The following is a 56,984-nucleotide window of genomic DNA, read 5'->3' on the forward strand; positions in this document are numbered from 1 at the left end:
AAACTACAGGTGAATTCCAATGACTGACCACGAACTTCCACCACTACCGTACGATTACGACGCACTGGAACCATCGCTTTCCGAACAGGTGCTGACCTGGCATCACGACACCCACCACCAGGGCTACGTCAACGGCCTCAACTCCGCCGAGGAGACCCTCGAGGAGAACCGCGAGTCGGGCGACTACGGCTCGACGCCCGGTGCCCTCAAGGACGTCACCCACAACGGCTGCGGACACTACCTCCACACGCTGTTCTGGGAGAACATGTCGCCGAACGGCGGCGGCGAGCCGGAGGGCGACCTCGCCGACCGTATCGAGGAGGACTTCGGCTCCTACGAGGGCTGGAAGGGCGAATTCCAGAAGGCCGCCGGCGCCGCCGGTGGCTGGGCACTGCTGGTCTACGACCCGGTCGCCAAGCAGCTGCGTAACGTCGCGGTCGACAAGCACGACCAGGGCGCACTCTGGGGCTCCCACCCCGTCCTCGCGCTGGACGTCTGGGAGCACTCGTACTACTACGACTACGGCCCGGACCGCGGCGACTTCATCGACGCCTTCTTCGACGTCGTCAACTGGGACTCGGCCGCAGACGAGTACCAGAAGTGCCTCGACCACTTCGAGTAACGGAGCTGACTGGAGACGCGACGACTCGGCGATCCCGACGTTTTTTCGACCGCATCCCGGAGAGCGGTGCCACCGATCGCTCGCGACCGGCAACATCGTGTGAGGCTGACACGCACTGTTTTGGTTCTCGGTGGTCGAGTGGCCGTATGGCTACGGAACGAGTCGGAATCGAGGGCCGACCGCTCGAGCGCACCTCGAGCACGAACGGAAACGAGGGAGACGGCGACGCAGACGCCGCGGACAGCGACCTCGCGGCCGCTCTCGACGTCGCGGTCGACGGTGACGTTCGCTTCGACGAGTACACGCGGGTGCTGTACGCGACCGACGGGAGCATCTACGGCGCCCAGCCGGCGGGCGTGATCTTCCCGCGAGACGGGGACGACGTCCGGTCGGCGATCCGCGTCGCGGCCGACTACGGCGCGCCCGTCCTCCCTCGCGGTGCCGGCTCCTCGCTCGCCGGGCAGGCGGTCGGCCCGGGCTGTATCATCCTCGACCTGTCCCGGCACATGAACGAGATTTGCGAGATCGACCCGGACGAACGGCGGGCCACCGTCCTGCCCGGCGTCGTTCAGGACGACCTCGACGACGCGCTCGAGCCACACGGCCTCCGCTTTGCGCCCGATCCGGCGTCGTCGAACCGAGCGACGATCGGCGGCGGCATCGGCAACAACTCGACGGGCGCCCACTCGGTCCGCTACGGGATCACGGACGCCTACGTCGAGGCCTGCGACGTGGTCCTGGCGGACGGATCGCTGATTCACACGCGGGACGTCGTCCTCGACAGCCCGGAGTGGGAAGATATCGTTTCGAAGGACGACCTCGAGGCCGAGATCTACCGAACCGTCCGGGCAATCATCGAGGACAACGCCGACGAGATCGAGGCGCGGTATCCGACCCTCAAACGCTGCGTGAGCGGCTACAATCTGCAGAAGGTGCTGCGGGAGAACGAAGCTGGGGAGGATGTTCTCAACCTCTCGAAGCTCGTCGTCGGCGCGGAGGGAACTTTGGGCGTCGTCGTCGAGGCAGAACTCTCGCTCGTGACCCGTCCGGAGAAGACCGCACTCGCGGTCTGCTGTTACGACGACTTGCTCGACGCGCTGGCCGCGGTGCCCGAGGCGCTCGAACTCGAGGCCAGCGCGGTCGAGTTGATGGACGACGAGGTGTTCCGACTGGCGGCGGAGTCGCCGGAGTACGCCGAGTACGCGGAGCCGATTCCCGACGGAACCGCGGCGGTCCTGATGGTCGAGTTCGATTCGGAGGTGGTCGACGACCTGTCGGCGGCGCTGACGAACGCGACGGAGCGACTCGTCGACGACGGCGCTGCGTTCGACTCGATCGAAGCGCTCGAGCCCGAGACCCAGGACCGACTCTGGAAGCTCCGCAAGGCGTCGATTCCGCTCCTGATGAGTATGGACGGCGATCCGAAGCCGTACCCGTTCGTCGAGGACGCCTCCGTCCCGCCCGAAGAGCTCGCCGAGTATGTCGCGAGCTTCGAGGAAATCCTCGCGGACCACGATACGACGGCGGCCTACTTCGCCCACGCCGGTGTCGGAACCCTCCACATCCGACCCGTGCTGAACCTCAAGGACGACGACGGCGTCGAGACGATGCGATCGATCGCCGAGGACGTCACCGACCTCGCGCTCGAGCACAACGGCGCGTTCTCGGGCGAGCACGGTGACGGTCTCGCGCGAACGGAGTTCAACCCCAAACTGTACGGCCCCACGCTCTGGCAGGCGTTCAAGGACGTCAAATCCGCCTTCGATCCCGACTGGCGGATGAACCCGGGAAAGGTCGTCTACCGCGAGGACGATCCCACGGATATCCGGGAACACCTCCGCTACGGCCCCGACTACGCCTCGCTCGAGCCCCAGACCGCGCTCGACTTCGAGGACGACGGCGGCTTTTCCCACCTCGTCGAACTCTGTAACGGCTGTGGCACCTGTCGCCAGACCGACGGCGACGTGATGTGTCCGACGTACCGGGCGACCGAGGAGGAAATTACGACGACTCGCGGACGGGCCAACCTGCTTCGAGCGGCGATCAGCGGCGAAATCGACCCCGAGGAACGCTACAGCGACCGGTTCCAGGAGGAGGTGCTCGACCTCTGCATCGGGTGCAAGGGCTGTCAGAGCGACTGTCCCACCGGCGTCGACCTCGCGAAACTCAAAGCCGAGGTGAAACACCAGTACCACGAACGCGAGGGCACGAGTCTCCGCGAGCGCCTCTTTTCGAACGTCGACCGGTTCGCCGCGGCCGGGAGCACCGCGGCTCCGGTCGCCAACCGGGCCACGAACCTGCCGGGCGCGCGGACGGTCCTCGAGAAGACCCTCGGAATCGCTCCCGAGCGGACGCTGCCGTCGTTCCAGCGGGAGACGCTGGTCGACTGGTTCGCCGACCGGGAGTCGACCGTCGATCCCGAGACGGCCACCGCGGGCGTCGTCCTCTTCCCGGACACGGACACGAACTACTCGAACCCCGATCCCGGTAAGGCCGCCGTTCGGGTCCTCGAGGCCGCCAATATCCGTGTCGCGGTCCCCGATCTCGGGCCGACCGGCAGAGCGGCCTACTCGACGGGGATGCTCGACGACGCGGCCGAGCACGGCGAAGCGCTGCTCGAGGACCTCGAGCCCTATCTCGAGCGGGACTGGTCGATCCTCTTCGTCGAACCCTCGGACGCGGCGATGGTGGTCGACGAGTATCGGTCGCTGCTCCCGGATCGCGTCGAGGAGGACCGACTCGAGCGACTCGTCTCGAACGCCTACGGCGTCTGCGAGTATCTCGACGCGAACCGACTGGACGAACGGCTCTCGGTCGACTACGAGGACGCTCACGGGCGAGTGACCTATCACGGCCACTGCCACCAGAAGGCTCGCGGCGCGGACCACCACGCGGTCGGCCTGCTCAGGCGCGCGGGCTACGCCGTCGACCCCGTCGATTCGGGCTGCTGTGGCATGGCCGGCAGTTTCGGCTACGAGGCCGAACACTACGACCTCTCGCGGGCGATCGGTGACCTGCTTCGGGAGCAACTCGAGGCGAGCGCGGCCGAGACGGCGACGGCGGACGGAGGCGAGTCCACGGTCGTCGCACCGGGAACCTCCTGTCGCACGCAGATCGGCGACTTCGAGGGGTACGACCGGCCGCCGCATCCGATCGAACTGCTCGCGGCGGCGCTCGAGGCGTAGTCTCGACGGGCGAGCGCCTCCAGTTACGACGTGGGGGTCGCTCGAGCGACTCGAGTAAATCAGACGGTCCGTCATCGGGCCAACGCAGACGTCTAACGGTCGTCCACCGGTATCGAAATCGCGACGCCGTCGACGGCGTCGCGACGAACCGAGGGCCGGAGAGGGGCGTCGATCCGAGCGGGATCGCGTCGCGACTGAGTGCCATCGCCGGGGTGATGTGCTCGAAGCGATGCGCCCCCGTGACCCAGCCGACGGACCGGGAACGAACGATTTAGGCGTACGAGACCGATAGCATCCAGTAGATGCCCGTTTCCAAGTCCGAGTTCGACAGTCTGCCGCCGTGTGACTTCTACACGCCCGCGGAGCTGCTCGAGGACGACCAGATGTACACCGTCTACGAGATCGCTCGTCTCCTGCAGGGGCTCGACCCCGACGCGGAGATCGACGAAGGAACCGAGGACGTCCTGCTCGACTGGACGATTCCCTGGATCATGAACAACGCCGACGACCTCGTCGTCGCCGAACCGCGGACCGACAACGAACCCGCCCATTACGGACTGAAGGGGACGGCGGACGGCGACGAGAGCGACGTCGGCGACGAGAACGAATGATCCTCCTCGTGGTCGGTGCCGATCGCGTCGACGCCGGCAAGACCACGTTCTCGGCCGGCCTCCTCGAGCGAACCGGAGCCGTCGGCTACAAACCGCGTGCGGGTAACGATTACTGGTTCGACCACGACGACTGTCGAACGGCGCTCGCCGAGGGCCGACTCTACGGCAAGGACGCCGAACGGCTCGCACGGGCCGAAGCGCGCGGCCGCGAGCCCGAACGGCTCAACCCGGTCCACCGCCTGTGGCGACCCACGCCGGGCAGCGGAACCGGGCTCCTGGGGAAGTCGGATCGCGAGTTCCTCGTCGACCGCGTGGGTCGCCCGGGTACCGACGGTGAGACGCCGACGTTCGTCCGTAACGCGACCGCGGACATCCCGGAGGCGGTCGCCGACCCGCTCCCGCTCGAGGACGCGATTCCCGTCGAGACCGTCGCCGAGTTCAACGAGGTCGCCGAGAACCGCTACGTGCCGGCGTTCGAGCGACTGGCGGCCGAGATCGAATCGACCGACGTCGCCGTCGTCGAATCCTACGGCGACATCGCCCAGCCGCTCCAGTCCCTCGACCACGCGGCGATCAGCGCCGTCGCGGCCGTCGAACCCGCCCGCGCGCGGATCTACGCCAGCGATCGGTACTGTCGCGCCTGCGAGATCGCCAGTTCGAGCCCGAAAGACGGCGCGCTCGAGAAACGCGTCCCGAACGTGCTCGACTACCTCGAGCCCCTCGAGCGGATTCGGCTGCCGGCGCTCGGCGGCGACGCGCGGGACGATTCGGCGCGGATCGCGCGGGCGTACGAGGAGGCCTACGACGCGATGCTCGAGGCGGCCCAGCGGGTCTGAGAACCGATGACACTGCCGAACACCGCTTTCGCCGTCTGAGCGCCGCTATCGGAAAAATCCTCACTCATCGCCCCTGTATTTCCGTACCCTCGAACTGTCGGAATCACTCGATTCCGGTTCCAGAGACGCCAATCTCAGTATCAGAGGGATTAAGACCACCCAGTGGAACAACCGTGTAATGAAACGACGAACGTTCGTCGGTGCGATCGGTGGTGGGGCGGCGCTCGGACTGGCCGGCTGTCTGACGCAGGACGGCGACGGATCGAGCGATTCGAACGGTGATCCCGAACCCGAGGAGTTGGATTTATCGGGGACGCTCGAGGTCGTCACCTACGAGTCGATGCTCGACGGCGACAACCCCGCAGGACCGTGGCTCAAGGAGGCGTTCGAGGAGGAGTACCCCGACGCCGAACTCGAGTGGACCCAGCTTCCGGATCAGGGAATCAACCACTATATCCAGCGCGGGGAACAGGACGACATCGACGCCGACGTCTACTTCGGGCTGAACGTCGACGATCTCGTGAGCGTCGACGACAACCTCGAGGAGGGCGGGCTCTTCCGCGAACTCAACCGGGATCGAATCGACCGATCGAGCCGCGTTCGCGACGGTCTCGACATGGGCGACCCACACGACCGCGTCCTTCCCTACGACACGGGCTACATCAGCCTCGTCTACGACGAGAACGAGGTCGACGAACCCACGACGTTCGACGATCTGACCGAGGCGGTGTACGAAGACGCCTTGCTCGCCCAGAACGCCCAGAGCTCCGATCCTGGGCAAGCGTTCTTGCTCTGGACGATCGACGCCTTCGGCGAGGACGGCTATCTCGACTACTGGCGGGACCTCCGTGAAAACGGCGTCCGCGTCCTCGAAGACTGGTCCGAGTCCTACAACGGCGCGTACATGAACGAGGAGCGACCTATGGTCGTCTCCTACTCGACCGACCAGGTGTTCGCCGACGAGTTCGGCTACGACTTCGCACGTCACCAGATCGCCTTCCTGAACGATCAGGGGTACGCGAATCCGGAGGGAATGGCGATCTTCGAGGGTGCGACGAGCGTCGATCTCGCCTACGAATTCCTCGACTTCGCGCTCTCGAACGACGCCCAGGCCGAGATCGCCGAGCGAAACGTCCAGTTCCCCGCGGTCGAGGACGAACACGTCGACTTGGGCGACGAGTTCGACCAGTACGCACACGTCCCGCCGGAGGCGGTGACGGTCGGCTACGACGACCTCCGCGGGAACCTCGATGAGTGGGTCGACGACTGGGCGCGCGAGTTCGCCAGCCAGTAACCGACGGCCGTGTCCGCTACAGGTCGCTTCGCTGAGAGTCGCGTCCGCTACTGGCTCGAGCGCCACGCTATCGGACTGACCGCGTTCGCGACGGCGGCGATCCTCGCCGTCATGCTGTACCTCCCCGTCGGCGTCGTCTTCGTCGAGGCCGTCCTCGAGGACGGCGTGCCGACGCTCGGCCACTTCGTCGACGTTCTGACTGATCCGTTTTACTTCGGGGTTCTCGCGGACGTCTTCGCGGAGCCGCTCGCGATCGGCACCCACCTCGCATCGGTCGCGAGTTGGATCGCGGCGATCTCGCTGTCGCTGACGCTCGAGTATCCGATCCCCGGCGTCGACCTCCCCGTGCCGTGGCTCGCCGTCGACGCGCCCGGCGTCCGGAAGGGACTGTTCGGCTTTACGGCCTACCAGGCCGCGCTCTCGACGGTCGCGAGCGTCGCAATCGGGCTGCCTGCTGCGTACATCCTCGCGAACTACGAGTTCTACGGCCGACAGACGCTCCGGTCGCTGACGATCCTCCCGTTCGTCATGCCGGGGATTCTGGTCGCGGTCGGCTTCTACGCGATGTTCGGCCGGGCGGGAACGCTCAACGGTCTCCTCGGAACGGTCGGTCTCGGCCCGTTCGCGTTCGTCGAGACGAGTCCGCTCGCGATCGTCATCCTCGCCCACGCGTTCTACAACGCCCCGCTGGTCGCCCGGCTCACCGTCGCCGCCTGGGAGTCCGTCGACGCGCGGACCGTCGAAACGGCTCGCAGCCTCGGCGCGAGCGAGCGTCGGGCCTTTCGGGACGTCATCGTTCCACAGCTCGCGCCGGCCGTCCTCACCGGCGCGCTGCTGACCTTCATTTTCACGTTCATGACCTTCCCGATCGTGCTCGCCCTCGGCGGCCTCCAACTGGCGACCGCCGAGGTCTGGATCTACGACCGCATCCAGCGACTCGACTACGCCGAAGCCGCCACGCTCGCGGTCCTCGAGACGATCCTCTCGCTGGGACTGACCTACGCGTACCTCCGGTACGAGTCCGCGCAGTCGGGATTCTCACAGGCACCCTCACCGCCGCCGAAGGAGCGACTCCTGCCCGACCTGCGGACGGCCGTTTCGCCGCGACGACTCGCGATCTTCGGCTACGGGCTCGTCGCGCTGGTGCTCTTCGTCGGCCCGATGGTGAGTCTCGTCGTCGGGAGTGTTACCGACGGTGCCGGCTTCACGCTCCGGAACTACGCGTTCCTGCTCGAGCGCCAGCTCGAGGGCGCGAGTTTCCAGACCCTGCCGTTGCCCGCGATCCGGAACTCGCTGCTGTTCGGGGTTGCAACGCTCCTGATCGCGGTTCCGATGGGGGTCGTCATCTCCGTGTTGACGGCCCGCAACGGCCGCAGTGGAACGGTCGTCGATACCCTCGCGATGCTTCCGCTCGCCGTCAGTGGCATCGTCTTCGGAATCGGTCTCCTGCAGGGGCTGGTGTTCGGGATCCCGCTGCCGGGCGGCTGGCGCTTTCAGGTCACGGGCGCCGTCGCGATCGTCGTCGCCCACGCGGTCGCGGCCTATCCGTTCGTGACCCGAAACGTCTCGCCGCTGCTGACGAACCTCGATCCGGCGATGGTCGAATCCGCTCGCGCGCTCGGAGCCTCGCGGTTCCGGGCGCTGCTCGACGTCGAACTCCCGCTGGTCGCGAACGGCATCGTCGCCGGCGCGGCCTTCGCCTTCGCCATCTCGATCGGCGAGTTCTCTTCGACGGTGATTTTGGCCAGCGGCAGCGAGAGCTACACCATGCCCGTTGCCGTCGAACGCTATCTGGGCCGTCGATCCGGACCCGCGATCGCCATGGGGACGCTGCTGTTGCTCGTGACGGCGGCGAGTTTCGTCGTCATCGACCGCGTCGGCGGGAGGTACGAACTGTGACGAAACTCCGACTCGAGGGCGTCTCGAAACGCTACGAGACGGGAACGGACGAGACTGCGACGTCCGCACTGCAGAACGTCGATCTGACCGTCAGGGACGGCGAGTTCTTCACCCTCGTCGGTCCCTCGGGCTGCGGGAAGACGACCACGCTCCGAACGATCGCGGGCTTCGAGGAGCCGACCGACGGCGCGGTCCGCTTCGACGGCGAGTCGATGACGGGCGTCCCGCCCGAGGAGCGCGACGTCGGCGTCGTCTTCCAGAGCTACGGACTCTTTCCGCACATGAGCGTCGCCGAAAACGTCGGCTACGGGCTCCGATTCCGGGACCCGCCGAACGGGGTCAGCGTCGACGAGCGTACCGAGGAGTTGCTCGAACTGGTCGATCTCGAGGGGATGAGCGACCGGGACCCCGACCAGCTATCGGGAGGGCAACAGCAGCGGGTCGCCCTCGCCCGCGCACTCGCGCCGGCACCCGACCTCCTCTTGCTCGACGAGCCGATGAGCGCACTCGACGCCCGACTCCGGGAGTCGCTGCGCCGCCAACTCACGCGGATCCAGTCACGACTCGGTATTACGACCGTCTACGTCACGCACGATCAGGAGGAAGCGCTGGCGATTTCGGACCGCCTCGCGGTGATGAACGACGGCCGGATCGAGCAGGTCGCCTCGCCCCAGGCGATCTATCGTGAGCCGGAAACGCGCTTCGTCGCCGAGTTCGTCGGCGACAACAACGTCTTCGAGGGGTCCGTCGTCGCTCGAGACGGCGATCTGTGCACGGTCGACATCGGCGGGGCGACGGTCGAAATCCCGGCAGTTCCGGACGGGACGGGGCGAGTGAGCTTTTGCGTCCGGGCGGCCGCGTTGTCCACCACCGTCGAGGACAACCGGTTCTCTATCACCATCGAGACCAGCGAGTTCCGCGGAGAAACCGTCCACGCGTACGGGCGGTGGAACGGCGTTCCGATCGTGTTACAGCTCGAGGAGGTTCCCGACACCGAGGTACGTGTCGGATTCGCGCCGGAAAACGCGCACGTACTGGAGTCGGCCTAACGGAGACGACTCCGTGCGCTGGGCCGACGCGGACCGGCGTACCGGGGCAGTGCGGACTGGCGTACCGGGACGGCGCGGAACCGGACGACGCGGCCCAAACCGACTTCCACGATGTCGTCCCACGACACAACGTCGAGTGAGCGGTCAGGCCTGCCGGGCCATTCGCGCCGATAGCTCCACGTGATCGTACGGCTCGTTCGTCACGCTCGGGCCGTGTCCCGTGTGCATCTCCTCGAGATCCTCGTCGATCCGCTCGCGGAGTCGATCGATGCTCTCGATCAACAGTTCGCGGTCGCCCTCCTCGAGATCGGTTCGTCCGAAACTCCCGTTCTGGAAGACGAGGTCGCCCGCGAAGAGAACGTCCGCGTCGTCCGAGTAGAAACAGAGGTGGTCGTTCTTGTGTCCCGGTGTATGGAGGGCGACGTACTCGTGGTCGCCGAGTCGGACCGTCTCCTCGTCCTCGATCGCGTGGTCGACGCCGTCGATCGAGGTATCGTAACCCCACGCATCGACGTCGAAGGCGTCTTTCACGGCCTCGAGGTTGCCGACGTGGTCCCGGTGGGTGTGCGTTAGCACGACGGCGTCGATGTCGTCGACTCGCTCGCGAATGGCGCTGACGACGTCGAAGTTCGCGCCCGGATCGACGAGGACGGTTCGCTCGCCGTCGACGAGGTAGACGTTGCTCGTAAACACCTGGACGCCCTGCGCGAGATTGGCGATCATGGCCGTGGATACGCTACCGACTGGTTTGTGGGTATCGACACGCGACGAGGCCGTGTCCCTCGGCGGCCACACGATGACAGTTCGATGATATCAATGCGGTTCCCGTATTCACAAGCATTTTTAGCTCCGCCACGTAGTGGTAGACGAATGAACCGGTCGGTCTCCGTCGGCATCGTCGTTCTCGTCGTCATCGGTTTGCTCGCCGGTATCACCGGTGTCGGTGTCCCGATGGCGATATCCGACACCGATGTCGGCGAGAGCGCCCCGTCCCAGTCGGCAGCAGCGCAGCAGGGGACCGCCCAGCACTCGAGTACAACCGACGCGATGGCCGACGAGTCGATCGCCAGCGAATCGCAGGACTTCGATACGACGACGTTCGAGATCACCGTTCACGAAAACGGCAGTGCAACGTGGACGTTCCGGCACGTACAGCGGTTCGACACCGAGAACGAATCCGAGGAGCGCGCGGCCTTCGAGGAGTTCGCCGAGGAGTTCGAGGAGGAAGAAACCGGGCTCTACGAGCGATTCGTCACGCAGGCCAACCAGATGACCGACAGCGGGGCCGATACGACCGGCCGGGAGATGGAAGCGGGGAACTTCAATCGGACCGCGACGGTCGAAGATCAGTTCGGGACGCAGGGCGTCGTCGAAATGTCGTTTACCTGGGCGGAGTTCGCCGAGGTCGAAGACGGCACCGTCAAAGTCGGCGACGTCTTCGAGAATATGTACATCGGTCCGAATCAGTCAATCGTGATCGAGGCCGGCGATGGCCTCACTTTCGATCGCATCGGACCCGAACACGAGGCCCAGCCCTCACACAATACGCTCGAGAATGCCAATTCGGTAGAGTGGAGTGGCGAACAGCAGTTCCTGGACGGGAATCCGCGCGCCGTCTTCGTCCAGAACGGGGTGGCCGACGGGGGTGACGAGACCGACTCCGCTATCTCGGCGCTCACGAACGGCGACGACGCAGCGTGGCACCTCGCTCTCGGCGCGCTCGTCGCGTTGGGACTCGGTGGTGGAGCCATCTGGTATCGACGACGGGAATCGAGAACCGGCACCGACGACGGAACGAGCGTCGGTGCCGGAGCGACGACTCAAACGAACGCTGCATCGACCGAGACGGCAGATTCGAACACGGCGCCGTCGGCCACTCGTGAGAGCCGTGACGAGGATCCGGCCGCTGCACCCAGCCCACTGGCCGACGACGAACTCCTCACCGACGAGGACCGGGTCATCAAGCTCATTCGCAAGAACGGCGGCCGAATGAAGCAGGTTAACATCGTCGAGGAGACCGGCTGGTCGAAGTCCAAAGTCAGCATGCTCCTCTCCGATATGGAGGAAGCGGGCACCATCAGCAAGCTTCGCGTCGGCCGCGAGAACATTATCAGCCTCGAAGGCTTCGAACCCGAGGCGACGAAGTCACCGTTCGAGGAGTAACGGTCCTGTCACCGCTCGCATCTGTGGTACGGCGGAACAGTGCCGAATCGAAACGGAATCCTTAAACTGTACAGCCCACAACAATGGGATGTAACCCGCTCCGGTGGTGAGACGGACGACGTCCGTCGAGGCTCGGAGCGAGACCGAAGTAAGCTCCGTTGGTGTAGTCCGGCCAATCATATTGCCCTCTCACGGCAATGACTAGGGTTCGAATCCCTGACGGAGCACTACAGCGAACGAGTTTTACGAGTGAGCGAAGCGCGCACAGAAGGGATTCGGAGTAGAGAAACGCGAGCGATAGCGAGCGTTTCGCGTGGTTCGAATCCCTGACGGAGCATCGTTTTCCCGACTGTTCCGGAGAGCCCCAGCTACGATCCCGTTTCGACGAGTTCTGCTTCCCCGTACGTTTCATCGATGGAAGTCACTCGGACCGTCGCTTCGATCGCCGCAATCTCTTCCTCGAGAAAGAGCACGAAGCCGCTCTCAGTTTTGCAGACGAGCGTCCCGTCGGACTTCTCGTCGACGATATCGACGGTGACCGTGTCGCCGAGTTCGGGTTTCCCGCCGAGCGGTTCCCCGCACCGCCAACAGTCGGTATCGTACTCTGCGGATCCCTCCGGGGCGTTGCTTGCCCCGCATCGGGGCGTATCACAGCTAATAAACGAGTCGTGCTGTCCTGGTTGATAGCGTCCCACAGTGCCATCGACACGACTGCCTCCTAAAAACGTGCCGCTGGTTCGCGACCAGCCGTCTCGCTGACAGCGGGTCAACGACTCTCCGATGCGTTACAGGTAGCAAGTGGCAACCTCACCGTCGACGACGGATACCGGTGCAGCCTCCGCCACGTACGGTATTCCAATCGGATCGAGTTCGGTACCGTCGGAGCCACGACCCGCAACTGTCCGACCGGCCTCTGTGTGCATATGGCCCGCGACCGAATCCGCGCACGGGAACCAATGCACGACCTCGAGCGGTGGTCTGTGGGGACGATCGAACACGTCCGCGAGCGGGACGGGCACTGCATCTTCGAGGTTCAGGCTGACAGCGGAGAGACGGTCGAACTCGCCGTCACGGCTGCTATCTAGGAGTTAGTTCCGCGCAGATTGAATCTCGGCGAGGATGAGTCACCGATCGGCGCTCGCGTCTGGTATCGAAAACACGGCGGGTGACGTACTGGACGCACTCAACGCGAGAGCGAAGCGCAACCCTACCCGAAGACGACCCCTGCGGTCGGTGCGCGCGCCAGCTCGCTCCGACCGGTTCCGCTCGAAAAGCAAATATAATAATTCTAAATAATTGAATGATGGTACCGACGTCGGATGCTGTCGTTCTCGAGAAAGGAACTCGAAATCGAGTTTCAAATTCGGGAGCAGATCGCCGGTCATACGCCCGAGCCGAAGGGTGATCATATGACAGATTCTCGAACCGGGAATTTGTCGATCCCGCCCGAATCGATCACCGTCAGTAACTATCACGGAAAAGGATGAAATGGGAGATAGCGACCCTACACGGGGGTTTTTGAGGTAGAAGCCGTACGATTTGGGTATGAGACTTCACAACAGGGAGATCCGACAAGACGTCCGAGAACTCGGTGCGTTACTCGGAGACGTCCTCGAGGACCAGACCTCTCGACGAGCGTTCGAAACGGTCGAATCGTGTCGGCAGGCCGCGATCGATTACCGATCCGGCGAACTCGAGTCGCGCGACGCGCTCATCTCGGACCTCCGCGGACTGTCGCCACACCACCAGCGAGTCGTCGCCCGCGGGTTTACGACCTACTTCGAACTGATCAACCTCGCCGAAGAGCGCGAGCGGGTGAGAACAATTCGAACGGAGTCAAACGAGGGGACCCTCGAGGACAGCCTCGAGACCGCGGCCGAAGAACTGGGTAACAGCGACGTCGACACCGTCAGACAGGTCCTCGACGACGTCCTGATCGAGCCGACGTTTACGGCACACCCGACGGAAGCCCGACGCAAGACGGTCAAATCGAAGCTGCGAACGATCTCGACGGAGCTCGAGACGCTCGACGAACGGCTGCTGACGGAGAAGGAAGAAGGGCAGGTCTGGCGGGATATCGACGCCGAAGTGACGAGCCTCTGGCAGACGCCACAGGTCCGGAACCGACAGCCCGAACCCGAGGACGAGGCGCGAAACGTGCAGTGGTACCTCGAGAACACGCTGTTCGACGTCGTCGGCGAAGTATACGACGAACTGGCGGACGCGATCGACGAGGAAGTCGAGGGGAACCTCGAGATTCCCAAGCTGTTCGAGTTCCGGTCGTGGGCGGGTAGCGACAGGGACGGAAACCCCTACGTGACTCCCGAAGTGACGGCGAACACCCTGGAACGGCAGCGCTCGGTCATCCTCGAAAAGTACCGCGAGCAGCTCAAACGGCTGTCCGGCGTCCTCAGTCAGGACGGGAGCCGGATCGACCCCGGCTCCGAGTTTCTGGTCTCGCTCGAGGACGATCGAGAGCGACTGCCCGGCAGCGCCCGAACCGCCGAAGAGCGGTATCCCGACGAGCCCTACCGCCAGAAGCTCAAACTGATGCGCGAACGGCTCCAGCGCGTCGGTGACGTCCGCCCCGGCGGCTACGACGAGGTCGACGACCTGCTCGACGATCTCGAGATCATCACACAGAGCCTGCGGAACAACGGCGCGGAGAGCGTCGCCGAGGCGCACGTGGATCCGATCCGGCGGCAGGTCGCCACGTTCGGCTTCTCGCTCGCCAGTCTGGACCTGCGCGAACACCAGCAGAACCACACCGACGCCATCGCGGAAGCCCTCGAGAGCGAGGGTATCGACTACCACGGCATGGACGAGGCGGAGCGCGCCGACCTGCTGACCGAAGCCATTCTGCAGGACGAACCCGTCATCGACCTCTCCGAGACCGACGACCTCTCCGAAGCGTCGGCGAAGGTCCTCGACCTGTTCGCTACCCTCGGGGACTGGCAGACCGAGTACGGCGTCGAGGCCATCGACACCTACGCCATCTCGATGACCGACGAACCCAGCCACGTGCTCGAGGTGCTGTTCCTCGCCGATCAGGCCGGCGTCGTCTCCCTGCCCGAACACTGCGGACTCGACATCGTTCCGCTGCTCGAGACGGAGTACGCCCTCTCCGGGGCCCGGAGGATCATGGGGAGCCTCTTCGAGAACGAGGCCTACGCGCAGGCCCTCGAGGCTCGCGGACGCACCCAGGAAATCATGCTTGGCTACTCCGACTCGAACAAGGAGAACGGCTTCCTCGCGGCCAACTGGTCGCTGTACAAGAACCAGCGCCGACTGGGCGAGATCTGCGACGATCACGACGTGACGATGCGACTGTTCCACGGCCGCGGAGGCTCCATCTCCCGGGGTGGCGGCCCGATGAACGAGGCGCTGCTGGCGCTGCCGAACAGCACGGTCACGGGACAGGTCAAGTTCACCGAGCAGGGCGAGGCGATCGCCGAGAAGTACGCCAACCCGCGTATCGCCGAGCGAAACATCGAACAGATGGTCAACGCACAGCTTCGTGCGCGGCTGTACGCCGAAGAACAGCCCGAAGAGGAGGTGCGCGACGAGTGGGTCGAGGCGATGGAGACCATGGCCGACGCCGCCCGTCGGGAGTACCGCGATCTCCTCGAGAGCGACGGCTTCGTCCGATACTTCGAGCAAGCGACGCCGATCACGGTCATCGAGAATCTCGATCTGGGGTCGCGTCCCGCCTCGCGAAGCGGCGAGCGGACCGTCGAGGACTTGCGGGCGATCCCGTGGGTGTTCTCCTGGACTCAGTCCCGGTGTATTCTGCCGGGCTGGTACGCCCTCGCGACGGGTCTCGACGCCTACTTGGAGGGCGATGAGCCGCGAGACGACGGTGGCTCGATGGAGACCCTTCAGGAGATGTACGAGGAGTGGTCGTTCTTCCGGACCACGCTCGACAACGCCGCGCTCTCGCTCTCTCGAACCGAACTCGAGATCGCCGAGCAGTACGCGGAGTTGGCGGACGAGGACCTCCGCAGTCGGTTCTTCCCGCGAGTGACCGAGGAGTACCAGCGGGCGACGGAGTTGATCACTACCATTGGACAGCGCGAGACCCTGCACACTCGCGACTGGCTCGGCGAGAACCTGGCGCGGCGCAACCCCTATGTCGATCCGCTGAACCTGCTGCAGGTCTACCTGCTCGATCGGACTCACCGAACGGACATCGAGGAGCGAACGCTTCGACTGACGGTCAAGGGAATCGCGGCCGGAATGAAAAACACGGGATAACGAGCCGACAGGAGCCGGTTTCGGTCACTCGTCGCCGTCCCCTCCGTCACCGTATCGTTCCGCAGCCGACTCGAATCCCAGTTCGTCGTACTCGCGACCGCGGCGCTGTTCGAGTGCGGCGATCGCGTCCGGTTCCGGCGCGGCGTCGTCGGTGATTCGCGCCCACGAGTTGTGGACCTTGGCGTGACACCACCGACAGAGGTAGATCGTAATCTCGTGGGTCAGTTCCTCGCCGTCGCGAGCGTACGAGAGGTGGTGTTCCTCGAGCAGCGGCCGCTCGTCGTCGTGGGCCATGCGCTTTTCCTCGAGGCCACAGCGGACGCAGTCCCGGTCCCGGTTTCGCGACCGGAAGTGCGGACAGTCGGCCCAGGTGTCGTCGGTTTCGGGATCGACGACGGGACAGGCGTACTCCTCGCTGGCGCGTTCGCGGGCGAACTCGGGGTCGTGCTCGTAGTGGTCGAAGGCGTAGCGACACTGCCCCTCGCCGGTGAGATAGTCACAGACACCCGCGAACTCGTACGGATCGTCGACGCCGACGGACGTTCCCTGGGGTGTTTTTTCCATGGCGCTCTCACCGGCTTTTCGACCCCGCTCGATTTGAATGCATCGAGCGGGAAACCGCGAGCCGGTATTCACTGCAACTTACTGTTACCGACCAGTTGGCGATATGGTCCCGAAAGTGATGACAAAATTAAATATCAAATGGCAACACTTTTTGAATGCTAACACTCACTCAGTTCGTATGTTCGATATCGTTCGTCGGGTCGTCCCCTCGAGTATTCGACGAAGTTACGCTCTCAAATTCGGAATCGCCTTGCTGATACTGGGTCTCTCGGTCGGTCTGATCGGATTCGTTGCGACCGCCCAGATCACGGATAGCGTCGAACAGAACGCGCTGGACGATCAGCAATCTCTCGCCGCTCAGGAGGCGAACACGATAAACAACTGGCACGGAGAGAACGAACGGCGCACTGCCAGTACGTCGGATACTCCCGTCGTCGAATCGGGTGACGAGGAGGCGATTCAGTCGTATCTCTACGATCTCCAACTCGAACTCTCTGGTCAGGTCGACGCGATCCACTACGTCGATCAGGAGAGTCACGACGTTCTGGCCACGACGACGGAGGATGCGACGACGCTCGAGGACGTCGAGTTCCCCGAGCCGGACCGGATCGATTCGGACCTTTCGGCGTCGAACGTCGAGCGAACGGAGCCGTACGCTGTCGACGACACGCCGGTCGTCTCCTACTATATCAGCACGGGCGGCCAGGCGGAAACGGCGATCGTCGTGTCGTTCGAACTCGAGCACGTGATGGCCGACCTCGGTGCTGCGGTCGAGGGGGAGCGGTCGACGGTCGTCGTCGACCGCGAGGGACAGATCGTTCTCGACGACAGACTCACGGGAAGCGGCGGGGACGGCCTACAGGACAGCTTCGCCAGCAGCGGATTCCTGCAACCGTACGCCGACGATCACGCGCTTCTGGACGAGGCGCTGGCGTCCGAAAACGCGTCCCACGCAGGGTCGATGACGCTCGACGAGGCGCCGGTCGGTGCACTTCAGTCGTCGCCCCACGACTTCGATCCGGACGGCTACGTCGCCGCCTACCACGGAACCGAAACCGGGTGGGTCGTGTTGTCGCACACGTCGACCGACGAAGCCTACGGATTCGTCAACTCGGTCAATCAGTACGGGAACATGGCGACGCTCGGTGGCGTGGTCCTGATCGGACTCATCGGTGCCGTTATCGGTCGCAACACGGCATCGTCGATCGATCACTTGACGAGAAAGGTCAGAAAGATGGAGGACGGCGACCTCGACGTCGAGTTCGAGACGAAGCGGATCGACAATATCGGTCGGCTCTACGACGGCTTCGCCTCGATGCGCGACGAACTGAAACAGCAGATCACCGAAGCCGAGGATGCGAGGGCCGACGCCGAGCGCGAACGCGAACGCGTCCAGGAGATAAACGAAGACCTCAAACGGGCGGCGACGACCTACTGCGGCGTGATGGAGGACGCTGCGGACGGCGACCTCACCGTTCGGATGGATCCGAACGCGTCGGACAACGACACGATGGAAGAGATCGCGGTCGATTTCAACCAGATGCTCACCGAAATCGAAGCGACGGTCGAGCACCTCAATCGGTTCGCGACCGACGTCGCGACCGCCAGCGAACAGGTCACCGCTTCGAGCGAGGAGGTCCGGTCTGCGAGCGAACAGGTCAGCGAGTCGGTCCAGGAGATCTCCGACGGGGCGGACAAGCAGTACGAGTCGTTGCGGTCGGTCGACTCGGAGATGAACAACCTCTCGACGACGACCGAAGAGATCGCCGCCTCCTCGAACGAGGTCGCCGACGTCGCCGAACGAACGGCCCAGACCGGCCGCGACGGTCGTCAAACGCTCGAGGACGCTATCGAAGCCTGTGAGGACCTCGAGCAGGATCGAGACGCCGTCGTCGAGGAGTTCGAACAACTCCGCGACGAGGTCGCGACGGTCGACGAACTGATCGACCGGATCGCCGAGATCGCCGAGCAGACGAACATGCTCGCGCTCAACGCCAACATCGAGGCGTCCAGATCCTCGGCCGGCGACGACGACGGCGGGTTCGCCGCCGTCGCGGCCGAAGTCAAGGAACTCTCCCAGGACGTGAAAACGGCCACCGACGAGATCAGCAACCGTCTCGAGCAGATTCAGGATCAGACCGAACGATCCGCCGAGGAAGTCGATCGGACGAGCGAGGAGATCGAGGAGGTCAACGAACTCGTCACCAACGCCGGATCGGCACTCGAAGAGATCGCTGAGTACGCACAGAAGACGAACGACGGCGTGCAGTCGATTTCGGCGGCCACCGAAGAGCAGGCAGCGTCGACCCAGGAAGTCGTCGCGATGGTCGACGAGGTGGCGACGATCTCCGAGGAGACCACCGCCGAAGCCGAGAACGTCGCTGCATCCGCCGAGGAGCAGACCTCCGCGCTGTCGGAGGTGTCCAACTCGGCGGACGATCTGTCCCAGCAGGCGGTGACGCTCTCGGAGGCACTCGACCGGTTCGAGACCGACGGCGACGCGAGCGCCTCTGCGATCGAACTCGACTCCCTCGAGGCCGTGACCGAACCGGCTACCGTCGGCAACGTCTCGAGTCCGACCGATACCGCTGACGGTCCCGACGAGAATTCTGGTGACGACACGTTCTCGTTCGGCGGGGAAGCGGTCGAGACGGACGCTGACCCGGCCGAGGAGACGACCGACGACGACTCCTTCTCGTTCGAGGAGTAAGCCGACGACGTCCTCGAGTTTTGTTTCGAGCGGAACCGCTCTCGAGCGACAGCGAGGCGTGTCTCTCTCCCCGACCTATCGGTGAATAACAGCGAATCGGTGACAAAAATAGAGGTCGAGAGAGTCCTGATGTGATTTTTCGTAAAGGATAATAGGAATGGGGAACGCCATCAGCTATGCGGGACAGAGTTCACAACAGTATTCCGGGGGTCGTTCGGCGAAGCTACGTGCTGAAGTTCGGGCTCATTCTGCTCGTACTGGGCGTATCGATCGGTACGCTCGGTGTCGTCGCGACGGGAGCACTCACCGAAAGCGTCGAATCGACGGTCCTCAACGACCAGCAGGATGCGGCGGTTCAGGAGGCATAGGCGCTGGATAACTGGGACGAACGGAACACGCAACTCGTCGCAGCGTCAGCCGGAGCACCGACCCTCAAGGTAGACGACGACGAAGAGCGGCAGGAGTATCTCCAGAACGTCTATCAGGACCTCCCGGAGGAGCGAGTAAACGCGCTGTACGTCGATACGGCCACCGGTGAGGTTCTCAACGCCGTCGATACCGACGACGAGACCACGGTAACCGACGACGCAGACGACGGCGAAACGGCCGACGACGAGACGTTTTCGTTCGGCGGCGAGTGAGCCCCGGGAGACCGGTCCGCGTTCGGTGTCAGCGAGAAGGTTTTTGCTACTCCCCGCCAGAGCCGAGAGCGTGCAGCTGGTTCACCACTCTACTGTCGGAAGCGATACCGGTTCACGGACGGATACCGACGGGGTGAGCCGCGGCAACGTACTGGCGACCGACGTCGATCTCGCGGAGTCGCTCCTGAGCCAGACTCGAGGGCTGATGTTCCGTCGATCGCTCCCCGACGGCTCCGCGCTCGTGTTCCGGTTCGAGACGGCCAAAACGCGCGACGTCCACATGCTGTTCGTCTCCTTCCCCATCGACGCCGTCTGGGTCGTCGACGACGTCGTCCAGCGCGTCGAACGACTGCAACCGTGGCGCAGTTTTGCTCGAGCGGAGTGTGACTTGCTCGTCGAACTTCCCGCCGGGACCGCGGACGACGTCGAGGCCGGCGATCGACTCGTCCTCGAGGACGAGTGAGTTCGTCCGGCGATCAGTCGACGACTTCGACCGCCCCGTCCCGAACCCGCACGTCGAGCAGACTCGTCACGTCGCGCGAGATATTTTCGTGGTCGGCGTCGACCCGGCGGAGCACGGCTACGACGTCGACGATCTCGGCGTCGACGGCCTCGAGCGCCGTACAGACGGCTTCGATCGTCCCGCCGGAGGAGAGGACGTCGTCGACGACTACCACGCGATCACCCGCGTCGACGCCGTTCAGGAAGAGTTCCCCCTCGCCGTAGCTGGTCTCCTGGTGGACGGCGACCTCGTCCGGAAAGCCGTAGGAGCGCTTGCGGACGACGACCAGCGGCACGTCTGTCGCGAGCGAGAGCGCCGTCCCGTGGTGAATGCCCATCGCTTCCGGCGCGACGAGCGTGTCGACGGACTCGAGGTCGACCCGCTCGCGGATGCCGTCGGCGATCGCCCGCAACACCGACGGATCGACGGGCGGGACGCCGTCGGTGACGCCGTGGACGAAGTACTCGTAGCCGTCTCGGTCGACGACCGGGGCCTCGCGAAGCGATCGCGCGAGCGGCTCCAGGGTTGGATCCATACTCGAGGAGTGCTACGACGGGAAGTGGAATGGGTGTTCGGGTCCCGACGGCGCGTCGGCTCGCGGACGACGCTTCGCGCAGATGGTACCGTGACCGGCGGAGTTAAGTTACCGTGATTCGATAGGGGGAGATACAATGGCACGAGAACCCTTCTCAACGCCGGAGTCCGAGGATAGAGGAAGTCGGGGCAACCCGGCTGGGCGTGAAATTCAGCGATGAAAGCCCTCACTCTTCACTCTTACCTGTGACTCACTCCGCCGAGCAGACGATTTCCCCAGACCGTACCGTCCGCCTTCTCGATACGACGCTTCGCGACGGCGAGCAAGCGCCGGGTGTCTCGCTTTCACCAGACGAGAAAGTCGAAATCGCGCGCGGACTCGAGCGCGCCGGCGTGTCGGTCATCGAGGCCGGCAGCGCCTGTACCGGGGCCGGTGAACGTCAGGCCATCTCCCGCGTGACCGACCTCGATCTCGACGCCCGCGTCACCAGTTTCTGTCGCGGGATCCGGACCGACATCGACCTCGCGCTCGACTGCGACGTCGACGGCATCCACCTCGTCGTCCCCTCGAGCGACCGCCACGTCGAGGGCAAGGTCGGTACCTCTCGCGAGGACAACCTCGCGAAGACCGCCGAACTCGTCGAGTACGCCGCCGACCACGATCTCTGGATCGAGGTCATCGGCGAGGACGGCTCCCGAGCCGATCTCGACTACCTCGAGGAACTCATGGGAGCGTCCCTCGACGCCGGCGCCGATCGGGTCTGTTTCGCCGACACCGTCGGCCACACGGGCCCCGAGCGCACCGCCGAAGCGGTCTCCCGACTCGCCGCGCTGGGGCCGGTCAGCGCACACACCCACGACGATCTGGGACTGGGCGTCGCGAACGCGCTGTCGGCCGTCTCCGCCGGTGCCGACCTCGTTCACTGCACCGTCAACGGCCTCGGCGAACGCGCCGGCAACGTCGCCCTTGAGGAAGTCGCCATCGCGCTCTCCCACGTCTACGACGTCGAGACGCTCAAACTCGAGGAACTGTACGGCCTCGCACAGACGGTCTCCCGAGCGACGGGGATCCAACTGGCGCCGAACAAGGCCGTCATCGGCGAGAACGCGTTCACCCACGAGAGCGGAATCCACACCGACGGCACGCTCAAGGACGACAAGATGTACGAGCCCTACGCGCCCGAGACGGTCGGGCGAGAACGACGGCTCGCACTCGGCAAACACACCGGGCGCGCGGGCGTTCAGGCGACGCTCGAGGAACACGATGTCGACGCGGACGACGACGCAGTCGCCGAAATAGCGAACCGCGTCACCGAACTCGGCGACCGCGGCCGCCGGGTGACGGACGCCGATCTGCTCGCCATCGCCGAAGACGTTACCGGCGACGACCGCGAGCGCGTGGTCGAACTGCTCGACCTCACCGCGACGAGCGGTGGCGCCGTCCCGACCGCGAGTATTCGACTCGCCGTCGGCGGCGAGGAACGCGTCGCCAGCGGCACCGGTTCCGGTCCCGTCGACGCCGCCGTCTCCGCGGTTCGCGAGGCGCTGGGCTCGATGGCCGACGCCGAACTCGACTCCTACCACGTCGACGCCGTAACGGGCGGTACCGACGCCGTCGTCACCGTCGAGGTGACGATGGTCCGCAACGACCGCTCGGTCACCGTCGCTCGCAGCGAAGCCGACATCACGCGCGCGAGCGTCGAAGCGATGGTCGATGCGCTCGATCGACTTCTCGCGGCCGATCAGCAGCCGCTCGCGCCGGCCGACGACTGACGACCGTCCGCGGCGATCCGTTTTAGCGACCCCGTTCGTCCCGCTCGACTACTCCTGATCGAGCAGCAGTCGACTGTGGATGTTCCAGGGATCGAACAGGTAGATAGCGGCGAGAAACAGTGCGACGATCACGACGAACAGTCGTGCGATTTCGCCGACCGTCGACGGAACGCCCGGCTCGAGGGTAATCGCCATCAGCGCTGCGACCCCGATCCAGAGACTCCCGACGATCAGTCGCTGACGAGTGTCCATACGTGGACGTTCGAGCCAGACGTAATGAAGCCGGCGAGTCGAGCCGCCGGTCCGATCAGAGCGACAGGCCGTCGATGCCGACGGTTCCCTCGTCGAGGACGTCCTTTCGGTTGTCGACCTGACCCACGTCGTCGTAGGAGACCGGTCCCTCGACCTGGTGGGCGTCCGGCCCGGGCTCGTTGCCGAGATAGACGACGTTCGGGTCCGTGCCGATGTTGTCGAGCAGTTTGAACTCCGAATCGGGATCGCCGGCGAACGCCTCGAGTCGCTCCTCCGCGAGCTCCTCGGTCGCCCCCTCGAACTCCTCGTCTTCGTCGGGCTCTTCGGCGAGGTCGAGTTCGATCAGGAGCTCTTCGTCCTCGAGGTCCAGCCCGTGATCCTCGAGAACGGTGACCAGTTCGGTGACGGTCGCTTCCTGTTCGACCAGACTACTGTTCCCCTCCACTTCGGGTTGGTCCGGATCGCGCAGCAACTCGACGGCGAGCATCAGTCCGATCGTCTCCTCGTCGAGGTCCTCGACGGCGTCGACGATGGCCTCGAGGTCTGCGTCCTCGCCGTCCAGTTCTTCCTCGAGAGTCTCCGGCTCTGGTACCGCGGCCGCGAGTCGGACGAGCGTTCGGCTCCGTGCGGTCTCGTCGATATACCGCTGCGGATCGCTGTTCGGATTGTTCATATCGCCGAACTGGATGACCTCGGGCGGACAGGCGTCCTCGCAGGCGGTCCTCCCGACCAGTTCCTCGCCTTTCGACCCGTCCTGACGGGTCGGACAGAACGTACACTTCTCCATGACGCCGCGCGGTCCGCGGGCGCTGACCGGTCGATTACGATCGTCGTAGACGTGATCCTCTTCGAGTTCACTTTCGTCGACCTCCGGTTCCTCCCACTGGAAGTAGTTGACGCCGTACGGACACGCGACCTGACAGTAGCGACAGCCGATACAGACGTCGTAATCGGTCAGGACGAGGCCGTCCGAATCGCGGGTGTGTCGGGCCGTCGTCGGACACACCTTCTCGCAGGGAGCGTCGGTGCAGTGCTGGCAGGGTCGAATCAGGAACTCGAAATCCTCCGTCGACTCGAACTCGTCGGCATCGGGCGACGAAACGGTGTCGTCCTCGTACGCGAGGATGTACATCCAATTCGCCCCCTGATCCCAGTCGTGTTCCGCCTGACAGGCCACGACGCAGGAGAGACAGCCGTCACAGTGCTCGAGATCCAGCGTCATCCCCCACTGAACGCCGTCGCCGTTCGTATCGTCGGGTTCGTCCGCCTCCTGCTCCTCGTCCTGGACGAACGCGGACTCCGCGTCGTTTCCGCCACTGTTAGCTGCGCCCCAGGCGCCGAGTCCCACGGCCCCGGCACCCCCCATCTTCTTCATCACGCTGCGGCGGGAGTCCTCGCCGACGCCGAACCGCGAGAGCGTCTCCTCGAATCGCCCGTCCTCCCTGGACGCCTCGATCTCGTCGGCCATAGGGCGGCTGTCCTCGCCGAACTCCTCGACGACGTCGTCGTGATACCGGTCGTAGAACGCCTCCTCGGAGAGCTCCCCCTCCGTGACGCGCATGGCGTCTTTCGCCATCTCCATCCCTAACTCCGCGTCGTACTCGGTGTCCTCGAGCGCGTCCTCGAGGCCGTCCTGCCACGATTCACCGAGCGGATGGAACGTCTCCTCGTCGTCACGCTCACGGCTGTCGTCGTCGTTCATCGTTCCACCTCACCCCACCGTTCGGTGCAGTTAGTCCGGTTCCGTTTCATTGCTAGTTGCTGGCACGCAACTACCAGCCAGATATCGATAAACGGGGTGCTTGCGAATGACATGCAATCGGAGTCGACGATCGGCCGGGTTACACGCGATACCCGGTCGACGTCCGACGTTCGAACCGGCGGAGAGTCCGTACCGCCCGCAACGCCTCCCGGCCCGAACGGGAACAACGTTTTCTCCGTCGGCCGACTGTGACCGTCCATGAAATCTCGAGAGCCGGAGGCTCTCGTTCCAGCGGCAGTCGACACGCTCCCGATCAACTTTGCGATCCTCGACGAGGAGGGGACGATCCTGCATACGAATCGCGCGTGGCGGGAGTTCGGCAGAGCGAACGATCTCGAACTGCAGCCGGATACCGTCGGCACCAACTATCTCGAGATCACCGCACACGGGGAGACGGAGACCGCACGGACCGCCGCCGTGGGGTTATCCGAGATTCTCGAGGACGAACGGGAACTGCTCGAATTCGAATACCCGTGTCACTCCCCCGACGAACGGCGGTGGTTCCTCATGCGGGCAGCACCGTTTACCGACGGCGATCGGCGGTACGTCGCCGTCGCGCATTTCGATATCACCGAGCGCCACGAGTACCAGCGTCGCTTAGAGGAGTCCAACGAACGCTTAGAGCAGTTCGCCTACGCCGTCTCCCACGACTTACGGGAACCGCTGCGGATGGTCACGAGCTACCTGGAGCTACTCGAGCGCCAGTATGCCGGCGAACTCGACGCCAGCGCCGACGAGTTCATCGACTACGCCGTCGACGGCGCCGAGCGGATGAAAGCGATGATCGAGGGACTTCTCGAGTACTCTCGCATCGATACGCGGGGCGAGTCCTTCGATTCGATCGATCTCGAGGCCGTGCTGGACGACGTCCTGCTGGATCTCGAGAGGCGGATCGAGGAGTCCGACGCCGAAATCACCAGCGAGTCGTTACCGACCGTCGCGGGCGACGCCAGCCAGCTCCGCCAACTGTTCCAGAACCTGCTGGACAACGCCATCGAGTACAGCGGCGAGCAGCCGCCTCGAGTGACGATTTCCGCCACTCGCGACGAGGACGAGTGGATCGTTTCGGTCAGCGACGAGGGGATCGGCATCGATTCGGCGGACGAAGACCGGGTTTTCGAGGTGTTCCAGCGGCTCCACAGCCACGAGGAACACGCCGGGACGGGAATCGGTCTCGCCCTCTGTCGGCGGATCGTCGAACGCCACGGCGGCGAGATCTGGATCGACTCCGGCCCGAACGACGGAACGACGTTCTCGTTTACGCTCCCTGCCGTACGCGATCGTACCGACTGAAAACGCGATACCCGTTCTCACGCGCTTCGCTGAACGAGCGCAGCGTCTATCGTAGTGCACCTCGTACGCAACACGTAGTTGCGGCAGGCAGCGCTCTCACCGATCAGTTCGGACGTGTGCGTACTCGAGTCGGTCTTGCTCGCTCCTTCGGTCGCTGCGCCCCGTCCAGTTCAGATCTCCGGGTCGTTTTCCGCTTACGGATACCGAGCGCACGCTACGCGGTGCTCGGTGGTGCTGGTCGCAGAAAAGCGCCGAGAGGGAGATTTGAACCACGCCCGAGAACCTGCGCCGTAGGCGCAGAGCCTCGGTCTCATTCAAATCTCCGCTCCCCGTTCCAGCGACATAGACGACTCACTTCGTTCGTCGTTGTCTGTCGCTGAGAAGCGCCGAGAGGGAGATTTGAACAACGCGAAGACGGTCGCTCCCGTTGGTCGCGCTGCGTCTTCTCTCGTTCAAATCTCCCCGTGCGAGTTTTCAGCAGCACGAACGGCTCGCTCCGCTCACCGTTTTGTGCTGCTGAAAACGCCGAGAGGGAGATTTGAACTACGCCGAGACGTTCTTGCTCGCTCCCTTCGGTCGCTGCGCGAGCTGCGACTCGTCTAGTTCGGATCTCCGTTCCGCGTTCCAGCGACACGGACGACTCACTTCGTTCGTCGTTGTGTGTCGCTGAGAAGCGCCGAGAGGGAGATTTGAACTCCCGAGTCCGTGAGGACAGTAGATTTCGAATCTACCGCCTTGGCCGGGCTAGGCTATCTCGGCTCATCCATACCTACCCGGGAGACGTTTTTACCCGTTTCGATTTTTCCGCCCGAATGTGACTGGCTCTCGTCCCTCGAGAGCGAAATCCATTTGACACGAGCGTGCGACCCGTGAGCTATGAACGGAACTCAGGCGACCGCCGACTGCGAAGCCGTCCTCGAGGCGGTCGGCGACGCCGTCATCTGTGATCGAGCCTTTCTCGAGGAGATCCTCCTCGGCGTCGTCGGCCGCGGCCACGTCCTCGTCGAGGACGTACCGGGAACGGGGAAGACGCTGACCGCACGCACGGTCGCGAGCGCGCTCGGACTCTCGTTTTCGCGCATCCAATTTACGCCCGATCTACTTCCGTCCGACGTCACCGGCACGCACATCTTCAACGAACAGGATCGGGAGTTCGAGTTCTCGGAGGGCCCGATCTTCGCCAACATCGTGCTGGCCGACGAGATCAACCGCGCGCCGCCGAAGACGCAGGCCGCGCTGCTCGAGGCCATGGAGGAAGGCCAGGTCACGGTCGACGGCGAGACCCGTGTGCTCCCGGATCCCTTCTTCGTCATCGCGACCCAGAACCCCGTTGAGCAGGAGGGGACGTTCCCGCTGCCGGAGGCGCAGGTGGACCGCTTCCTCGTCAAGACGGCGATGGGGTATCCCGACGAGGGCGGCGAAGTCGAACTGCTCCGACGCCGGGCGAGTCGCGACACGACCAGTCCGTCGGTCGACCCCGTCCTCGAACCGGAGCAGGTCGCACAGTTACGACGGGTACCCGAGACGGTTCGGGTCGACGAGGATCTGCTCGAGTACATCGCAACGTTGGCCCGAAAAACCCGGACGGACGGCCGCGTCGAGACCGGCGTCTCCCCGCGCGGCACGCAACGGCTGTTCGAGGCGGCCCGCGCGTACGCCGTCGTCACGGGCCGAGAGTACGTCAGTCCCGACGATATCAAACGGGTTGCTCGGCCGGTCCTGGCACATCGACTGGTCCTCACGCCCGACGCGACGGTTAACGACGCCGACAAGGGGCGGATCATCGAGCGCGTCCTCGAGTCGGTGCCCGTGCCGACGATCGACTGACTGGCCGGTGCGGTGTTCGAACGAGAAGCCGGCCGACGCTCGCGCGAACGTCTGCGTCGCCAATCGGCCGGCGCTCAGTCGAGAATATCGCCGACGCGCCGCGGTTCGCCCCGCAGGTTCGGCTGCTCGGCGACGATCTTGAGCACTTCGTGGTCGGTCACGTCGTAGTAGGACTTCTCCGTGGCCTCCTCGATAAGTTCTTTCTCGAGGCGGAACTCGGTGCCTTCGTAGACGACGTCGACGCCCTCGTCGTCGAACGCGAGTGTAGTCATATGCGAATGTACGCGAGGGGACCCATAAAAGAGAGGCGACTGCCCCCGCACGAGCGTAAGACGCGCGTCAGACGGATGGCGGACGACGCGCGAGATTTATTACTGGATAACTCCTTTGGGCTGAAACGTGGCATTTAGCAGGGATCCGCTCGACGAACTCGTCATTCCCGACGGGACGGAAGCCAAGGAAGTCGACCTCGTGACCGACGGTGACGTCCTCGTCGGGACTCGATCGACGATCGACTTCGGCGTCCGCGGCCGGAACGTACTCGCGGGCGAGAGCGTCGAGTTCGGCGGTGCCATCGAAGCCGAGGGCGACTGCCGACTCGACATGTGGTGTGACGTCGCCGAGAACGTTCTGGTCGGACAAGACGCCTACATCGGCGAGCGGGTCCACGTCGCCGGCGAGATGAAAGTCGCCGGCGATCTGGACATCGGTGACGACGTCGAGATCGAGGAGGGGTTCGAGGCCAACGGGTGGATCGTCATCCGCAATCCGATGCCGACGATCGTGCTCCTGTTCGTCTACCTCAAACACCTCCTGCTCGTCGGCGAGGAGGACACGGCCCAGCGACTCGTCTCCGAACTCGTCGACGAAGAGGGGGACGCCCAGCCCGACGTCGAACCGCTCGTGATCCCCCGGAACGCGACCGTCAGCGACGACGCCTGGCGGGTCTCGACGCCCGCAACGATCGGCGACGACTGCCGCCTCCACGGCAACGTCCGTGCCGAAACGATCGACGTGGGCACCGATACGACGATTTTCGGCAGTCTCCGTGCGCGAGGCGACGTCACCGTCGGCGAGGGAACGCGAATCCACGGCGATCTGACGACCCGCGACGGCGACGTCACGATCGAACCGGACGCTCGCGTCCTCGGCGACGTTTCGTGTAACGACCTCGAACTCGGACCCGAAGCCGAAGTCGACGGCACGATCCGTGCCAACGGCGAGATCACGATGGGGACGACCGAACGCGACCCCGAATGATCGTCGGTTGAATCGGGTGATCATCGGCCGACCATCGGATGACAATCGGCCGAACACCCCCTCGTCGTCCGTCTCAGGGACGTACTCGTCCGTTCTCGAGCAAATTCTCATCGGGTAGGGGCCCGTGTTATACCGGTGATCGGCTCCGATCGAACGACTAGCAAGCGAAACGCGGACTTCTCTGGGCGATTTTTACCCCTATTCTTAATACCGATAATTACGATAGGGGTTGACAGGCATGGGAATGACAGACGCGAAACCGAAACGGAGGGTGCGATGCGATCGATCGTGCTGACAAAAGGGGTGCCGGACTTCTCGGAAGGGGCCGTCTCGTTCGACGAGGACGGCCATCTCGAGCGCGGAAAGACGCCGACGGTGATGAACCCGAACGACAAGTTCGCCGTCCAGGCGGCGCTGCAGACGAGGGTCCGCCACGGCGGGCACGTCAGCGGAATGAGTATGGGACCGCCGGGCTACGCCGACGTCCTGAAGGAAGCCATGGAGTCGGTCTACACCGACGACAACTACCTGCTCTCCGACCGGGAACTCGCCGCGTCGGACACGTGGGCGACGGCGATCACGCTCAGTGCCGGCCTCGAGACCTATCAGGAGGAGGTCGGCGACATCGACCTCGTCTTCGCCGGCTTCAAATCGGCCGACGGCGAGACGGGGCAGACCGGGCCCCAGACCGCGTGGGCGATGGACTGGCCGATCGTCACGCACGTCCTCGCGCTCGACATCGATCCCGACGAGCGAGTGCTCCGGGCGAAGCGACTCGTCGAGGGCGACGCCGACGAGATCGAGACCGTCGAAGCGCCGTTGCCCTGTTTCGTCGTCACCGACCCCGAGTTCGAACCGACCTACCGCAGGGCCTCCCACCGGCTGACGCACAAACGACTTCGAGCGGAGACCGAGGAACGCGCGGCCGACCACGACGAGCACCTGACGACGTGGAACCACGAGGATCTGAACCTCGATCCGGACTACATCGGACTCGACGGCTCGCCGACGATCGTCTCGTCGGTCGATCCGATCCCCAAAGCTCCCTCGGAACGGGAGGCGACGATGATCGATCCCGGGGACGAGGACGGGATGAGCGAGGTGCTCGAGGAGATGCAACCCTTCGCGGCAGGAGCGGGTGATTGAGATGACCGACGTAGACCCAACCGAACACACGGTCGACGAACTGACCGACGAACTCGAGACGATCGACGACGCGGACGAACTGCAGGCGATCCTCGAGGCCGAACAGGCCGGGCAGGATCGACAGACCGCTCGAGAGGCGGTTCACCGCCGTCTCGAGGCCGTCGGCGCCGTCGATGCGGACGACGACAGCGGCGGCGTCGAGGAAGGAACCGAGACCGAAGGCGAGTACGAGGAGACGAAGGAAGACACCGGCGACGAAGCCGAAGGAGAGGAAATCAGCGACGAAGAGATCGACGAATCGGAGTCGGAGCCCGACGAGGCCGACGAGGAGGAAGAAGACGACGGTCTCTCACACCCGACGCGCGACAAGCGCCACGTCAGAGCCCTCGCGGACGGCGAGTATGCCGACATGTGGGTGTTCTGCGAGACCCAGGGCGGCGAGTTGCTCGACGTCTCGCTCGAGATGCTCGGCAAGGCCCGGCGGCTGATGGACCAGTTCGAGGAGGACTACAACGACGAAGAGCGCGTCGTCGCGTTCCTGATGGGCGACGACTGCGAGGGACTCGCCGAGGAGTGCATCGCCTACGGCGCGGATGTCGCGGTCTACCACGACGACGACCGACTCGAGCGATTCCTGCACAAACCCTATACTGAAATTTCGGCCCACATGGCCCGCGGCGAGGGGACCGTCGAGAGCACCGACTGGCGCGAGTACGACAAGCCGCGCTACGTCCTGTTCCCGGCGACGAACAACGGTCGCGACCTCTCGGCGAAGGTGCAGGCGGAACTGGATTCCGGGCTCGCCTCGGACTGTTCGGACCTCTTCATCGAGGAGAACGAAGTGTCCAATCCGGTCAAGACCGGCGAACCCGGCGTCAAAAAGACGTTCGAGAAGGTCCTCCACATGAAGCGGCCGGACTTCTCGGGCTTCGAGTACTCGACGATCCTCTGTCTCGACAATCCCGGCCGGGAGTTCCACCCGCAGGGGGCGTCGATCATCCCCGGCAGCTTCGATCCCATCGAACGCGACCCCGACCGCGAGGGTCTCGTGATCGAGCACGACATGGAACTCGAGGAGGAGTGGTTCCGCGTCGAGATCGCCGAGTACGACCAGCTCGAGGCCGGGATCGACCTCACCGGCCACGAAGTCGTCGTCTGTCTCGGTCGCGGAATCGCGGACGATCCCACCGAAGGGATGGAGCTCGGACTCGACCTGGTCGACGCCTTCGAAGACGCCGAACTCGGCATCACGCGAGGGATCGTCACCTCCTCCTACCAGTTCGACGGACACGTCGAGCAGTACTCGAAGGAGGAGCGCCAGATCGGCGAGACGGGGCAGGTCGTCGCCCCCGACCTCTACATCGCCGCCGGCGTGTCGGGCGCCGTCCAGCACAAGGTCGGTATGGACGAGTCCGATACCATCGTCGCGATCAACACGGATACCGACGCCCGGATTCGTGACTTCTCGGACTACTTCGTCGAGGGCGATCTGTTCGAGGTGTTGCCGCGGCTGACGAGGGCGGTCGAATCGGGCGAGATCGAACTCGAGGCAGTCGCAGACGGCAGCGGAGGTGACGACTGATGAGCACAGAGAGTAACGAGTACGAACACTACGAGGCCGTCGTCGTCGGCTGTGGGCCCGGCGGGGCCGCGGCCGCCGCGCGACTGGCCGATCACGGCGTCGAAACGCTCGTCTTAGAGCGCGGGACAGAAGCGGGATCGAAGAACGTCTCCGGCGGACTGATCTACGCCGAGGAGTCGGCCGCCTACACGATCGACGACCTCTTCGACGGCTTCCGCGAGGCGGCGGCCGAACGGCCGGTCACCGACTACCACATCCACAACATCGCGGGGAACAAGGTCAAGAGCTACGACCTGACGGACCTCCACGAACACGACACCGACTGGTGTGACGCGGTGCTCCGCCGGCAGATGGACTCCTGGCTCGAGCGACGGGTCCACGAGAAGACCAGCGAGACCGGTGGCGGCGTGTTGACGAACGTTCGGGTCAACGGCTTGCTCCGCGAAAACGGTGAGATCGTCGGCGTAACCTGCGACGAACTCGATCCCATCAAAGCCGACCTGATCGTCGGCGCGGACGGCGTCAACTCCGAACTCGCCCGCGACGCGGGTCTGATGGACTGGGAGGAACCCGACGAGTGGTTCCAGGGCGTCAAGGCCGTCGTCGATATGGATCCCGACGTGATCGACAACCGATTCGATATCGACGCGGACGAAGGCGTCGCCCACCTGTTCTCGGGCGATCTCTTCGAGGACGTCCGCGGCGGCGGGTTCCTCTACACGAACGAGGACTCGCTGTCGATCGGGACCGTCTTCCACCTCGACAGCCTCGTCGAGCAGGAAGCCGAGCCACACGAGCTACTCGACGCACTGCTCACCCATCCGCTGCTGGCCCAGTGGCTCCGCGACGACTATCGGGAACGCGAGTACTCGGCGAAACTCGTCCCCGACTCGAAGAAGGTCGCCCACCCCGAGCCGTACCAGGACCGCCTGGTGCTCGTCGGCGACGCCGCCGGCCAGATGCAGGCCCAGGGGCCGATCATCAAGGGGATGAACCACGCCGTCACCGCCGGCGCGCTCGCGGCCGACGCCTTCGTCGTCACCCGCGGCAACGTCGCGTCCGAGTCAGCGGGTCGGCGCTACGCACAGATGCTCGAGAAATCCGGCACGATGGACAAACTCCGGCCTCGGCGCTACGAACTCAGCCGGACCGTCGGCGAGCGAGACGCGGTTGCAAACGCGGTCGACCGGGTGCTCGAGTCGCCGGTCGGTTCGCTCGCGGTCGGCAACCCGATCGCGAACGGCCTGCTGAAGCGAGCCTACAACTCGCCGTTCCTGGTGTCGATGCTGCCCGACACGAGTACGGGCTACGTCACGCTGCCGACGGTCATCGCCGAGGAACACGGCCGAGCGATTCACTGGGGCAGCGAGATCGAGCCGCCGTCGCTCGAGGAACGCATCGGGGATCTCACCTACGATACGGACGTCGGGAACCCCCACATCAAACTCAAGGACGAGTCCGCCGAGGCCAGCGGGGCGGCCGTCCACGCCTGTCCGGTTAGCGCCGAGGACTTCGGCGGCGGCTGTTACCGCTCGGAGACGGTACAGACGAACGGCAGCGAGGAGACGCTGGTCAGCCTCGACACCCAGCCCTGCATCGAGTGCGGAACCTGTGCGATCGTCGCGGATACCGAGTGGGACCATCCGCGGGGCGGCAAGGGCGTCGAGTACCGCGAGGGATAGCTATGAGTCGCTACGGCCCTCGAATCGCGGCCCTCGAGCGCCGTGCGGAGCGAGATCGGACTGCCGTGGCGGCCGACGACGGGGCCGAAGGAGCCGAGCCGGACGACGCCGCGACGTACCTCCGCGAGGGAGCGGGGCAAGCGATCTGGCTCTACGTCGAGGCCAGAACCGGCGGTCGACTGGTTCCGTTTTCGCCGGCCGAACTCGCCGCCCTCGAGCGGGCGATGAACCGCTGGTTCGAGTGTTACACCCGCTGTTACGGCGTCGAACTCGAGGCCGAGTTCACCGTTCGAGAAGCTGCGGACCTGCTCGTACAGACGCGAAACGTCGACGACGTCGGCCAGCTACTCACGGGGACGCCACCGCGAAATCATCGCTGAGGGCGCTCGTTCGCGCAGCTACCTGCACGAAACCGTCGATAACCGAACGTACCGTTCGAGTAGGGCGTCTCGCCGCTCGAGAACCGATGGATCGCGAGTGCCGTCTCACCAGCACGATCGGTGCGGTCTCCGCCTCGTTGCTCGCCGGCGATCGGTCTCGTCGAATTACTGATCGCCGCTGGCGTCCCGGCGACCGGATCTCCTGACCGGCAGTTTCCGCACCGACAACGGACGGTACTGCGATCCCGGCTGTCCGAACGATTCGATTCGAAAAACGGGTCGAGGGCCGACTCGAGTTCGGTCCCGAAATCGCCGTTCTCAGTAGATCAGTTCGTCGTCGTTCTCGACCATGTACAGCGTTCGCGCGGCGATGTTGACCGCGTGGTCGCCGACACGCTCGAGATCTCGAATCGTCAGTAACAGCCGAGAGACGTCCTGCAGAAGTACTTCGACCTCCTCGGGCGAGTCGAGTTCGCGCTCGATGAGGTCCCGGACGACGATCTCGCTCGCCCGTTCGGCGAAGTGATCGAGGTCGTCGTCGCGTTCGGCGAGTTCCCGACAGGCCTCGACGTCTTCGGTGTCGTAGGCGACCATCGCGTCCTCGATCATATCGAGCGTCAACTCGCCCATCTCCTGGACGTCCACGTCCGGGAAGAGGTCCTCCTGGGCATCGAGGGTGTACTCCCCGAGGTTGACCGCGAGATCGGCGATCCGTTCGAGGTCGGTTATGATCTTGAACGAGGCGGCGATGAACCGGAGGTCGCTCGCGACCGGTTGCTGCAGCGCCAGCAGATCGATACACTCCTGCTCGAGGTCGAGATACATCCGGTTGATCTCGCCGTCGCCCTCGATCACCTCGAGAGCGAGTTCGTCGTCTTTCTGCTCCAGTGCGTCGAGTCCCATCCGAAGCCGCTCCATGACGACCTCACTCATGTAGAGAATATCCTCGCGGAGTTCCGTGAGTTTCTCCTGATACGATTTCCGAGCCATGATTCACGCACCTTTCCGGGCGAAGATATAGCTTGCGCTCACTGCGACGGCACCAGCCGCGTCCAGAAGCGACACTGGGGTGCTGGTGTGGGGACGAGACGGTGACGAGAACCGGCGAACCGAGACGATCGCCAACGTTGCCCGATCGGGAACCGCTCTCCCCACTCCGTAGGCCGCTCTCGAGGCGTCTCCCTAGTATCCGAGGCCGAGTGCTCGATTCGCGACCAGGGCGAGAAACGAGGCGAAAAAGAGGACTGACAGCGTTCCGAAGGCCACCCCCCAGCCGAACAGGTCGGCAGTGAGACCGACGCCGACCGATCCGGCAGCGCCGAGGACGGTGTACACCGTTCGAACGAGCCCGAACCCCGTTCCGCGTTCCTCGACGGGGAGGGCGTCCATGAATCGCGGGTCGATCGCCGCGAAGAAACTCGAGCCGATACCCGCCAGAACGACGCCGACGGCCATCGCGAGGCGTCCGGGGTCGAGGATGACCAGCGGCAGCCCGACCGCGCCGGCGAGCATCGATCCGCCGATCGCGACGTCCCGTCCGTAGGCGTCGGAGGCCCGGCCGAGGACGAGCTGGCCGCACGCCCGGATGATGAAGAAGACGGAGAACGCGACGCCGGCCGCGGTCGGCGTGTAGCCGTGAAACGCGATCAGGAACGCCGGGAAAAACGACAGCAGTCCCTGGACGACGTACGTGCCGGCCATCGCGATGAGGAGTGGAAACGCGATGGTCGATCGGGAGAGCAGCCCGACGAGCGAGTCGAGTTCGAGGCTCTCCCGCAGCGGTTCGTCCGGCCGCCGCGGTTCGGTCGGGCGGATCCGCCAGGCGAACAGCACGAAGATCGGAACGCCGACGATCGCCGTCAACGCGACGGCGGGACGCCAGCCGTACCGGACCCCGACCCAGGCCGCCACGACCGGCGCGACCAGCCCCGCCAGCGGTCCGCCGATCGAGTAGAATCCGATGGCAGTCCCGATATCGTCGAACGTCCTGGACAGCAGCGTCGTCGCGACGGCGTAATGAAGCCCCGCGACGCCGCCGAGAGCGACCGAAGCAAGAACGAATACGCCGTACACCGGCGACAGTGCGAGCAGCAGACTCATCACCGTCGTCCCGCCGACGGCGACGAGGATGATCAGCTTCTCCCCGTATCGGTCGGCGAGGATCCCGCTCGGAAACTGCGCGAGACCGTACGCGAGCCACATGCCCGTCAGGGCGATTCCGATCAGCGTGTTCGAGATCCCGAAATCCGCCGTGATAAAGGGGACGACCGGGCTGATCGCCAACCTCGCGAAGTAGGTGACGAAGAAGGCTAACATACACAGGACGAGAACCAGATGCCGGTACTGCCAATTCATAGGAGAGTAGTGTGTACGTGATCGACTCAAGCGAACGCCTATGAGGGTGGTGTTTCCGGCGATGCGTAGCCGTTCGGCGGACGGCGAGGGAACGTCTGCGAGAGCCGGTCCCGTATCGGTGCGTCTCGGTGCAGCAGCCGTATTCGATCGGTCCTCGAGCGATCAGTTCGCTCGGCGAACGAACGGCCGCAGAGAACGTCGAAACCGAGCGCCGGCCGAACCGACGACCGTGAATCCGAAGGTGGAAGCGAAAACGAACGGCTCCGGAATCGCCGACTATCCGAACTTGCCGGTAATGTAGTCTTCGACCCGGTCGCTCTCGGGGTTCTCGAAGATCTTGTTCGTGTCGTCGAACTCGACGAGGTGGCCGCCGGTGAGGAAGACCGCAGTCTTGTTCGAGATGCGGGCCGCCTGCTGCATGTTGTGGGTGACGATGACGACCGTATACTCCTCGGCGAGCTCCTCGACCAGATCCTCGATCTTCGAGGTCGCGACGGGGTCCAGCGCCGACGCCGGCTCGTCCATCAGAATGACCTCGGGGTCGGGGGCGATCGCTCGCGCGATACAGAGCCGCTGTTGTTGGCCGCCCGAGAGATCGAGGCCGCTCGAGTCGAGTTGGTCCTCGACTTCCTCGAGCAGCGCCGCGCGCTCGAGTGCCGTTCGGACCTGTTCCTCGACGTCGTTGTCGTCCTTGCCCTGGACGCGCAGTCCGTAGGCGACGTTGTCGAAGATGCTCTTGGGGAACGGGTTGGGTTTCTGGAAGACCATGCCGATCTTCCGCCGGAGGGCGACGGGGTCGACGTCGTCGTCGTAGACGTTTTTCCCGTGGAAGTAGAGGTCGCCCTCGACGCGGGCGACGTCGATGAGGTCGTTCATTCGGTTGATACACCGGAGGAACGTCGACTTCCCACAGCCGGAGGGACCGATGAGTGCGGTCACCTGCTTCTCGGGAATGTCCATATCGATCCCGTGAAGCGCCTGATCGTCGCCGTAGAAGACGTCGAGATTCCGTGATTCGATGACGGCATCGTCGACGCGTGGTGAGCCGAGCGGCGCGTTGTCGGCCATCGAAGCGTCCGACCGAGCGCCGTCGGATTCTGACGTCGATACGGTTCGGGGTCCGCCGCCATTCGCGGTCATATGAGGTGATTGATTCTTGGGGCTCACGCAGTTACCTGTTGCGGAACGTCGTTCGGTTCGATCACGATCACGCTGTCACTCGTACGTGCCACGACGGGCCGATTGGCGGGCTGAACGGTTCGTATTCGGTTGTCTGGCCTCTCGGATCGAGACGCAGTTGTCATCGTACGATACGATCGGTCGATCGGATAAATAGTGTACTATGACTGCTCTATTCGGCTGTTGTCGTCCCTATACCGCTACTGATTGCTATATAGGAACGGTCGGTGTCAGTTCTGCTCCTCGCTGCCATCGCTCGGCGCTGAGTCCGGAGCCCGCGGGAACTCGAGGACGACGGTCGCCCCGTCGTCACTCGCAGCGTCACTCGATTCGCGCGGCGGAATCAGGAGGCTGCCGTCGTACTGGCTGACGATCCAGTCGACCAGCCACAGCCCGATGCCGCCGGTGTGGCTGACCTGCGAGATCGCCCGGTTGCCGGTGATGACGGCGGCTTCGTCCGCCGGAATGCCGGGGCCGTCGTCGGCGATCCGGATCCGGACGGTCTCGTCGTCCGTTTCGACGGTGACGGCGACGGTCGGCTCCGACCCGGCGTGATCGGCGATGTTCGCGAGCAGTTCGTCGATCGCGACGGCGACCTCCGGTCCGCAGACGGCGACGGCTCGATCCGGAACCGTGACGGTCAGATTCGGCTTCGCGTCGTCGTCTCCCGTCAGCCCGAACTGGACGATGCGTTCGTGAACGACGGCTGCGAGATCGATCCGCGGCGACTCCTCCCCGACCGGATCCAGCAGCTCCTCGGTCATCCGAGCCCGGTCGGCTAACGTGAGCAGTTCTCCCGTCGCCAACCGAATCTCCCGGGCCGACTCCTGCTCGGCCCCGTCCAGTCGCTCCTCGAGGTCGCTGGCTCGGCCGGCGACCACGTTGAGCGAGTTCCGGAGGTTGTGGCGCAGGATTCGATTGAGCACGAGCAACATCTGTTCCCGACGGGCCAGTGCGGTCCCGAGTCGCTCGAGCGCGTCGTCGATACGGCGCCACTCGGTAGCCCCCTCGAACGACGGCCCGGCGTCGTACTGCCGCCGTTCCAGCGCCTTGACGCGGTCGGCGAACTGGCCGATTCGGCGGATCTTCGAGCGGTACACCCAGCCGCCGAAGACGACGATCGAGCCGAGCAAGGCGACGCCCGAGACGGCCTGAAAGACGGCGAGTCGGTTGATCCGGTCGTCGACCGCCGCTCGATCACGGTGCGCCGTGACCGTCCACTCGACGGTCTCGAGGTCGGCGCTGCGTGTGACGGTCTCGTCGAACCGATCGGCGGTCGAATACAGCGTCTCGGTTTCCGTCGCGACGGTGATAGCCTCTCGCTCGTCGTCGCCGTTCAGTATGTCGAACAGGCCGGTCCGTTCGAGCTGGGAGGCACCGTTGAGCGATCCGACGACCTCGCCGTCGACGACGATAGGTGCGCTAATGACGACGACCGTGTTGCCGGTCTGTGCGCGGAACGGGTCGCTGACGTGTTGCTCGCCCGCGAGTCCGCGCTGGACGTACGTGCGATCGCTGAAATCGGCACCGACGACCGCCTCGGATTCGAACCCGGGCGTCGTGGTATCGAACGACTGAACCTCCCCGTCCTCGTCGACCAACGAGGCCCCGTCGAACGCCGTCGACTCGACGAACCGCTCGAGCGCCTCGTCCTGGCGATCCGTTCCGTGTGCGGCGAGATCGGGATTGATCGTCCCGACTGCCACGGTTCGCCGTTGTTCCTCGAGGCGGTCGTCGAGGATCGATGCCGATAGTTCCGCCCGGTCGACGACCGACGCGTTCGTGCTCTCCTCGACGTCGGTTCGGTGCGCGTCGAACGTGACCGCGAGTACGGCTCCTGCAACGAGAATGACGACGAGAAACGCGATACCGAACCGATACACGAGCCTCATTCGAACATGTCTCGATACACCGTACAGATAACGGAGATATTATTCTTGTGGCTGTAATGAAAATGCACAAACAGGAACGCTGTCGTAAATATCAGAACGCTACTGCGTGGCCGAGTCACGAGCGCGTTCGATTCGAAGCACTTCGGCCGGGTTCAACTGCGACGGTCGTACTTGTTCCGGATGTAGATCGCCGTCGCGTTCATGAGCAACAGGAGCGTCAAGAGGACGACGATCCCGGCGGCCGTGACGTGTTGATACTCCGCTTCGGGGAGCGTCGCCCACTCGAAGATCTGCATGGGCATGGCGCTGAACGCGCCGGTGAGACTGTACGGCGGCCGAAACATCGCCGTCGCCGCACCGACCATCAGGATCGGTGCCGTCTCACCGATCGCTCGAGACAGCGAGAGGATGATCCCCGTCATGATGCCGGGTAGCGCCTCGGGGAGAACGACGTTGCGGATCGTCTGCCACTTCGTCGCCCCCGTTCCGTACGATGCCCGGCGCATCGAGTCGGGAACGGCCCGGATCGCCTCCTGTGACGACACGATGACGATCGGCAGAATGAGCAGTGTCAGCGTCAATGCACCCGCGATGAGGCTGCTGCCCATCTGCAGTGCGCGAGCGAACATCGCCAACCCGAGCAGTCCGTAGACGATCGACGGAACGCCCGCGAGGTTCGAGATGTTCGCCTCGATAAACTTCGTCAATCGGTTGTCGGGTGCGTACTCCTCGAGATAGATCGCCGCGCCGACGCCGAGGACCAGCGTGAAGACGGCGGTGAGTGAGATCAGGTAGATCGAGCCGACGAGGGCGGGGTAGATCCCGCCCGGCCCGGTCTCGAGGTCGCCGTAGTTCGCCGGATTGTAGTTCTCGATGAGATTCGAGGGGGGATAGGTCAGGAACTCGAGCGTGAGCCAGCCCCAGGCCTCGACGATGACGTCGGCGAGCAGGGCGATCAGCGCGACGACGCCGACCATCGTCGCTGCGATACAGGCCCCGAGGAACACCTTGCCGTACAGGCGCTTTCGTCGCACCGACGAGCCGTCGAACTCGAACTCGGTGGGGTCGGTTCCGGAGTCGATGGAATCGGTCTCTGCGCTCATTGGTACTCCTCCTGATAGCGGGCGCGGACCCACATGCTGAACACGTTCATCGAGAACGTCATGACGAACAGCGTCAGGCCGACGGCGAACAGGCTCTGGTAGCCGATCGAGCCGACCGAGACGTCACCCGTTCCGATCTGTACCATGTAGGCCGTCATCGTCTGAATCGGTTCGAAGGGGTTGGTCGTAATCTGGGGCAACATCCCCGCCGCGAGCGCGACGATCATCGTCTCGCCGATCGCCCGCGAAATCGCGAGGATGTAGGCGGCGATGACCCCGGAGATCGACGCCGGGAAGACGACCTGCGTTGAGACCTCGAAGCGGGTCGCGCCGAGCCCGTAGGCCGCCTGTCGGAGTTCGTCCGGCACCGAACTCATCGCGTCCTCCGAGAGCGAGGAGACCATCGGAATGATCATGATCCCGACGGCGATCGCAGCGCCGACGGCGTTGAACGTCCCCGTATCGGGGTAGAACTGCTGAATGATCGGCGTAATGAGCGAGAGTGCGAAGAAGCCGTAGACGATAGTCGGGATCCCGGCGAGGATCTCGAGGGTCGGTTTCACCGTCTTTCGCACCCGCGGATCGGCGTACTCGGAGAGGTAGATCGCCGTCAGCGTACCGACCGGTAACGCGACCGCCGCCGAGATGGCGGTGATCAACAGCGTCCCGTACACCAGCGGGAGAACACCGAAGCTCTGCGGTTGAATCCGCGGTGACCAGTTGGTCCCGGTGAAGAACTCGACGAACGAGACCTCGGCAAAGAAGTCGATCGAGCCCTCGATGAGGACGAGGATGATCGCCGCGGTCGTCACCACCGAGAGGAACGCGCAGGCGAAGAAGACGTATCGGGCGACCTGATCGCCGAGCGTTCCGACGTCGTTACTATCGCGTGAGAGATCGATATGGTCCTGGCTCATGCGAACTCCTCGATTCTGTCTTCCAACTTCTCCCGTTGTTCCTCGATCGTCTCGTCAGGAACGGCGTAGTAGCCGACCTCCCTCGCCGTCTCCTGCGTGTTGTCGAGATAGAAGCGAGCGAACTCGCGGACCTCCTCGCGCTGGAGTTCCTGCAGTCGGATGTAGAGGAACATCGGCCGCGACAGGGGCGTGTACTCGTTGCCCTCGATCGACTCTTCCGTCGGTGTGATACAGCCGTCGCCGTCGTCCACGGCGATCAGTTTCAGATCGTCTTCGTTCTCGTAGTAGTAGCCGGCGCCGCCGAAGCCGATCGCGTTCTCGTCGCCCCGAACGCCGCGAACGATCACGTTGGTGTCCGGCGTTCCGGTGTAATCCGATCTGATGTTGCCCGCCTCACCGTTGATCGCCTCGGTGAAGTAGTCGAAGGTACCCGAAGCGGAGTCCCGCCCGAACAACGTTACCTCCTCGTCGGGCCAGTCCGAATCGAGATCGCTCCAGGTGTCGACGTCCGACCCGGACTGCCACAGTTGATTCAGTTCGTCGACGGTAAGGCAGTCACACCAGTCGTTGGCCGGGTTCGCGAAAATCGCGAGTCCGTCCATGACGACCTCGAGTTCGAGCCAGTCGATACCGTTTGCCGAACATTGGTCCTCTTCCTCGGACGTGATCTCCCGGCTCGCGTCCTGAATGACCGTTTCGCCGGCACAGAATCGCTGGAAGCCGGCTCCCGTCCCGGAGCCCCGAACCGGGATGCGAACGCGGTTGTTTTCCCACATGAACCGTTCTGCGACTGCGGCACTGTTCGGTAGTAGCGTGTCGCTCCCGTCGATGATGATCTCTCCCTCGAGGCCACTGTCCTCGCCTCGAACGAGACAGCCAGACAATCCTGTCAAACCAACACCGGCGGTACCGAGCAGAACGCGACGGCGAGAAACCGTGCCGTCTGAACCAGACCTCGGCTCGTTACCCATCAGTGAACTCTATAGGAGATTCTATCTAAATACTCTACTATGTTATCTATATATCTCTACGTTAGGTACAGCGTATCAGTGACGCAGGTCTCGCCGACCGTTTCGTCGGCTCTCGCCCCGGCGACAGCGTCGAACGCGTCTATCGGTGCGATTCGATCTCTATAGAGGAAGGTGGATTTATAGGTACCGGCTCGAAAGCGCGGCGTATGGAGACGCGAAAAGTGCAGGTGACGGGTGGATCGACGTACACCGTCTCACTGCCGAAACCCTGGGCGACGGAGAACGGCGTCAGCGCCGGGACGACCGTCGAGTTCTACCCCGAGAACGACTCGCTGCTGTTGACGCCACAGAACGAAATCGATCGCCAGAAAGGGACGCTCGACATCTCGGATCTCGAGGGCGAACGACTCACGCGGGCCGTCATGACGATGTACGTCAGCGGCTTCGACATCATCCGGCTCGAGGCGGGTCGGATCACGACCGATCAGCGCAGCGCGATTCGGAGCGCGACCCAGAGCCTCGTCGGGGTCGAGGTCTTGGAAGAGACGACCGACAGCGTCGTCATCCAGGACCTGCTCGATTCCTCCGAACTCTCGATCGTCAACGCCGTCTCGCGAATGCGTCTCATCGCCCGCTCGATGCTCGAGGACGCCGTCACCGCCCTCGTCGAGAACGACGACGACATCGCACAGGACGTCATCGAACGCGACGACGACGTCGACCGGCTCTGGCTCGTCGTCTCGCGAATCTTCCGGGCGACGCTGCGCTCGCCGCGCGCCGCGGAGGAACTCGGCGTCCCCCGCGAGGACTGCTTCGACTACCACTCGAGCGCCCGCCAACTCGAGCGGGTCGCCGACCACGCCGCCAAGATCAGCAACCTCGCGCTCAAACTCGAGGAGATCCCCGAAGCCGTCGCCGAGGCGCTCGTCGAACTCCACGGGGACGCCTCGGACGTCCTCGAGAAGTCGATGGACGCGCTGGTCGCCGCGGAGGCCGAGGAGGCGAACCGACTGGGCCACGCCGCCCGCGAGGCCGTCCTCGAGATCGACGAACACACGCGGCGGATCGACGACATGCTGCGCGAGTTAGCGCCCGTGCAGGCCCAGTCGCTCGGGCTGATCGTCGACTCGCTGTCACGCAGCGCCGACTACGGCGGCAACATCGCCGAGACGGCGCTCCAGAAGGCCGCGCCGCGGCCCTGAGGTCGGAACTCGCCGTCGCGACGAAGGTGTACGGCCCGATGCGCGAGGGGCCGAACGGACAGGGGCTCTCCCGCAAGCACGTCCTCGAGCAAGCCGAGGCGAGCCTCGATCGGCTCGGACTCGAGTACGCCGATTTGTATCAGATCCACCGCTGGGACGACGAGACGCCAATCGAGGAGACGCTTTCCGCGCTCAACCGGTTAGAAGCACCCGTGACGCCGGTCTGGAACCCCGATATCGGGGACGTCTGATCGGGAGTTGGTGCCGGATCGCAGAGAGCGAGGCTACTCGCGATCGAACGGGAGTGTCGGATTTCGCCCGTATCCGTAGGACGAACCGAGAAACAGGTCGGTTACTCGAGGAGAACGGCGTTGACGTGACCGGTCTGTCCCGGGCGGGACGTGACGCGGGCCCGTCCTTCCGAGGTCTCGACGACGGCGCCCTTCGTGATGATGTTTCGGCGGACGTAGTTCGGGTTCGCGTCGTTCTCGACGACGTCTTCGATCTCGGCCGAGACGGTCTCGCCGCCCTTGTTGACGCTCGCGACGTTCGTGGCGAGTGCGCGCGTCTTCGTGCCGTTGCCGCGGACGTCGACGGTTCGGAATCGCTGTTCGCCGACCTGCGTCTCGGTCGGCAGTCGACCGAGTTCGTCCTTACGGCGTTTGCGGACGTTCTTCAGTCGGCCACCGGTTCGCTTGCGCGTAGAGCTTCCCTGGTCTTGCATACCCGTGAAGAATCTCGGCGGATATTTATATGCAACGGCATGGACGCCGGCAACGAGCGATGGTGGCATGCCGAGGCCCCACACGGGTGTCGTCCTCTCGAGCCGTCCTCACCCGCACACATTCATCAGTGCGCTGCCTCACTCGGTCTCGCTCGTCCGGTTCGGGTTCACTCGTCGCCGACCAGACAGTACGCGTGACCCGGGACCTCGGTCGTCTCCTCGCCCCCGTCGTCGGTCGAGACCACGGCCCGTTCGGCGTAGTAGATCCGGCCGTCGACGGGTACCGCCGCGCTGGTGACGCGACCCCGGTTCTCGACCCGCCAGTTTCGGTCGCCGGTCTCCTTGTCGAGCGCGTAGAGGTGCGAATCGTACGAACCGGCGAGTACCGTCTCGGCGGTGACCGTCAGCGCACCGATCACGCGGCCGTTGACGTCCGTCGACCACAGTTCCTCGCCGGATTTCGCGTCGAGGGCGTAGACGTACTCGTCGTCGCTGCCCATGTAGACGACGTCCTCGTCGACGTCGACGGCCGGATTCGACATGATCGATCGGCCCGTCTCGAACGCCCACTCCAGCGCGCCGTCCTCGAGGTCGAGGCAGTAGAAATTGTCGTCCCAGCTGCCGACGTAGCCGTAGCCGTCGTGGGCCGCGACCGTTCCCTTGATCTGGGCACCCTCGCGGAAGGCACCGTCCGCCCGTTCCTCGCCGTCCGCTTCGGCCTGAAACTCCCAGGCGAACTCGAGCGAGGGGAACTCCCAGCAGTAGACGACGCCGTCGTTCGAGCCGGCGAGCATTCGGCCCGCCTCGAGGTCGATCGTCGGCGACGGGTGGGGCTGGCCCCACATGCGGTCGTCGCTCCAGAGCGGGTCGCCGGTGTCCGGATCGATCTCCCAGATCGTGCCGGTGGAGGGCGAGCCGAACTCGGAGACGACGTAGAGCGACCCGTCGTGGTAGGCGGGACTCGAGCCGATCGCGAGGGCGCCGTCGAGTTCGTCGCTTCGGGTTCGCCAGACGATCTCACCGCTCTCGACGTCGAGCGCGTAGAGGTCGCCGTCGTAACCGCCGATGTAGGCGGTGTCGCCGACGACGGCCGCCGAACCGTGGAAGCCGAGTTCCGTCGCGCCCGTCCGCGTCGACCAGCGCAGTTCGCCCGTCGGCGCGTACGCGTAGACCCAGCCGGTATCGCCGGCGAACAGGATCGTTTCCCCGTCGGGCGTCGGAACGGGGCTGGACTTGGCCGCCGTGTGCCAGACGTAATTGAGCGGGAACGCCCAGTTGACGGCCACCGAGTCCGGAACGCTCTCGTCCGGGTAGTAGCCGAGTCGACGCAGTCCGCCCTGGAATAGCGACACGTCGTCGGAGCCGTCGATGCGGTCGCCCAGCGTGGTCGGGAGGTCGGCACAACCGGCGAGTCCCGTCGCCGCGGCCGCTCCGCTCACACCGAGCAATCGTCGTCGGGAGATACCGGGGCCACGGTCTCGATCGGCCCCCGGCGCGGGGGAGTTGTTCGGACGTCTCATTCGGGATCTACTGACAATCAGCACCCGCGATAGCTAAAACGCGGCGGTTGGCCGCTCCTCGAGTCCGGTTCGAACGCGGTAAATGAACGGTTCCGTCCCTACTCCTGCTGGGCGTCCACGACCGCCACACCGGCCAGGATCACGATGTCGCTTGGACCTTTTTCCGCTCGGGTTCGTTCACGCCGTTTGCTCGCCACTCGCGCAAAAACCCCCACCAAAAACGCCGGAAGAGCGCTGCTCTTTCGAGCCCCCGTTCACCGCGTTCACGAGGAAGCCGCTCGCTTCGCACTCTGCGGCTTTGCCGCTCCGTTTCCGCGGTTCTCGGCATTCGGCCTCCGAACTGCGCTTCGCTCGCGGGACTACTCTTGCTGCGCGTCCACGACCGCCACGCCGGCCAGGTTCACGATATCCTTGACCTCGTCGCCTCGCTGGAGGACGTGGACCGGCTTGTCCATCCCGACCAGCATCGGACCGATCGCGGCGGCACCGCCCAGTCGCTGGAGGAGTTTGTAGCCGATGTTCCCCGACTCGAGGTTCGGGAAGACCAGCACGTTCGCGGGGTCCTCGAGTTCGGAGAAGCCGTAGGTACCCTCGAGGATGTCCTCGACGACGGCGGTGTCGGCCTGCATCTCGCCGTCGACGGGGAAGTCGACCTCGGGGTCGTCCTGGAGCATCGCCGCAGCGTTGCGCGGCTTGCGGGTGCCCTCGTTGTCGACGCTGCCGAAGTTCGAGTACGACAGGAGTGCCGCGCGCGGATCGATGTTGAACCGACGGGCGAGTTTGCCGGTCTGTTTGGTGACCTCCGCGAGGACCTCCTCGTCGGGGGCCTGGTTGACCGTCGCGTCGGCCACGAAGATGACGCGGTTCTTGAACGCCAGCAGGTAAACGCCCGCGGCGTAGTCGACGTCGTCGGCGGTGCCGATGACCTGCAGCGGCGGCCGCAGAGCGGAGGGGTAATGATGGGAGAGGCCGGTGAGCATCGCGTCGGCGTCGCCCTGTTCGACCATCACGCTGCCGAAGTAGTTCGAGTCGCGTTCGATGAGTTCGCCCGCCTCGCTGCGCGTGATTCCCTTTCGCGCGCGGAGTTCGTGAAGCCGATCGGCGTACGCCTCGTAGTCGCCGACCGACGGATCCGCGACCTGCGGATCGAAGTCCAGGCCGAGGTTCGCCGACGTCTGGCGGATCTCGCTCTCGTCGCCGATGAGGATCGGCAGGGCGATCCCCTGCTCCTGGATCTGGTAGGCCGCCCGGATCATCTTCTCGTTCTCGCCCTCCGCCAGCGCGACCGTCTTGGGGTCGCTCTTGGCCTTGTTGAGCACGACGCGCATCATCTCGCGCGATTTGCCGAGGCGGGCCTCGAGTTCCTCCTCGTACTCGTCGAGATCGATCTCGGTTCGGGCGGCACCGGACTCCATCGCGGCCTCGGCGATCGACGGTGCCACGCGGAAGAGCACCCGGGGGTCGACCGGCTTCGGGATGATGTAGTTCGGCCCGTACTGGATCGGCTCGTCGCCGTAGGCCTTGACGACCGCGTCGGGAACGTCCTGCCGGGCGAGTTCGGAGAGCGCCTCGGCGCAGGCGACCTTCATCTCCTCGTTGATCTCGGTCGCACGCACGTCGAGTGCCCCGCGGAAGATAAAGGGGAAGCCGAGTACGTTGTTGACCTGATTCGGGTAGTCCGAGCGGCCGGTCGCCATGATGACGGTGTCGTCGCGGGCCTCCTTGGCCTCATCGTAGCCGATTTCGGGGTCGGGGTTGGCCATCGCGAAGACGATCGGATTGTCGCCCATCGACTGCACCATCTCCTGGGAGACGATGCCGCCGATCGAGAGGCCGACGAAGACGTCCGCGCCGGCCATCGCGTCCGCGAGGTCGCCTTCGGGGACGTCGCGAGCGAACTGCCGCTTGTACTTGTTGACGTCGCCGCGTTCGGCGCGTTCCCGGGTGATGATCCCCGAGGAGTCACACATGGTGATGTTCTCCTTCTTACAGCCCAGCGAGACGTAGAAGCGGGCCGTCGCGATGGCGCTCGCGCCGGCACCCGAGAAGACGATCTCGAGATCCTCGAGGTTCTTTCCGGCGATGTCAGCGGCGTTGAGCAGTGCCGCACCGGAGATGATGGCGGTGCCGTGCTGATCGTCGTGGAAGACCGGAATGTCGATCTCCTCGCGCAGGCGTTCCTCGACGGTGAAACACTCGGGGGCTTTGATGTCCTCGAGATTGACGCCGCCGAACGTCGGTTCCATCATCTTGACGGCTTCGACGATCTTATCGGGATCCTCCTCGTCGAGTTCGATGTCGAAGACGTCGATATCGGCGAAGCGCTTGAACAGGACGCCCTTCCCCTCCATGACGGGTTTCGACGCCTGCGCGCCGATGTCGCCGAGGCCGAGGACGGCGGAGCCGTTCGAGACGACGCCGACGAGGTTGCCCTTCGCCGTGTAGGTGTAGGCGTCGGTCTCGTCCTCGTCGATCTCCAGACACGGCGCGGCCACGCCCGGCGAGTACGCGAGCGAGAGGTCGCGCTGCGTGTTCGTCGGTTTCGTGGTCGAGATTTCGATCTTTCCGGGGGGATCGGTTCGGTGGTACTCCAGTGAATCCTCGTCTAATCCCATACCGGGGACACTGCAGGCGACTACTAAAAACAATGCGAAGGGGAGTTTCGACGATCGTCGAAAGAACGTCCTTCCGATCCGTCGTGTTGCGTCGACTCGTTCCCCGATTCGACCGTTTTATACGCACCGCTCGAGTGAGGTGGAGTATGGACGTCGCGCTTGGTGGGACGTTCGACCCCGTCCACGATGGCCATCGTCGGCTGTTCGAACGGGCGTTCGAACTCGGGGACGTGACTGTTGGACTGACGAGCGACGAACTCGCACCGAAGACACGACACGTCGAGCGACGCGTCAGATCGTTCGACGAGCGAAAGGAGGCGCTCGAGGACGAACTCGAGTCGATCGCGGCCGAACACGACCGCGAGTTCGAGATTCGCTGCCTCGAGGGGCCGACCGGTATCGCGACGGAACCGCAGTTCGACTATCTAGTCGTCTCACCCGAGACCAAAGACGGCGGCGAACGGATCAACGAGATCCGTCGGGATCGCGGTCACGACCCGCTCGAGGTCGTCGTCGTGCCGCACCTCCGTGCCGACGACGGCGATATCATCTCGAGTACGCGAATCGTCATGGGCGAGATCGACGAACACGGGAACGTTCTCGAGGACGCGGAGAGCGAGACTGACGGCCTCGAGTAACTCGACACGGCCGTCTCATCGCGTACAGTGTACGTAGCCGTTCACCGCTGTTGCGCTCGGTTTCGGCTGCGTATCGTCTACTTACAGTGGCCCAGTGTGAAACTGTCTCACTGAAACGGTCGAAACAGTCGGTCGAAACAGTCGGTTCGGTCGACCTACCACTGTGGTGGCTCGAGGCCCGCCGCCTCGAGTAACTCCTTCCAGCGGGATTGAATCGAGAGTCGCGAGACGTCTGCGGCATCGGCGACGGTGCCCTGGGTTCGACCGTCGCCCGCGACGAGCGAGCCGGCGTAGACGCTCGCCGCCAGCACTGCCCGTTTCGACCGGTCTTCCTCGGGAACGTCGGCCAGAAAGAGGTCCACCGCACACGACCGCGCATCGGTCGAGAGCTCCAGTCGCTCCGCGACGCACTCGAGTTCCTCGAGCCACTGTTCGTATTCGATACGATCTCGAGCGCTGTGCATACGACGGGATATCGTCGCATCGTGGATAAAGCTACGGAATCGGGGTGTCAGAGAAGGAGTATTTCTTCGGTTCTCGATCCGTGTACTCGAAGAAACGATGGGCCAATGGGACGCTATCCCGGACAACGTTCAGCTACGAACGAGTAGGAAAACTGGCCGTTCACTGTTAGTTCCACTAGGATACAACTACTAAACCGTCACTGTCCCGGAGTTCCGATAGACGCTCGTCGTCCGGGCACGATCCGCGGCTGCGTCTCGTCTATGAAAGAGCCAACCTGCAAGCTCGTCTGCACCGGTTGCGGCCTGGAAATGCCGTACCGGAATCGATCGCTGGCCGAACAAGCGGCGGAGCTACACCAGCTTCGGGATTCGGAGCACGTGACGTTCATCGTGCCGCCGGACTGGTCGCCCGAGGAGCCAGTCACACAATCGTAGTTCGTATCGACAGGTTCTTACTGGGTTCGTGGATAGCTGAGTGTGAGCGCGGGTAGCCAAGCCAGGCCAACGGCGCAGCGCTTAGGACGCTGTCCCGTAGGGGTCCGCCGGTTCGAATCCGGTCCCGCGCACTGAGCGAGTTTTCGAACGAAGTGAGAAAACGAGTGAGGGAGCAGGACCGGATTCGCGGCCCAGAGGACGAGCGAAGCGAAGTCCTCGCGGTTCGAATCCGATCCCGCGCATTGGTGTCGCGAGCAAAACCGCGAGCGACGGCAGTCGTCGACCGGTTCAAACAAGACGAGTCGTGGTTCGAAACGCCGAAGGCGTTTCGTCATCACGAGAGAGCGAGGCTCTCTCGAACGAAGCGCCCGAACAAAGTGAGGGCGACCGTCTCGGCGAGGTTCGAATCCGGTCCCGATCAGTTTCGACCTGACCTCACTCGAGCAACGCCTGCTCCGAACACAGTCTCGAGGCCACAACGATGGCGAGAGACCGCCGAGGCGGGACGTACAACGACGAAACACGGACGGAGCAGCCGCTGATCAGTATCGAGACGGGATGACGGAGACGCCACGTGAGAAGTGGTCGAGTCTGACCGGTCGCATCGACACCATCTACCGGACGGCGCCGAGTCCGACGACAGGGACAGGAGCGACCGATCACGCGACGTACTCGGATGCCAGACGACAGACACACGTCAGACGGTCCACAACGCTTATTCACGCGGACGCAACTTATACGATCAATGGATGGGTTAGACGACGTCTTCGGGGATCTTCATGCGAATGTCGACGCAGTCGTTCTCTTTTCACCGAGTGGCTCGTACTACGAGCGCTTTGCGGATATCGAGGACCTCGATCTCATCGTCATCGGAACGGAGAACGCCGTCGGTGCGGAGACGTTCGTCGAACTCCCGCTGGCGTTCGACGACATCAGAGAGCGGATCAAATTCGGGATCGAGGGCGCCCTGGAGCAGGATTTGATCGACGGCGGTGACGAACTGTTGTGTGCGACGAACACCTTTAGCGACAGCATCGACACCATCTCGCGCGTCCGTGCGGATGCCGAAGCCCACACGGGAATCTACGATCTCTTCGTCAAGTCCCGCGCGGAGCCGGAGGTCGTCAAGGCCGTCCTCGAGCTGGCGATCGAACTCGGGAAGAAAGGGCAGAAGGGGAAACCGGTCGGTGCGCTGTTCGTCGTCGGCGACGCGGGCAAGGTGATGAACAAGTCGCGGCCGCTGTCGTACAATCCGTTCGAGAAGTCACACGTCCACGTCGGCGATCCGATCGTGAACGTGATGTTGAAGGAGTTCTCGCGGCTCGACGGGGCGTTCGTCATCTCCGATGCGGGGAAGATCGTCTCCGCGTACCGCTACCTCGAGCCGTCCGCCGAAGGGGTCGACATTCCGAAGGGACTCGGTGCCCGCCACATGGCGGGCGGGGCGATCACGCGGGATACCAACTCGATAACGATCGTCCTCTCCGAAAGCGACGGGCTCGTACGGGCGTTCAAGGCCGGCGAGCTCATTCTGGAGGTCGATCCGGAGGCGTACTGATATGGACTGGCAGATCCTCATCGACGAACCGGCCGTGATAGCCGCGGCAGTGCTGGCGCTCGGAATCGTCGTCGGCTATCTGGTCGGGCGGCTCAACGAGGAGCTGCTGACGGCGTCCGGTGTGCCCGAGACGGTCGAGGGGACGCCGTTCGAGCGGACTGCCCAGTCGATCGGTACCTCCACGGTCGGGATCGTCGCGCGATTGAGTTCGTGGTTTATCTACGGAATCGCCGTGCTCACGGCGATTCACATCGCGCAGTTGCTGGATACGGACGCGTTCTGGCTGCGAGTGACGGAGTTCATCCCGCAGGTGTTCATCGCCGTTCTCGTGCTCATCATCGGCTTCATCATCGCGGACAAGGCGGAACTGGTCGTCGGCGAGTACCTCCGGGGCGTCAAGCTTCCGGAGGTGTCGGTGCTCCCCAAACTGGTCAAGTACACCGTCCTGTACGTGACCTTCATCATCGCGCTGGGTCAGATCGGGGTTCACGTGGTCGCGCTCTTGATCCTGTTGACGGTGTACGCCATCGGAATCGTTCTCGTCGGCACCGTCGCCTTCAAGGATTTTCTCATCTCGAGTGCGGCGGGGATCTATCTGTTGCTCAACCAGCCCTACGGGATCGGTGATCAGGTTCGGATCGGCGAGCAGACGGGGATCGTCCAGGAAGTCGACCTCTTCGTGACGAAGATCGAGGACGACTCCGAGGAGTACATCGTCCCCAACCGGAAGGTGTTCGAGGATGGGATCGTTCGGATTCGGGAGTAGGGCGGTCCCTTCGGGACCGCTAACGAGCGGGGAGCAAAGCGACCCGCGAGTAGCGAGGTGCCTCCGGCACCTCGAACGAACGGCGCGCAAAGCGCGCCGTGAGTAGAGAGGTTCCATCGGAACCGCCGACGAGCGGGCGTTTCACGCCCTCGAGTAGCGAGTTGTGAGGTGAGTGACCGACTCGAGACCGATCGGGAGGCGACGAAACCCGGGAATATCGAGGACAAACGGGATCACTCAGTTACGCGACCGACGTGAGGACGATCGATCCGCGAGGTACTGGCTCGAGAAATTCGAGCACGGGTCGGACCCGATGCATTCGTACGAGTGCCAAGACACACGGATAGCCACGGGTTACCGAGTGCGGCAAATATTGATACCAATGTTATTGTATGAATCGATAATCCGCAACACTGTTATGGACTACCGGACATGTCTCGAACAATCTCTCGAGATAGATACAATGTCTGAACACGGGATAATCGACCAGAAAGTCGGGCTGATCGGAGCGACGGTACTGATAATCGGAAACGTCATCGGGGTGAGTGCGTTCGTACTTCCCGGGCCGCTGGCGGGCGATGCCGGCCCGGGAATCATCTTCGCGCTGTTGCTCGCGCTGATTCCGTTGACCTTCGGGATCCTCATGTCGCTACAGTTGGGGAGTGCGATACCCGTCGCCGGGGGGAGTTACGTCTACGCGTCACGGCTCGTGGGGCCGTTCTGGGGGTTCTTGCTCCCGTGGATCACGATCCCCGGCGTCTGGGCCGGAATGCTGTTCATCGGACTCGGGTTCGCCGAGTACGCCGGGTTCGTCGCCGATAACATCTCTGCCATTCCGTCGATCCCCGATCTCGGCCTGATATACGGGCTGCTTATCCCGTTCATCGTCTTGAACGTCCTCGGGATCAAGATGGTCGCCATCGTCCAGTTCCTGATGGTCTCGTTCATCGTCCTCGGGATGCTCGCGTTCATCGTTCCCGGCGCGTTCGTGATCGAGACGAACAACTACACGCCGCTGTTCCCGGAGGGGACCGGCCCCGCCATCGTCGCCGTCGTCTCGCTGTACTTCCCGCTTCGCGGCTTCCGACTCGTCGTCGAACTCGGCGAGGAGATGGAGAACCCGGCGAAGAACATCCCGCGCGTGCTCGGGCTGTCGGCCGCAATCTCGCTCTCGCTTCTGGTCGGGCTCGTCGTCGTCCTCGTCGGGACGACGAACTACGAGGTGCTCGGCGGTATGGACGCCGCCGTCGCGGAGGTCTCCCTGCAGAACTTCCCGACGGCGCTGACGGCGCTCGTTCTGATCGCCGCGGCGATGGGGGCGCTCACGTCGATCAACATGACCTACACCGCGTACTCGAGGCTCCTGATGCGAGCCGGGCGTGACGACATCATTCCGGGGGCCATCGCCCGCATTCACGACCGCTACGACTCGCCGTACGTGGCGGTGCTCCTGTTGGGAATCCCGCCGCTGCTCGTCGCACCCTTCTCACCGGGAACGGTCACCCTCTCCGTGGCGCTTTCGCTCACGATCCTGTTCGGTCTCGCCGTCGCCGGCGTCGCGCTGTGGAACCTGCCGAAGGTGTTCCCCGACCGGTACGAGTACTCGCTGTACAAGCTGCCGCCGTGGCTGCTCAAGACCACCGCCGCCGGTGCGGTCGTCTCCGCGGCGATCCTCTGGGTGCTGGTGTCGACCCAGCTTCCGTTGATGGTCGGCGTGCTCGCGGGCTGGATGCTTCTGGGCTACGTCTTCTACCGGGCCCGCATCGCGTACTTCGAGAAACGCGGTGTCGACCTCGAGGGTCGGATGAAACGCCTCCACGACAACGAGCAGGCGTAGGCCGGCCGTCCGCGGTTCGGCGACTAGTTTCGGGTTCGTTCGGTCACGCGTCCTCGAGCGAGAGCCCGGCGTGCCACCGTTCAGCGCCGGCTTCGCGTTTGACGGCGTCCATCTTCGCGAGCAGGTGAGTCGCGAGCGTCGCCGTCTCGGCGGCGCGAGATTCGCCCTCGGTCCGGAACTCGCCGGTCTCGCGGTTGGCGTAGACGGTACAGACCGCGCCGGCCCGGAGGCCGTAGATGTTCGCGATCGTCACGATCGCGCTCGCTTCCATCTCGATGTTCTTCACGTTCGCCTCCTTCAACTGATCGATGAGTTCGTCGCTCCCGGCAGCCTCGAACCCGTCGAAGCCGGGGCGACCCTGGCCCGCGTAGAACGAGTCCGCGCTCATCGTGATGCCCGTGTGGTAGTCGTAGTCGAGTCGCTCGGCGGCCGCGACGAGCGCGCAGACGACTTCGTGGTCGGCCGCGGCGGGGTAGTCCTCCCGGACGTACTCGTCGCTGGTCCCCTCCTGACGGACCGCGCCGGTCGTGATCACCAGATCGCCGACGTCCATCTCGGCCTGGATCGCGCCGCAGGAGCCGACGCGGATGAACGTGTCACAGCCGACGCGAGCCAGTTCCTCGACGGCGATGGCGGCCGACGGACTGCCGATGCCCGTCGACGTGACCGAGATCGGCGTTCCCTCTGTCGTCCCCGTCGCGGTCCGGTACTCGCGGTGGTGGGCCGTCATCTCGTGGTCGTCCCAGAAGTCGACGATCTTCTCGAGTCGCTCCGGATTCCCCGGGAGGAGCACGGTCTCCGCGACGTCGTCGGAGCCGACCTCGAGGTGGTACTGTACGTCGGCGTTCGGATCTTCGCTGTCACCGGTCATTCAGACGCTGAGATTCGCACCGCCGCCGTATATAACTGCAGGGCCGACGTACCGTCGGTATGGCACGCGGATCCGAGGGGACGGACGAAACTGACGGCGAGACTGGGATCGAGGGCACGCTTACGGACACCTACGTCGCCGCGCTACAACACGACCTCGTCGATCTCCCGCCCGAGACGACGCTCGTCGGCGTCGTTCGGAAACCGACGCCGTGGTTTCACGCCGCCGTCGACGAGAATCTGGCTGCACTCGGCCCACCCGCCGCCGTCCTCGAGTCGTTCCGGACGACCGTCGACGACCTCAAGATGCGCGGCATCTGCGAGGAGGGCGCGCACAACGCCGCGTGGGACGAGGTCGGATTCGAGGAGCGGTACCGGGAGCACCTCGAGGAGTCGGCCGACGCGCAGGCGGCGCTCGAGGGCCTCGAGACCCGACTCGCGGACGGCGAGTCGCTGGCGCTGGTCTGTTACGAGAACACCGACAAAAAGCGGTGTCACCGGACGGTGCTTCGGGACGTGCTCGAGAAGCGGAGATGACGCCGTCGTCGCGCACTCATCTCGAGAGCGGATCGAGCGTTCGCGGGACGAAATCGAGCGCGTAGGCCGCACAGTAGACGCCGAGCAGGATCATCGGCACTGCGAAGAGGAGCCCGTCGGCCCCCTGACTGGCCGCATTCTGTACGCCCGCCCAGACAGACGCCAGGCCGAGGGCGAGCAAGACCAGCGTTCCGATCACGTCGAGCAGGGCGTCCCGAACCGCCTTGCGAACGGCGGTATAGAGGGCCTTCTCGTCGAATTCCGAAGGCTGATCCGGGTTCTGATTTCGGTCCGGTGCTTCGTTCGGAGATGACATGATGGGAGGTTGAAACCAACTTCACAAAGTGGTTTTGGTCGACTCACTCGCCGCGAGTGCCACCTCGAGGACCGCACCCGAACAACTCGCCGGAACCCATCGAACTGATGTGGTGAGCGCCCCTATCCGCGCTTCATGCACGAGTTCGACACCGACGAGCGGTCCGAAGACGAGATCGCCCGGTTCGTCAAGACCGTCGTCACCCCGCGACCGATCGCCTGGATCAGTACGCGAAGCGCCGAAGGCGTCGACAATCTGGCGCCGTTCAGTTCCTACAACTACGTCTCGCTGCGCGAGCCGACGGTGCTGTTCAACACGCCCAACGGCGACCGCAGCGAACTGAAGGATACGGCGCGAAACGCCCTGAACACGGGCGAATTCGTCGTCAACGTCGTCACCGAGTCCGACATCGAGCGGATGGACCACACCTCGGCGTCGATCCCGCCCGAGGAGAGCGAGTTCGATCTCGCCGACGTCGAGCGCGCCGACTGCCGAACGGTGTCGGCGTCGCGGGTCGCGAACGCGGCCGTCTCGATGGAGTGTACGCTGCACGATTCGCTCGAGGTGCACGACAAACTGATGATTCTCGGCGACGTCCAGCACATCCACGTCGACGACGAACTGCTCGCCGAGGGTGATGGAAAACTCGATATGCGCGACCTCCCGACCGTCGGTCGACTCGGCGGGCCGTACTACACGGTCTCCGATCCGGTCGAGTTCGAGCGGCAGTTCTGAGCGGCGACTGATCGGATCGCCGGGAGTGCGGTGAGTCGAGTACACCGGGGAATTATGATCGCTGCCAGTGTCGACGCGCGTACGGAGCTATGGCCCCCTCGAGACTCGGTTCGAGCGATCATATCGAGGACGTAGGCGATCTGCTGCTACTCGTCTCGGTACCGTTCCTCGTGTTGATCTCCTTGCTGTGGGTGTTCGGTTTCACCACGCTGGCAACCATTGTCTCGTTCTCGTCTTCGTCGGGGTCGTCCCACTCTTCGTGCTGTTCGGTGACTCGCTGCTGGCACAAACTTGCGACGAATCGGAATCCACGGACGCAGTCGCGAACCTTCGAGAGCAGTACGTCGAGGGAGATCTCTCGGAAGCGGAACTGGAACGTGCGATCGGTCGTGAGCTCTCGGTCGACGAAGCCGATCCTGATGAGGGTTCAGCAACCGAACGGGAGCGGCTCACGGAACATGAAAAACGGTGACTGGCACCGTTTTCGAGGGACGGCTGTCCGGCCTGGGCGTTCGCTCGAGAGCAACTG

48 protein-coding genes, 3 tRNA genes and 2 pseudogenes are annotated in these 56,984 nt (G+C 64.3%); 32 read left to right on the forward strand and 21 right to left on the reverse strand.

Annotated features, from left to right (window positions below):
* Positions 1 to 19: 19 nt before the first annotated feature.
* The 7 genes from sod to ACSFC7_RS19120 all read left to right on the forward strand — a co-directional run bounded on the left by sod (position 20) and on the right by ACSFC7_RS19120 (position 9,496).
* Complete coding sequence (gene sod, locus ACSFC7_RS19090; RefSeq protein ID WP_436344396.1) at positions 20 to 622, forward strand: superoxide dismutase; 603 nt, start codon at positions 20 to 22, stop codon at positions 620 to 622.
* 146 nt (positions 623 to 768) lie between these two features.
* Positions 769 to 3,807 (forward strand): FAD-binding and (Fe-S)-binding domain-containing protein, encoded by a 3,039-nt coding sequence (locus tag ACSFC7_RS19095; RefSeq protein ID WP_436344397.1) that lies wholly within the window; start codon positions 769 to 771, stop codon positions 3,805 to 3,807.
* 302 nt (positions 3,808 to 4,109) lie between these two features.
* Positions 4,110 to 4,418: a DUF5827 family protein gene (locus tag ACSFC7_RS19100; protein WP_436344398.1), complete on the forward strand. Its 309-nt coding sequence runs from the start codon at positions 4,110 to 4,112 to the stop codon at positions 4,416 to 4,418.
* Positions 4,415 to 5,254, forward strand: a complete 840-nt coding sequence (locus ACSFC7_RS19105; RefSeq protein ID WP_436344399.1) for an ATPase — start codon at positions 4,415 to 4,417, stop codon at positions 5,252 to 5,254. Before ACSFC7_RS19100 ends, ACSFC7_RS19105 begins: the two co-directional genes overlap by 4 nt.
* A 178-nt stretch (positions 5,255 to 5,432) precedes the next feature.
* Positions 5,433 to 6,548 carry a thiamine ABC transporter substrate-binding protein gene (locus ACSFC7_RS19110; protein ID WP_436344400.1) on the forward strand — a complete coding sequence of 372 codons (1,116 nt, stop codon included), beginning with the start codon at positions 5,433 to 5,435 and terminating at the stop codon, positions 6,546 to 6,548.
* A gap of 9 nt (positions 6,549 to 6,557) precedes the next feature.
* On the forward strand, positions 6,558 to 8,447 hold the full coding sequence (locus tag ACSFC7_RS19115) for an ABC transporter permease (protein WP_436344401.1): 1,890 nt from the start codon (positions 6,558 to 6,560) through the stop codon (positions 8,445 to 8,447).
* The gene (locus ACSFC7_RS19120; protein WP_436344402.1) at positions 8,444 to 9,496 is read left to right on the forward strand and encodes an ABC transporter ATP-binding protein; all 1,053 of its coding nucleotides are present in this window, start codon (positions 8,444 to 8,446) and stop codon (positions 9,494 to 9,496) included. The genes ACSFC7_RS19115 and ACSFC7_RS19120 overlap by 4 nt, the downstream gene beginning before the upstream one ends.
* A gap of 144 nt (positions 9,497 to 9,640) precedes the next feature.
* On the opposite strand, the gene ACSFC7_RS19125 is transcribed toward ACSFC7_RS19120, so the two are convergent.
* The gene (locus ACSFC7_RS19125; protein ID WP_436344403.1) at positions 9,641 to 10,219 is read right to left on the reverse strand and encodes an MBL fold metallo-hydrolase; all 579 of its coding nucleotides are present in this window, start codon (positions 10,217 to 10,219) and stop codon (positions 9,641 to 9,643) included.
* Between the two features lie 147 nt (positions 10,220 to 10,366).
* Between ACSFC7_RS19125 and ACSFC7_RS19130 the strand changes: the two genes are divergently transcribed.
* Both ACSFC7_RS19130 and ACSFC7_RS19135 read left to right on the forward strand, forming a co-directional pair.
* Positions 10,367 to 11,659: a helix-turn-helix transcriptional regulator gene (locus tag ACSFC7_RS19130; RefSeq protein WP_436344404.1), complete on the forward strand. Its 1,293-nt coding sequence runs from the start codon at positions 10,367 to 10,369 to the stop codon at positions 11,657 to 11,659.
* A 152-nt stretch (positions 11,660 to 11,811) separates the two neighbouring features.
* Positions 11,812 to 11,886 (forward strand) — tRNA-Glu (locus ACSFC7_RS19135).
* A gap of 141 nt (positions 11,887 to 12,027) precedes the next feature.
* On the opposite strand, the gene ACSFC7_RS19140 is transcribed toward ACSFC7_RS19135, so the two are convergent.
* A complete protein-coding gene (locus tag ACSFC7_RS19140; RefSeq protein WP_436344405.1) occupies positions 12,028 to 12,354 on the reverse strand; it encodes a TRAM domain-containing protein in 327 nt (108 codons plus the stop codon).
* Between the two features lie 228 nt (positions 12,355 to 12,582).
* On the opposite strand from ACSFC7_RS19140, the pseudogene ACSFC7_RS19145 reads away from it, so the two are divergent.
* Positions 12,583 to 12,828: pseudogene (locus tag ACSFC7_RS19145) on the forward strand (DUF7861 family protein).
* 376 nt (positions 12,829 to 13,204) lie between these two features.
* Positions 13,205 to 15,913 carry a phosphoenolpyruvate carboxylase gene (gene ppc / locus ACSFC7_RS19150; protein ID WP_436344406.1) on the forward strand — a complete coding sequence of 903 codons (2,709 nt, stop codon included), beginning with the start codon at positions 13,205 to 13,207 and terminating at the stop codon, positions 15,911 to 15,913.
* 24 nt (positions 15,914 to 15,937) lie between these two features.
* Here ppc and ACSFC7_RS19155 read toward each other — a convergent pair whose 3' ends face one another.
* Entirely contained in the window at positions 15,938 to 16,477 is a 540-nt protein-coding gene (locus ACSFC7_RS19155; RefSeq protein ID WP_436344407.1) for a DUF7097 family protein, read from the reverse strand.
* Positions 16,478 to 16,655: 178 nt separating this feature from the next.
* Here ACSFC7_RS19155 and ACSFC7_RS19160 point away from each other — a divergent pair, with 178 nt between their 5' ends.
* From ACSFC7_RS19160 to ACSFC7_RS19170, 3 genes are all read left to right on the forward strand, one after another.
* Positions 16,656 to 19,187, forward strand: a complete 2,532-nt coding sequence (locus ACSFC7_RS19160) for a methyl-accepting chemotaxis protein (RefSeq protein WP_436344408.1) — start codon at positions 16,656 to 16,658, stop codon at positions 19,185 to 19,187.
* Between the two features lie 176 nt (positions 19,188 to 19,363).
* Positions 19,364 to 19,555 carry a hypothetical protein gene (locus ACSFC7_RS19165; RefSeq protein ID WP_436344409.1) on the forward strand — a complete coding sequence of 64 codons (192 nt, stop codon included), beginning with the start codon at positions 19,364 to 19,366 and terminating at the stop codon, positions 19,553 to 19,555.
* A gap of 343 nt (positions 19,556 to 19,898) precedes the next feature.
* A complete protein-coding gene (locus ACSFC7_RS19170) occupies positions 19,899 to 20,291 on the forward strand; it encodes a DUF192 domain-containing protein (protein ID WP_436344410.1) in 393 nt (130 codons plus the stop codon).
* A gap of 13 nt (positions 20,292 to 20,304) precedes the next feature.
* Here ACSFC7_RS19170 and hpt read toward each other — a convergent pair whose 3' ends face one another.
* Positions 20,305 to 20,865, reverse strand: coding sequence for a hypoxanthine/guanine phosphoribosyltransferase (hpt, locus tag ACSFC7_RS19175; RefSeq protein ID WP_436344411.1), 561 nt, complete (start codon positions 20,863 to 20,865; stop codon positions 20,305 to 20,307).
* Positions 20,866 to 21,110: 245 nt separating this feature from the next.
* Here hpt and ACSFC7_RS19180 point away from each other — a divergent pair, with 245 nt between their 5' ends.
* Complete coding sequence (locus ACSFC7_RS19180; protein WP_436344412.1) at positions 21,111 to 22,637, forward strand: (R)-citramalate synthase; 1,527 nt, start codon at positions 21,111 to 21,113, stop codon at positions 22,635 to 22,637.
* A 48-nt stretch (positions 22,638 to 22,685) separates the two neighbouring features.
* On the opposite strand, the gene ACSFC7_RS19185 is transcribed toward ACSFC7_RS19180, so the two are convergent.
* Positions 22,686 to 22,889 carry a hypothetical protein gene (locus ACSFC7_RS19185; protein WP_436344413.1) on the reverse strand — a complete coding sequence of 68 codons (204 nt, stop codon included), beginning with the start codon at positions 22,887 to 22,889 and terminating at the stop codon, positions 22,686 to 22,688.
* A 55-nt stretch (positions 22,890 to 22,944) separates the two neighbouring features.
* On the reverse strand, positions 22,945 to 24,591 hold the full coding sequence (locus tag ACSFC7_RS19190) for a 4Fe-4S ferredoxin N-terminal domain-containing protein (RefSeq protein ID WP_436344414.1): 1,647 nt from the start codon (positions 24,589 to 24,591) through the stop codon (positions 22,945 to 22,947).
* A gap of 258 nt (positions 24,592 to 24,849) precedes the next feature.
* Between ACSFC7_RS19190 and ACSFC7_RS19195 the strand changes: the two genes are divergently transcribed.
* On the forward strand, positions 24,850 to 25,944 hold the full coding sequence (locus ACSFC7_RS19195; protein WP_436344415.1) for an ATP-binding protein: 1,095 nt from the start codon (positions 24,850 to 24,852) through the stop codon (positions 25,942 to 25,944).
* A gap of 674 nt (positions 25,945 to 26,618) precedes the next feature.
* Here the strand turns inward: ACSFC7_RS19195 and ACSFC7_RS19200 are convergent.
* Positions 26,619 to 26,703, reverse strand: a tRNA-Ser gene (locus ACSFC7_RS19200).
* Positions 26,704 to 26,820: 117 nt separating this feature from the next.
* Between ACSFC7_RS19200 and ACSFC7_RS19205 the strand changes: the two genes are divergently transcribed.
* Complete coding sequence (locus ACSFC7_RS19205; RefSeq protein WP_436344416.1) at positions 26,821 to 27,771, forward strand: AAA family ATPase; 951 nt, start codon at positions 26,821 to 26,823, stop codon at positions 27,769 to 27,771.
* 74 nt (positions 27,772 to 27,845) lie between these two features.
* Here ACSFC7_RS19205 and ACSFC7_RS19210 read toward each other — a convergent pair whose 3' ends face one another.
* Positions 27,846 to 28,043: a DUF5800 family protein gene (locus ACSFC7_RS19210; RefSeq protein WP_436344417.1), complete on the reverse strand. Its 198-nt coding sequence runs from the start codon at positions 28,041 to 28,043 to the stop codon at positions 27,846 to 27,848.
* 127 nt (positions 28,044 to 28,170) lie between these two features.
* Here ACSFC7_RS19210 and ACSFC7_RS19215 point away from each other — a divergent pair, with 127 nt between their 5' ends.
* The 5 genes from ACSFC7_RS19215 (at position 28,171) to ACSFC7_RS19235 (ending at position 33,821) form a co-directional block, all read left to right on the forward strand.
* Positions 28,171 to 29,031: a polymer-forming cytoskeletal protein gene (locus ACSFC7_RS19215; protein ID WP_436344418.1), complete on the forward strand. Its 861-nt coding sequence runs from the start codon at positions 28,171 to 28,173 to the stop codon at positions 29,029 to 29,031.
* A 276-nt stretch (positions 29,032 to 29,307) separates the two neighbouring features.
* Positions 29,308 to 30,177, forward strand: a complete 870-nt coding sequence (locus tag ACSFC7_RS19220) for an electron transfer flavoprotein subunit beta/FixA family protein (protein WP_436344419.1) — start codon at positions 29,308 to 29,310, stop codon at positions 30,175 to 30,177.
* A 1-nt stretch (position 30,178) separates the two neighbouring features.
* Positions 30,179 to 31,759 (forward strand): electron transfer flavoprotein subunit alpha/FixB family protein, encoded by a 1,581-nt coding sequence (locus tag ACSFC7_RS19225; protein ID WP_436344420.1) that lies wholly within the window; start codon positions 30,179 to 30,181, stop codon positions 31,757 to 31,759.
* Positions 31,759 to 33,441: an FAD-dependent monooxygenase gene (locus tag ACSFC7_RS19230; RefSeq protein WP_436344421.1), complete on the forward strand. Its 1,683-nt coding sequence runs from the start codon at positions 31,759 to 31,761 to the stop codon at positions 33,439 to 33,441. The genes ACSFC7_RS19225 and ACSFC7_RS19230 overlap by 1 nt, the downstream gene beginning before the upstream one ends.
* 2 nt (positions 33,442 to 33,443) lie before the next feature.
* Complete coding sequence (locus tag ACSFC7_RS19235; protein WP_436344422.1) at positions 33,444 to 33,821, forward strand: hypothetical protein; 378 nt, start codon at positions 33,444 to 33,446, stop codon at positions 33,819 to 33,821.
* Positions 33,822 to 34,139: 318 nt separating this feature from the next.
* On the opposite strand, the gene phoU is transcribed toward ACSFC7_RS19235, so the two are convergent.
* The 7 genes from phoU to ACSFC7_RS19270 form a co-directional block, all read right to left on the reverse strand.
* A complete protein-coding gene (phoU, locus tag ACSFC7_RS19240) occupies positions 34,140 to 34,811 on the reverse strand; it encodes a phosphate signaling complex protein PhoU (RefSeq protein ID WP_436344423.1) in 672 nt (223 codons plus the stop codon).
* Between the two features lie 192 nt (positions 34,812 to 35,003).
* Positions 35,004 to 36,176, reverse strand: a complete 1,173-nt coding sequence (locus ACSFC7_RS19245; protein ID WP_436344424.1) for an MFS transporter — start codon at positions 36,174 to 36,176, stop codon at positions 35,004 to 35,006.
* Positions 36,177 to 36,452: 276 nt separating this feature from the next.
* A complete protein-coding gene (gene pstB / locus ACSFC7_RS19250; protein WP_436344425.1) occupies positions 36,453 to 37,316 on the reverse strand; it encodes a phosphate ABC transporter ATP-binding protein PstB in 864 nt (287 codons plus the stop codon).
* 269 nt (positions 37,317 to 37,585) lie between these two features.
* On the reverse strand, positions 37,586 to 39,247 hold the full coding sequence (locus tag ACSFC7_RS19255; protein ID WP_436344426.1) for a cache domain-containing sensor histidine kinase: 1,662 nt from the start codon (positions 39,245 to 39,247) through the stop codon (positions 37,586 to 37,588).
* 152 nt (positions 39,248 to 39,399) lie between these two features.
* Positions 39,400 to 40,350: a phosphate ABC transporter permease PstA gene (gene pstA / locus ACSFC7_RS19260; protein WP_436344427.1), complete on the reverse strand. Its 951-nt coding sequence runs from the start codon at positions 40,348 to 40,350 to the stop codon at positions 39,400 to 39,402.
* A complete protein-coding gene (gene pstC / locus ACSFC7_RS19265) occupies positions 40,347 to 41,267 on the reverse strand; it encodes a phosphate ABC transporter permease subunit PstC (RefSeq protein ID WP_436344428.1) in 921 nt (306 codons plus the stop codon). Before pstC ends, pstA begins: the two co-directional genes overlap by 4 nt.
* Positions 41,264 to 42,238, reverse strand: coding sequence for a PstS family phosphate ABC transporter substrate-binding protein (locus ACSFC7_RS19270; protein ID WP_436344429.1), 975 nt, complete (start codon positions 42,236 to 42,238; stop codon positions 41,264 to 41,266). Before ACSFC7_RS19270 ends, pstC begins: the two co-directional genes overlap by 4 nt.
* A gap of 206 nt (positions 42,239 to 42,444) precedes the next feature.
* Here ACSFC7_RS19270 and ACSFC7_RS19275 point away from each other — a divergent pair, with 206 nt between their 5' ends.
* Both ACSFC7_RS19275 and ACSFC7_RS19280 read left to right on the forward strand, forming a co-directional pair.
* Positions 42,445 to 43,440 carry a PhoU domain-containing protein gene (locus tag ACSFC7_RS19275; protein ID WP_436344430.1) on the forward strand — a complete coding sequence of 332 codons (996 nt, stop codon included), beginning with the start codon at positions 42,445 to 42,447 and terminating at the stop codon, positions 43,438 to 43,440.
* A pseudogene (locus ACSFC7_RS19280) lies at positions 43,440 to 43,643 on the forward strand (aldo/keto reductase); the annotation flags it as partial. The gene ACSFC7_RS19275 and the pseudogene ACSFC7_RS19280, both read left to right, overlap by 1 nt.
* Positions 43,644 to 43,792: 149 nt before the next feature.
* Here ACSFC7_RS19280 and ACSFC7_RS19285 read toward each other — a convergent pair.
* The 3 genes from ACSFC7_RS19285 to ACSFC7_RS19295 form a co-directional block, all read right to left on the reverse strand.
* Positions 43,793 to 44,164, reverse strand: a complete 372-nt coding sequence (locus ACSFC7_RS19285; RefSeq protein ID WP_436344431.1) for a 30S ribosomal protein S8e — start codon at positions 44,162 to 44,164, stop codon at positions 43,793 to 43,795.
* Positions 44,165 to 44,331: 167 nt separating this feature from the next.
* Positions 44,332 to 45,684: an outer membrane protein assembly factor BamB family protein gene (locus tag ACSFC7_RS19290; RefSeq protein ID WP_436344432.1), complete on the reverse strand. Its 1,353-nt coding sequence runs from the start codon at positions 45,682 to 45,684 to the stop codon at positions 44,332 to 44,334.
* Between the two features lie 359 nt (positions 45,685 to 46,043).
* A complete protein-coding gene (locus ACSFC7_RS19295) occupies positions 46,044 to 48,299 on the reverse strand; it encodes an NADP-dependent malic enzyme (RefSeq protein ID WP_436344433.1) in 2,256 nt (751 codons plus the stop codon).
* A 146-nt stretch (positions 48,300 to 48,445) separates the two neighbouring features.
* Here ACSFC7_RS19295 and ACSFC7_RS19300 point away from each other — a divergent pair, with 146 nt between their 5' ends.
* Positions 48,446 to 48,937 (forward strand): phosphopantetheine adenylyltransferase, encoded by a 492-nt coding sequence (locus ACSFC7_RS19300; protein WP_436344434.1) that lies wholly within the window; start codon positions 48,446 to 48,448, stop codon positions 48,935 to 48,937.
* Between the two features lie 155 nt (positions 48,938 to 49,092).
* Here ACSFC7_RS19300 and ACSFC7_RS19305 read toward each other — a convergent pair whose 3' ends face one another.
* Positions 49,093 to 49,401: a transcription initiation factor IIB family protein gene (locus tag ACSFC7_RS19305; RefSeq protein WP_436344435.1), complete on the reverse strand. Its 309-nt coding sequence runs from the start codon at positions 49,399 to 49,401 to the stop codon at positions 49,093 to 49,095.
* Between the two features lie 481 nt (positions 49,402 to 49,882).
* Between ACSFC7_RS19305 and ACSFC7_RS19310 the strand changes: the two genes are divergently transcribed.
* The 4 genes from ACSFC7_RS19310 to ACSFC7_RS19325 all read left to right on the forward strand — a co-directional run bounded on the left by ACSFC7_RS19310 (position 49,883) and on the right by ACSFC7_RS19325 (position 53,997).
* Positions 49,883 to 49,967 (forward strand) — tRNA-Leu (locus ACSFC7_RS19310).
* A gap of 614 nt (positions 49,968 to 50,581) precedes the next feature.
* Complete coding sequence (gene dacZ, locus ACSFC7_RS19315; protein ID WP_436344436.1) at positions 50,582 to 51,394, forward strand: diadenylate cyclase DacZ; 813 nt, start codon at positions 50,582 to 50,584, stop codon at positions 51,392 to 51,394.
* A 1-nt stretch (position 51,395) separates the two neighbouring features.
* A complete protein-coding gene (locus tag ACSFC7_RS19320) occupies positions 51,396 to 52,160 on the forward strand; it encodes a mechanosensitive ion channel family protein (RefSeq protein ID WP_436344437.1) in 765 nt (254 codons plus the stop codon).
* A gap of 463 nt (positions 52,161 to 52,623) precedes the next feature.
* Positions 52,624 to 53,997, forward strand: a complete 1,374-nt coding sequence (locus ACSFC7_RS19325) for an APC family permease (protein ID WP_436344438.1) — start codon at positions 52,624 to 52,626, stop codon at positions 53,995 to 53,997.
* Positions 53,998 to 54,040: 43 nt separating this feature from the next.
* Here ACSFC7_RS19325 and ACSFC7_RS19330 read toward each other — a convergent pair whose 3' ends face one another.
* Positions 54,041 to 54,868, reverse strand: a complete 828-nt coding sequence (locus ACSFC7_RS19330; RefSeq protein ID WP_436344439.1) for a nucleoside phosphorylase — start codon at positions 54,866 to 54,868, stop codon at positions 54,041 to 54,043.
* 59 nt (positions 54,869 to 54,927) lie between these two features.
* Here ACSFC7_RS19330 and ACSFC7_RS19335 point away from each other — a divergent pair, with 59 nt between their 5' ends.
* On the forward strand, positions 54,928 to 55,404 hold the full coding sequence (locus ACSFC7_RS19335) for a DUF488 domain-containing protein (protein WP_436344440.1): 477 nt from the start codon (positions 54,928 to 54,930) through the stop codon (positions 55,402 to 55,404).
* 16 nt (positions 55,405 to 55,420) lie between these two features.
* Here ACSFC7_RS19335 and ACSFC7_RS19340 read toward each other — a convergent pair whose 3' ends face one another.
* Positions 55,421 to 55,720 (reverse strand): hypothetical protein, encoded by a 300-nt coding sequence (locus tag ACSFC7_RS19340; RefSeq protein WP_436344441.1) that lies wholly within the window; start codon positions 55,718 to 55,720, stop codon positions 55,421 to 55,423.
* Between the two features lie 135 nt (positions 55,721 to 55,855).
* On the opposite strand from ACSFC7_RS19340, the gene ACSFC7_RS19345 reads away from it, so the two are divergent.
* Complete coding sequence (locus tag ACSFC7_RS19345; protein WP_436344442.1) at positions 55,856 to 56,455, forward strand: flavin reductase family protein; 600 nt, start codon at positions 55,856 to 55,858, stop codon at positions 56,453 to 56,455.
* 187 nt (positions 56,456 to 56,642) lie between these two features.
* The gene (locus ACSFC7_RS19350) at positions 56,643 to 56,927 is read left to right on the forward strand and encodes a hypothetical protein (RefSeq protein WP_436344443.1); all 285 of its coding nucleotides are present in this window, start codon (positions 56,643 to 56,645) and stop codon (positions 56,925 to 56,927) included.
* Positions 56,928 to 56,984: the final 57 nt, after the last annotated feature.

The organism is Natronorubrum halobium (assembly GCF_051351675.1).
Taxonomy (GTDB): Archaea; Halobacteriota; Halobacteria; order Halobacteriales; family Natrialbaceae; genus Natronorubrum.

What these genes read in the sequence shown, in the direction of transcription:
- ACSFC7_RS19305 (WP_436344435.1), bottom strand. Translation starts at nt 49,401, where the DNA reads ATGCACAGCGCTCGAGATCGTATCGAATACGAACAGTGGCTCGAGGAA.
- ACSFC7_RS19320 (WP_436344437.1), top strand. Translation starts at nt 51,396, where the DNA reads ATGGACTGGCAGATCCTCATCGACGAACCGGCCGTGATAGCCGCGGCA.
- ACSFC7_RS19205 (WP_436344416.1), top strand. Translation starts at nt 26,821, where the DNA reads ATGAACGGAACTCAGGCGACCGCCGACTGCGAAGCCGTCCTCGAGGCG.
- ACSFC7_RS19345 (WP_436344442.1), top strand. Translation starts at nt 55,856, where the DNA reads ATGCACGAGTTCGACACCGACGAGCGGTCCGAAGACGAGATCGCCCGG.
- ACSFC7_RS19095 (WP_436344397.1), top strand. Translation starts at nt 769, where the DNA reads ATGGCTACGGAACGAGTCGGAATCGAGGGCCGACCGCTCGAGCGCACC.
- hpt (WP_436344411.1), bottom strand. Translation starts at nt 20,865, where the DNA reads ATGGATCCAACCCTGGAGCCGCTCGCGCGATCGCTTCGCGAGGCCCCG.
- sod (WP_436344396.1), top strand. Translation starts at nt 20, where the DNA reads ATGACTGACCACGAACTTCCACCACTACCGTACGATTACGACGCACTG.
- ACSFC7_RS19300 (WP_436344434.1), top strand. Translation starts at nt 48,446, where the DNA reads ATGGACGTCGCGCTTGGTGGGACGTTCGACCCCGTCCACGATGGCCAT.
- ACSFC7_RS19285 (WP_436344431.1), bottom strand. Translation starts at nt 44,164, where the DNA reads ATGCAAGACCAGGGAAGCTCTACGCGCAAGCGAACCGGTGGCCGACTG.
- ACSFC7_RS19340 (WP_436344441.1), bottom strand. Translation starts at nt 55,720, where the DNA reads ATGTCATCTCCGAACGAAGCACCGGACCGAAATCAGAACCCGGATCAG.
- ACSFC7_RS19105 (WP_436344399.1), top strand. Translation starts at nt 4,415, where the DNA reads ATGATCCTCCTCGTGGTCGGTGCCGATCGCGTCGACGCCGGCAAGACC.
- ACSFC7_RS19165 (WP_436344409.1), top strand. Translation starts at nt 19,364, where the DNA reads ATGCGGGACAGAGTTCACAACAGTATTCCGGGGGTCGTTCGGCGAAGC.
- pstA (WP_436344427.1), bottom strand. Translation starts at nt 40,350, where the DNA reads ATGAGCGCAGAGACCGATTCCATCGACTCCGGAACCGACCCCACCGAG.
- ACSFC7_RS19330 (WP_436344439.1), bottom strand. Translation starts at nt 54,868, where the DNA reads ATGACCGGTGACAGCGAAGATCCGAACGCCGACGTACAGTACCACCTC.
- ACSFC7_RS19235 (WP_436344422.1), top strand. Translation starts at nt 33,444, where the DNA reads ATGAGTCGCTACGGCCCTCGAATCGCGGCCCTCGAGCGCCGTGCGGAG.
- ACSFC7_RS19295 (WP_436344433.1), bottom strand. Translation starts at nt 48,299, where the DNA reads ATGGGATTAGACGAGGATTCACTGGAGTACCACCGAACCGATCCCCCC.
- ACSFC7_RS19290 (WP_436344432.1), bottom strand. Translation starts at nt 45,684, where the DNA reads ATGAGACGTCCGAACAACTCCCCCGCGCCGGGGGCCGATCGAGACCGT.
- ACSFC7_RS19190 (WP_436344414.1), bottom strand. Translation starts at nt 24,591, where the DNA reads ATGAACGACGACGACAGCCGTGAGCGTGACGACGAGGAGACGTTCCAT.
- ACSFC7_RS19275 (WP_436344430.1), top strand. Translation starts at nt 42,445, where the DNA reads ATGGAGACGCGAAAAGTGCAGGTGACGGGTGGATCGACGTACACCGTC.
- ACSFC7_RS19130 (WP_436344404.1), top strand. Translation starts at nt 10,367, where the DNA reads ATGAACCGGTCGGTCTCCGTCGGCATCGTCGTTCTCGTCGTCATCGGT.
- ACSFC7_RS19160 (WP_436344408.1), top strand. Translation starts at nt 16,656, where the DNA reads ATGTTCGATATCGTTCGTCGGGTCGTCCCCTCGAGTATTCGACGAAGT.
- ACSFC7_RS19230 (WP_436344421.1), top strand. Translation starts at nt 31,759, where the DNA reads ATGAGCACAGAGAGTAACGAGTACGAACACTACGAGGCCGTCGTCGTC.
- ACSFC7_RS19255 (WP_436344426.1), bottom strand. Translation starts at nt 39,247, where the DNA reads ATGAGGCTCGTGTATCGGTTCGGTATCGCGTTTCTCGTCGTCATTCTC.
- ACSFC7_RS19155 (WP_436344407.1), bottom strand. Translation starts at nt 16,477, where the DNA reads ATGGAAAAAACACCCCAGGGAACGTCCGTCGGCGTCGACGATCCGTAC.
- ACSFC7_RS19195 (WP_436344415.1), top strand. Translation starts at nt 24,850, where the DNA reads ATGAAATCTCGAGAGCCGGAGGCTCTCGTTCCAGCGGCAGTCGACACG.
- ACSFC7_RS19220 (WP_436344419.1), top strand. Translation starts at nt 29,308, where the DNA reads ATGCGATCGATCGTGCTGACAAAAGGGGTGCCGGACTTCTCGGAAGGG.
- pstB (WP_436344425.1), bottom strand. Translation starts at nt 37,316, where the DNA reads ATGACCGCGAATGGCGGCGGACCCCGAACCGTATCGACGTCAGAATCC.
- pstC (WP_436344428.1), bottom strand. Translation starts at nt 41,267, where the DNA reads ATGAGCCAGGACCATATCGATCTCTCACGCGATAGTAACGACGTCGGA.
- ACSFC7_RS19270 (WP_436344429.1), bottom strand. Translation starts at nt 42,238, where the DNA reads ATGGGTAACGAGCCGAGGTCTGGTTCAGACGGCACGGTTTCTCGCCGT.
- ACSFC7_RS19325 (WP_436344438.1), top strand. Translation starts at nt 52,624, where the DNA reads ATGTCTGAACACGGGATAATCGACCAGAAAGTCGGGCTGATCGGAGCG.
- ACSFC7_RS19210 (WP_436344417.1), bottom strand. Translation starts at nt 28,043, where the DNA reads ATGACTACACTCGCGTTCGACGACGAGGGCGTCGACGTCGTCTACGAA.
- ACSFC7_RS19110 (WP_436344400.1), top strand. Translation starts at nt 5,433, where the DNA reads ATGAAACGACGAACGTTCGTCGGTGCGATCGGTGGTGGGGCGGCGCTC.
- ACSFC7_RS19185 (WP_436344413.1), bottom strand. Translation starts at nt 22,889, where the DNA reads ATGGACACTCGTCAGCGACTGATCGTCGGGAGTCTCTGGATCGGGGTC.
- ppc (WP_436344406.1), top strand. Translation starts at nt 13,205, where the DNA reads ATGAGACTTCACAACAGGGAGATCCGACAAGACGTCCGAGAACTCGGT.
- ACSFC7_RS19125 (WP_436344403.1), bottom strand. Translation starts at nt 10,219, where the DNA reads ATGATCGCCAATCTCGCGCAGGGCGTCCAGGTGTTTACGAGCAACGTC.
- phoU (WP_436344423.1), bottom strand. Translation starts at nt 34,811, where the DNA reads ATGGCTCGGAAATCGTATCAGGAGAAACTCACGGAACTCCGCGAGGAT.
- ACSFC7_RS19100 (WP_436344398.1), top strand. Translation starts at nt 4,110, where the DNA reads ATGCCCGTTTCCAAGTCCGAGTTCGACAGTCTGCCGCCGTGTGACTTC.
- ACSFC7_RS19335 (WP_436344440.1), top strand. Translation starts at nt 54,928, where the DNA reads ATGGCACGCGGATCCGAGGGGACGGACGAAACTGACGGCGAGACTGGG.
- ACSFC7_RS19245 (WP_436344424.1), bottom strand. Translation starts at nt 36,176, where the DNA reads ATGAATTGGCAGTACCGGCATCTGGTTCTCGTCCTGTGTATGTTAGCC.
- ACSFC7_RS19225 (WP_436344420.1), top strand. Translation starts at nt 30,179, where the DNA reads ATGACCGACGTAGACCCAACCGAACACACGGTCGACGAACTGACCGAC.
- dacZ (WP_436344436.1), top strand. Translation starts at nt 50,582, where the DNA reads ATGGATGGGTTAGACGACGTCTTCGGGGATCTTCATGCGAATGTCGAC.